This window comes from Sphingopyxis panaciterrulae, assembly GCF_014199295.1.
Classification (GTDB): Bacteria; Pseudomonadota; Alphaproteobacteria; order Sphingomonadales; family Sphingomonadaceae; genus Sphingopyxis; species Sphingopyxis panaciterrulae.
On the sequence record NZ_JACIJH010000018.1, the window covers coordinates 1 to 55,425 of the forward strand.

Annotated in this window: 59 protein-coding genes and 3 tRNA genes; 40 read left to right on the forward strand and 22 right to left on the reverse strand. The window is 61.6% G+C overall.

Going from position 1 to position 55,425, the window contains the following annotated elements:
* The first annotated feature begins 327 nt into the window (after positions 1-327).
* Positions 328-795: a type II RES/Xre toxin-antitoxin system antitoxin gene (gene parS / locus FHR21_RS18595; protein ID WP_246427331.1), complete on the forward strand. Its 468-nt coding sequence runs from the start codon at positions 328-330 to the stop codon at positions 793-795.
* On the forward strand, positions 792-1,229 hold the full coding sequence (locus FHR21_RS18600) for a type II RES/Xre toxin-antitoxin system toxin (protein WP_184101083.1): 438 nt from the start codon (positions 792-794) through the stop codon (positions 1,227-1,229). Before parS ends, FHR21_RS18600 begins: the two co-directional genes overlap by 4 nt.
* A gap of 521 nt (positions 1,230-1,750) precedes the next feature.
* On the opposite strand, the gene FHR21_RS18605 is transcribed toward FHR21_RS18600, so the two are convergent.
* The 3 genes from FHR21_RS18605 to FHR21_RS18615 are packed head-to-tail and all read right to left on the reverse strand — an operon-like array spanning position 1,751 to position 4,441.
* Positions 1,751-2,557, reverse strand: coding sequence for an FkbM family methyltransferase (locus FHR21_RS18605; RefSeq protein WP_184101085.1), 807 nt, complete (start codon positions 2,555-2,557; stop codon positions 1,751-1,753).
* Positions 2,554-3,711 carry a hypothetical protein gene (locus FHR21_RS18610; protein ID WP_184101087.1) on the reverse strand — a complete coding sequence of 386 codons (1,158 nt, stop codon included), beginning with the start codon at positions 3,709-3,711 and terminating at the stop codon, positions 2,554-2,556. The genes FHR21_RS18605 and FHR21_RS18610 overlap by 4 nt, the downstream gene beginning before the upstream one ends.
* A 4-nt stretch (positions 3,712-3,715) precedes the next feature.
* Positions 3,716-4,441 carry an HAD family hydrolase gene (locus tag FHR21_RS18615; RefSeq protein ID WP_184101089.1) on the reverse strand — a complete coding sequence of 242 codons (726 nt, stop codon included), beginning with the start codon at positions 4,439-4,441 and terminating at the stop codon, positions 3,716-3,718.
* A gap of 128 nt (positions 4,442-4,569) precedes the next feature.
* On the opposite strand from FHR21_RS18615, the gene FHR21_RS18620 reads away from it, so the two are divergent.
* Together FHR21_RS18620 and FHR21_RS18625 are read left to right on the forward strand one after the other, a co-directional pair.
* Positions 4,570-5,247, forward strand: a complete 678-nt coding sequence (locus FHR21_RS18620) for a response regulator transcription factor (RefSeq protein ID WP_184101091.1) — start codon at positions 4,570-4,572, stop codon at positions 5,245-5,247.
* Complete coding sequence (locus FHR21_RS18625) at positions 5,244-6,599, forward strand: HAMP domain-containing sensor histidine kinase (protein WP_184101093.1); 1,356 nt, start codon at positions 5,244-5,246, stop codon at positions 6,597-6,599. Before FHR21_RS18620 ends, FHR21_RS18625 begins: the two co-directional genes overlap by 4 nt.
* A 19-nt stretch (positions 6,600-6,618) precedes the next feature.
* Here FHR21_RS18625 and FHR21_RS18630 read toward each other — a convergent pair whose 3' ends face one another.
* From FHR21_RS18630 to FHR21_RS18640, 3 genes are all read right to left on the reverse strand, one after another.
* Entirely contained in the window at positions 6,619-7,041 is a 423-nt protein-coding gene (locus tag FHR21_RS18630) for a DUF4112 domain-containing protein (RefSeq protein WP_184101095.1), read from the reverse strand.
* A 40-nt stretch (positions 7,042-7,081) separates the two neighbouring features.
* A complete protein-coding gene (locus tag FHR21_RS18635) occupies positions 7,082-8,575 on the reverse strand; it encodes an ABC transporter substrate-binding protein (RefSeq protein WP_184101097.1) in 1,494 nt (497 codons plus the stop codon).
* Between the two features lie 20 nt (positions 8,576-8,595).
* Positions 8,596-8,682, reverse strand: a tRNA-Leu gene (locus tag FHR21_RS18640).
* Between the two features lie 91 nt (positions 8,683-8,773).
* Here FHR21_RS18640 and FHR21_RS18645 point away from each other — a divergent pair.
* A complete protein-coding gene (locus FHR21_RS18645; protein WP_184101099.1) occupies positions 8,774-9,715 on the forward strand; it encodes an ABC transporter ATP-binding protein in 942 nt (313 codons plus the stop codon).
* Positions 9,712-10,479 carry an ABC transporter permease gene (locus FHR21_RS18650; RefSeq protein WP_184101101.1) on the forward strand — a complete coding sequence of 256 codons (768 nt, stop codon included), beginning with the start codon at positions 9,712-9,714 and terminating at the stop codon, positions 10,477-10,479. Before FHR21_RS18645 ends, FHR21_RS18650 begins: the two co-directional genes overlap by 4 nt.
* Positions 10,480-10,553: 74 nt before the next feature.
* On the opposite strand, the gene FHR21_RS18655 is transcribed toward FHR21_RS18650, so the two are convergent.
* The 4 genes from FHR21_RS18655 to aroA all read right to left on the reverse strand — a co-directional run bounded on the left by FHR21_RS18655 (position 10,554) and on the right by aroA (position 14,888).
* Positions 10,554-10,832 (reverse strand): integration host factor subunit beta, encoded by a 279-nt coding sequence (locus FHR21_RS18655; protein ID WP_184101103.1) that lies wholly within the window; start codon positions 10,830-10,832, stop codon positions 10,554-10,556.
* A 203-nt stretch (positions 10,833-11,035) separates the two neighbouring features.
* On the reverse strand, positions 11,036-12,745 hold the full coding sequence (gene rpsA, locus FHR21_RS18660; protein WP_184101105.1) for a 30S ribosomal protein S1: 1,710 nt from the start codon (positions 12,743-12,745) through the stop codon (positions 11,036-11,038).
* Between the two features lie 173 nt (positions 12,746-12,918).
* A complete protein-coding gene (locus FHR21_RS18665) occupies positions 12,919-13,551 on the reverse strand; it encodes a (d)CMP kinase (protein WP_184101107.1) in 633 nt (210 codons plus the stop codon).
* Positions 13,548-14,888, reverse strand: a complete 1,341-nt coding sequence (gene aroA / locus FHR21_RS18670) for a 3-phosphoshikimate 1-carboxyvinyltransferase (RefSeq protein WP_184101109.1) — start codon at positions 14,886-14,888, stop codon at positions 13,548-13,550. Before aroA ends, FHR21_RS18665 begins: the two co-directional genes overlap by 4 nt.
* A gap of 126 nt (positions 14,889-15,014) precedes the next feature.
* Here aroA and FHR21_RS18675 point away from each other — a divergent pair, with 126 nt between their 5' ends.
* Both FHR21_RS18675 and FHR21_RS18680 read left to right on the forward strand, forming a co-directional pair.
* Positions 15,015-15,332 carry a TIGR02300 family protein gene (locus tag FHR21_RS18675; protein ID WP_184101186.1) on the forward strand — a complete coding sequence of 106 codons (318 nt, stop codon included), beginning with the start codon at positions 15,015-15,017 and terminating at the stop codon, positions 15,330-15,332.
* A gap of 121 nt (positions 15,333-15,453) precedes the next feature.
* Positions 15,454-15,529, forward strand: a tRNA-Ala gene (locus FHR21_RS18680).
* 70 nt (positions 15,530-15,599) lie between these two features.
* Here FHR21_RS18680 and FHR21_RS18685 read toward each other — a convergent pair.
* Positions 15,600-16,043, reverse strand: coding sequence for an RrF2 family transcriptional regulator (locus FHR21_RS18685; RefSeq protein WP_184101111.1), 444 nt, complete (start codon positions 16,041-16,043; stop codon positions 15,600-15,602).
* Positions 16,044-16,191: 148 nt separating this feature from the next.
* Between FHR21_RS18685 and FHR21_RS18690 the strand changes: the two genes are divergently transcribed.
* From FHR21_RS18690 to FHR21_RS18700, 3 genes are all read left to right on the forward strand, one after another.
* Positions 16,192-16,761: a hypothetical protein gene (locus FHR21_RS18690; RefSeq protein WP_184101113.1), complete on the forward strand. Its 570-nt coding sequence runs from the start codon at positions 16,192-16,194 to the stop codon at positions 16,759-16,761.
* A complete protein-coding gene (locus tag FHR21_RS18695; RefSeq protein WP_338113217.1) occupies positions 16,758-17,474 on the forward strand; it encodes a COG3904 family protein in 717 nt (238 codons plus the stop codon). The genes FHR21_RS18690 and FHR21_RS18695 overlap by 4 nt, the downstream gene beginning before the upstream one ends.
* Before the next feature lie 69 nt (positions 17,475-17,543).
* Entirely contained in the window at positions 17,544-18,146 is a 603-nt protein-coding gene (locus FHR21_RS18700) for an HD domain-containing protein (RefSeq protein ID WP_184101115.1), read from the forward strand.
* Positions 18,147-18,236: 90 nt separating this feature from the next.
* Here FHR21_RS18700 and FHR21_RS18705 read toward each other — a convergent pair whose 3' ends face one another.
* Positions 18,237-19,040 carry an enoyl-CoA hydratase-related protein gene (locus tag FHR21_RS18705; protein WP_184101117.1) on the reverse strand — a complete coding sequence of 268 codons (804 nt, stop codon included), beginning with the start codon at positions 19,038-19,040 and terminating at the stop codon, positions 18,237-18,239.
* A gap of 165 nt (positions 19,041-19,205) precedes the next feature.
* On the opposite strand from FHR21_RS18705, the gene FHR21_RS18710 reads away from it, so the two are divergent.
* Positions 19,206-20,804 carry a peptide chain release factor 3 gene (locus FHR21_RS18710; RefSeq protein ID WP_184101119.1) on the forward strand — a complete coding sequence of 533 codons (1,599 nt, stop codon included), beginning with the start codon at positions 19,206-19,208 and terminating at the stop codon, positions 20,802-20,804.
* 42 nt (positions 20,805-20,846) lie between these two features.
* Here FHR21_RS18710 and dinB read toward each other — a convergent pair whose 3' ends face one another.
* Positions 20,847-21,971: a DNA polymerase IV gene (dinB, locus tag FHR21_RS18715; protein ID WP_184101121.1), complete on the reverse strand. Its 1,125-nt coding sequence runs from the start codon at positions 21,969-21,971 to the stop codon at positions 20,847-20,849.
* Between the two features lie 100 nt (positions 21,972-22,071).
* Between dinB and FHR21_RS18720 the strand changes: the two genes are divergently transcribed.
* A tRNA-Gly gene (locus FHR21_RS18720) sits at positions 22,072-22,145 on the forward strand.
* Between the two features lie 160 nt (positions 22,146-22,305).
* A complete protein-coding gene (locus FHR21_RS18725; RefSeq protein WP_184101190.1) occupies positions 22,306-23,664 on the forward strand; it encodes a phage integrase central domain-containing protein in 1,359 nt (452 codons plus the stop codon).
* Here the strand turns inward: FHR21_RS18725 and FHR21_RS18730 are convergent.
* The gene (locus FHR21_RS18730; protein WP_184101123.1) at positions 23,561-24,715 is read right to left on the reverse strand and encodes a hypothetical protein; all 1,155 of its coding nucleotides are present in this window, start codon (positions 24,713-24,715) and stop codon (positions 23,561-23,563) included. The two genes, FHR21_RS18725 and FHR21_RS18730, sit on opposite strands and share 104 nt — an antisense overlap.
* A gap of 174 nt (positions 24,716-24,889) precedes the next feature.
* Here FHR21_RS18730 and FHR21_RS18735 point away from each other — a divergent pair, with 174 nt between their 5' ends.
* From FHR21_RS18735 to FHR21_RS18780, 10 genes are all read left to right on the forward strand, one after another.
* The gene (locus FHR21_RS18735) at positions 24,890-25,480 is read left to right on the forward strand and encodes an RNA polymerase sigma factor (protein ID WP_338113219.1); all 591 of its coding nucleotides are present in this window, start codon (positions 24,890-24,892) and stop codon (positions 25,478-25,480) included.
* Positions 25,446-26,426, forward strand: coding sequence for a FecR family protein (locus FHR21_RS18740; protein ID WP_184101125.1), 981 nt, complete (start codon positions 25,446-25,448; stop codon positions 26,424-26,426). The genes FHR21_RS18735 and FHR21_RS18740 overlap by 35 nt, the downstream gene beginning before the upstream one ends.
* A gap of 64 nt (positions 26,427-26,490) precedes the next feature.
* On the forward strand, positions 26,491-29,817 hold the full coding sequence (locus FHR21_RS18745; RefSeq protein WP_246427332.1) for a TonB-dependent receptor: 3,327 nt from the start codon (positions 26,491-26,493) through the stop codon (positions 29,815-29,817).
* Positions 29,818-30,015: 198 nt separating this feature from the next.
* Positions 30,016-30,873 carry a metal-dependent hydrolase gene (locus FHR21_RS18750; protein ID WP_184101127.1) on the forward strand — a complete coding sequence of 286 codons (858 nt, stop codon included), beginning with the start codon at positions 30,016-30,018 and terminating at the stop codon, positions 30,871-30,873.
* Positions 30,874-30,881: 8 nt separating this feature from the next.
* Positions 30,882-31,319 (forward strand): DUF2147 domain-containing protein, encoded by a 438-nt coding sequence (locus FHR21_RS18755; RefSeq protein WP_184101129.1) that lies wholly within the window; start codon positions 30,882-30,884, stop codon positions 31,317-31,319.
* Positions 31,320-31,363: 44 nt separating this feature from the next.
* Positions 31,364-32,077, forward strand: a complete 714-nt coding sequence (locus tag FHR21_RS18760; RefSeq protein WP_184101131.1) for a LuxR family transcriptional regulator — start codon at positions 31,364-31,366, stop codon at positions 32,075-32,077.
* Between the two features lie 56 nt (positions 32,078-32,133).
* Positions 32,134-32,760 carry an acyl-homoserine-lactone synthase gene (locus FHR21_RS18765; protein ID WP_184101133.1) on the forward strand — a complete coding sequence of 209 codons (627 nt, stop codon included), beginning with the start codon at positions 32,134-32,136 and terminating at the stop codon, positions 32,758-32,760.
* Positions 32,757-33,626 carry a phytanoyl-CoA dioxygenase family protein gene (locus FHR21_RS18770; protein ID WP_184101135.1) on the forward strand — a complete coding sequence of 290 codons (870 nt, stop codon included), beginning with the start codon at positions 32,757-32,759 and terminating at the stop codon, positions 33,624-33,626. The genes FHR21_RS18765 and FHR21_RS18770 overlap by 4 nt, the downstream gene beginning before the upstream one ends.
* Positions 33,627-33,631: 5 nt before the next feature.
* Complete coding sequence (locus FHR21_RS18775) at positions 33,632-33,946, forward strand: transcriptional regulator domain-containing protein (RefSeq protein WP_184101137.1); 315 nt, start codon at positions 33,632-33,634, stop codon at positions 33,944-33,946.
* Entirely contained in the window at positions 33,906-34,397 is a 492-nt protein-coding gene (locus FHR21_RS18780) for a DNA -binding domain-containing protein (RefSeq protein WP_184101139.1), read from the forward strand. Before FHR21_RS18775 ends, FHR21_RS18780 begins: the two co-directional genes overlap by 41 nt.
* Positions 34,398-34,414: 17 nt before the next feature.
* Here FHR21_RS18780 and FHR21_RS18785 read toward each other — a convergent pair whose 3' ends face one another.
* Both FHR21_RS18785 and FHR21_RS18790 read right to left on the reverse strand, forming a co-directional pair.
* Positions 34,415-34,624, reverse strand: a complete 210-nt coding sequence (locus tag FHR21_RS18785; protein ID WP_184101140.1) for a helix-turn-helix domain-containing protein — start codon at positions 34,622-34,624, stop codon at positions 34,415-34,417.
* Positions 34,625-34,896: 272 nt separating this feature from the next.
* Positions 34,897-35,106: a helix-turn-helix domain-containing protein gene (locus tag FHR21_RS18790; RefSeq protein WP_184101141.1), complete on the reverse strand. Its 210-nt coding sequence runs from the start codon at positions 35,104-35,106 to the stop codon at positions 34,897-34,899.
* Between the two features lie 222 nt (positions 35,107-35,328).
* Between FHR21_RS18790 and FHR21_RS18795 the strand changes: the two genes are divergently transcribed.
* The 9 genes from FHR21_RS18795 to FHR21_RS18835 all read left to right on the forward strand — a co-directional run bounded on the left by FHR21_RS18795 (position 35,329) and on the right by FHR21_RS18835 (position 39,141).
* Complete coding sequence (locus FHR21_RS18795; protein WP_221235261.1) at positions 35,329-35,526, forward strand: DUF2285 domain-containing protein; 198 nt, start codon at positions 35,329-35,331, stop codon at positions 35,524-35,526.
* Between the two features lie 171 nt (positions 35,527-35,697).
* Positions 35,698-35,928, forward strand: coding sequence for a helix-turn-helix transcriptional regulator (locus FHR21_RS18800; RefSeq protein ID WP_184101143.1), 231 nt, complete (start codon positions 35,698-35,700; stop codon positions 35,926-35,928).
* Positions 35,915-36,451, forward strand: coding sequence for a S26 family signal peptidase (locus tag FHR21_RS18805; protein WP_184101144.1), 537 nt, complete (start codon positions 35,915-35,917; stop codon positions 36,449-36,451). The genes FHR21_RS18800 and FHR21_RS18805 overlap by 14 nt, the downstream gene beginning before the upstream one ends.
* Positions 36,439-37,017, forward strand: coding sequence for a lytic transglycosylase domain-containing protein (locus tag FHR21_RS18810; protein WP_184101145.1), 579 nt, complete (start codon positions 36,439-36,441; stop codon positions 37,015-37,017). The genes FHR21_RS18805 and FHR21_RS18810 overlap by 13 nt, the downstream gene beginning before the upstream one ends.
* Positions 37,018-37,129: 112 nt before the next feature.
* Positions 37,130-37,324, forward strand: a complete 195-nt coding sequence (locus FHR21_RS18815; RefSeq protein ID WP_184101146.1) for a DUF6771 family protein — start codon at positions 37,130-37,132, stop codon at positions 37,322-37,324.
* Between the two features lie 254 nt (positions 37,325-37,578).
* A complete protein-coding gene (locus tag FHR21_RS18820) occupies positions 37,579-38,091 on the forward strand; it encodes a hypothetical protein (protein ID WP_184101148.1) in 513 nt (170 codons plus the stop codon).
* On the forward strand, positions 38,088-38,513 hold the full coding sequence (locus FHR21_RS18825) for a thermonuclease family protein (RefSeq protein WP_184101149.1): 426 nt from the start codon (positions 38,088-38,090) through the stop codon (positions 38,511-38,513). Before FHR21_RS18820 ends, FHR21_RS18825 begins: the two co-directional genes overlap by 4 nt.
* A gap of 140 nt (positions 38,514-38,653) precedes the next feature.
* Positions 38,654-38,947, forward strand: coding sequence for an excalibur calcium-binding domain-containing protein (locus FHR21_RS18830; protein WP_184101151.1), 294 nt, complete (start codon positions 38,654-38,656; stop codon positions 38,945-38,947).
* Positions 38,944-39,141, forward strand: a complete 198-nt coding sequence (locus FHR21_RS18835) for a DUF6961 family protein (protein ID WP_246427334.1) — start codon at positions 38,944-38,946, stop codon at positions 39,139-39,141. Before FHR21_RS18830 ends, FHR21_RS18835 begins: the two co-directional genes overlap by 4 nt.
* Positions 39,142-39,230: 89 nt before the next feature.
* On the opposite strand, the gene FHR21_RS18840 is transcribed toward FHR21_RS18835, so the two are convergent.
* Entirely contained in the window at positions 39,231-39,578 is a 348-nt protein-coding gene (locus tag FHR21_RS18840; protein ID WP_184101153.1) for an excalibur calcium-binding domain-containing protein, read from the reverse strand.
* 151 nt (positions 39,579-39,729) lie between these two features.
* On the opposite strand from FHR21_RS18840, the gene FHR21_RS21240 reads away from it, so the two are divergent.
* The 3 genes from FHR21_RS21240 to FHR21_RS18855 all read left to right on the forward strand — a co-directional run bounded on the left by FHR21_RS21240 (position 39,730) and on the right by FHR21_RS18855 (position 45,059).
* On the forward strand, positions 39,730-40,647 hold the full coding sequence (locus tag FHR21_RS21240) for an HNH endonuclease (RefSeq protein ID WP_184101155.1): 918 nt from the start codon (positions 39,730-39,732) through the stop codon (positions 40,645-40,647).
* Between the two features lie 207 nt (positions 40,648-40,854).
* Positions 40,855-43,728, forward strand: a complete 2,874-nt coding sequence (locus tag FHR21_RS18850; RefSeq protein ID WP_221235262.1) for a ScoMcrA-related endonuclease — start codon at positions 40,855-40,857, stop codon at positions 43,726-43,728.
* Positions 43,671-45,059: an McrC family protein gene (locus FHR21_RS18855; protein WP_221235263.1), complete on the forward strand. Its 1,389-nt coding sequence runs from the start codon at positions 43,671-43,673 to the stop codon at positions 45,057-45,059. The genes FHR21_RS18850 and FHR21_RS18855 overlap by 58 nt, the downstream gene beginning before the upstream one ends.
* Before the next feature lie 110 nt (positions 45,060-45,169).
* Here the strand turns inward: FHR21_RS18855 and FHR21_RS18860 are convergent, their stop codons facing one another.
* The gene (locus tag FHR21_RS18860) at positions 45,170-45,727 is read right to left on the reverse strand and encodes a hypothetical protein (protein WP_184101157.1); all 558 of its coding nucleotides are present in this window, start codon (positions 45,725-45,727) and stop codon (positions 45,170-45,172) included.
* 230 nt (positions 45,728-45,957) lie between these two features.
* On the opposite strand from FHR21_RS18860, the gene FHR21_RS18865 reads away from it, so the two are divergent.
* From FHR21_RS18865 to FHR21_RS18880, 4 genes are read left to right on the forward strand one after another with little or no spacing between them, the layout of a single operon-like run.
* Positions 45,958-46,791 carry a DNA adenine methylase gene (locus FHR21_RS18865; protein ID WP_338113220.1) on the forward strand — a complete coding sequence of 278 codons (834 nt, stop codon included), beginning with the start codon at positions 45,958-45,960 and terminating at the stop codon, positions 46,789-46,791.
* 18 nt (positions 46,792-46,809) lie between these two features.
* A complete protein-coding gene (locus FHR21_RS18870) occupies positions 46,810-47,991 on the forward strand; it encodes a metallophosphoesterase family protein (protein ID WP_184101161.1) in 1,182 nt (393 codons plus the stop codon).
* Positions 47,988-49,802 (forward strand): ORC-CDC6 family AAA ATPase, encoded by a 1,815-nt coding sequence (locus FHR21_RS18875; protein WP_184101163.1) that lies wholly within the window; start codon positions 47,988-47,990, stop codon positions 49,800-49,802. The genes FHR21_RS18870 and FHR21_RS18875 overlap by 4 nt, the downstream gene beginning before the upstream one ends.
* Positions 49,799-50,731 (forward strand): hypothetical protein, encoded by a 933-nt coding sequence (locus FHR21_RS18880; RefSeq protein WP_184101164.1) that lies wholly within the window; start codon positions 49,799-49,801, stop codon positions 50,729-50,731. The genes FHR21_RS18875 and FHR21_RS18880 overlap by 4 nt, the downstream gene beginning before the upstream one ends.
* 457 nt (positions 50,732-51,188) lie before the next feature.
* Here the strand turns inward: FHR21_RS18880 and FHR21_RS18885 are convergent, their stop codons facing one another.
* From FHR21_RS18885 to FHR21_RS18900, 4 genes are all read right to left on the reverse strand, one after another.
* Positions 51,189-52,097: a DUF5677 domain-containing protein gene (locus FHR21_RS18885; RefSeq protein WP_184101166.1), complete on the reverse strand. Its 909-nt coding sequence runs from the start codon at positions 52,095-52,097 to the stop codon at positions 51,189-51,191.
* Between the two features lie 240 nt (positions 52,098-52,337).
* Positions 52,338-53,042 (reverse strand): SHOCT domain-containing protein, encoded by a 705-nt coding sequence (locus FHR21_RS18890; RefSeq protein WP_184101168.1) that lies wholly within the window; start codon positions 53,040-53,042, stop codon positions 52,338-52,340.
* Positions 53,043-53,045: 3 nt separating this feature from the next.
* The gene (locus FHR21_RS18895; RefSeq protein ID WP_184101170.1) at positions 53,046-54,362 is read right to left on the reverse strand and encodes a lysozyme inhibitor LprI family protein; all 1,317 of its coding nucleotides are present in this window, start codon (positions 54,360-54,362) and stop codon (positions 53,046-53,048) included.
* Positions 54,363-54,366: 4 nt separating this feature from the next.
* Positions 54,367-55,098, reverse strand: a complete 732-nt coding sequence (locus FHR21_RS18900) for a hypothetical protein (protein ID WP_184101172.1) — start codon at positions 55,096-55,098, stop codon at positions 54,367-54,369.
* Between the last annotated feature and the right edge of the window lie 327 nt (positions 55,099-55,425).

The following is a 55,425-nucleotide window of genomic DNA, read 5'->3' on the forward strand; positions in this document are numbered from 1 at the left end:
AAACCAGTCGGCCGACTAAATCCCCGGGATGAAGGGGTCCTTTTTGCACGCCGATCACCCCACGAAGGGGGTGCCTATTGCACGCTGATCCTCACATGTAGGTGGTAGACGCACGACCAGATGCTCTCCGCGACCTCACTATAATCGCGTGCATCTTCACCGCGCTCTCGACTACAGATCACCACGCGAGTTTATTGACCGCGCAACCCGCGAGGCCCCGTCAGGTCTGAAGGGGCAACAACATCTGGCCAGTGCGTTTTTCGATGTGGAGGGGGAGCGCATCCAAACCAGCTTGCTTATTACCAGTCCCTAACTTATATCTGCAATATGCCGAATATTGATCGGCATATTGTGAGGTTTGCGATGACGGCAGTGGCACGAATTCAGGAATTGCTCGGCGGCGAGGCCGTGACGGGACCGCTTCATAACGAGCGAGACATTGTGCGCCTTGTGCGTCGCGGCGTGCCGACCCAGGCGGTCGAACATTTTCTGGAAGCGGCCCGGCTGCCGTTCAACCTGCTGGATCCCAAGATTATCAACCTTCGTACCTTCAAGCGGCGCAAGCAGGCCGCGCAGCCGCTGGAACAGGATGAGTCCGATCGCCTGCTGCGCGTCGTCGGTATCGTTGCCGCGGCCGAGGAGGTGTTCGGCAATCCGGACAAGGCACAGATTTGGCTGAACCGCACGAACCGCGCGCTCGATGACGAGACGCCTCTTGCAATGGCCGACACCGACCGTGGCGCGCGTGCAGTCGAAGCGCTCTTGGGACGGATCGAGCACGGCATCGCTGCGTGATCGTCTATCGGCTCTGCAAGGCCGCCCGTATCGCATTGGATGGGGAAGGGGCCCGGCTGTGGGGTGGGCGCTGGAACTCGGCGGGCCGTCCAATGGTCTATACCGCCGCGACACCCTCTCTCGCGGTGCTGGAGGTGCTCGTGCATCTCGACCTGCCCGCGGAATTGCTCCCCGACGATTTGCGCCTTCTGACCATTGAGGTTCCGGACGATGCGCCCGTGCAGCAACTCGACGTCGACCCCGCCGACGGTGCAGCGTGTGTCGCACAAGGTGATGCCTTTCTTGATGCCGGAAATGTCCTATCGCTTCGGGTGCGAAGTGTTGTGGTTCCGCAGGAATGGAATCTGCTGCTCAACGTCCGGCACGCCGACATGGACAAGGTGAAGATCATCGCGAACGAGCCTTTCCAACTGGACCCGCGTCTCGCCCGCTGATGCGCGTGGATCAATTTCCGCGTGCGTGGGCAACTGCTCTTCAATCAGAATTTCCATTTCGCTTTGCGACAACCCTGTTCTACCCGTCGGTCTGGACGTGTCGCTGGTGACAAGGGATTGCAGGCTGACGGCAGAATCCAAAAGCCTTGTCAGCGGTCGATGAAAACTACGAAGGCCGATTTTGGCATTTTTACCATCGCATTCAGGCACGATTTTTGTCGATGTTGATCGGCCCCTCGATGGTCTATGAGCTGACCCAGCCGGGCGACACTGAAATGGTCAAAGCAGGGGCTCGATCGCCATCTTCAAACAGCGTCAGCGCGTAGTTTAAACTTAAGTTTGGAACCGATTTCTATCGGCACGGAGACGGTAGTGTGGGGGGAAGTGTGGGGGTAGGAATTTCATTTTAAGAATAAAATGAATGAAATTCAATATTTTGACCTGTAGTTCTATTCAAGCCCTGCCACCATTTTGTAACATCGCTGCGGCAGTGGCGGGCACCTAGTCCGCAAGGCCTGCTTCTATCGCCGCGCCAGCACGTCGTAATGCCGGCCGATGCCGAAACGGTCGAAGCGGACGAAACCGGCGGTGCGAAGCTGCGTCTCGATCGCGGCGGCGTCGGTCCAGCGGGCGTCGACCTCGTAGAAGATCGACGCGATGCGGCCCAGATGGTGCGATGCGGCCAATGCCTCGACGACGGTTTCCTCATGCCCTTCGACGTCGATCTTGACGATCAGCGATTCCGCGCCCTCAATCAGCGTGTCGACGCCGGTGATGCCCAGGATGCGGATATCCTCGCGCGCATCGCCGCCTTCGTCCGCCGCGCGGTGGCGGAGGCTCGCGGTGCCGCTGTGCGCGGTGTCCGTCGCGATCGTGGCGATACCGGACTGAAGCGAGACGGCGGCATGGACCGGCTGAATCTTTGCCTCGAGCCCGTTGAGCGCGATATTGTCGCGCAGCAGCGCAAAGGTCGCCGCGACCGGCTCGAAGGCGATGACGCGCGCACACTGCGGGTTGCGCGCCGCGAGCAGGCTGTAGAGTCCCTGATTGGCGCCGATATCGACGAAAGCGAAGGGACTGTCCTGCGCCGCGAGGAAACCGGACAGATCGCGGCCATAGGTCGCGGCGCGGCAATATTGGAAGGTCCGGTCGCGCCAGTTGGCGCGCAGCTTCACGCCATAGCGCGACGTCACGACGTCCTGTGCGCGCGGCAGGGGTAGCGCGGCGAGCGCCCGCACCCAGCCCTTGTGGAGCGTCTTGCGCACGCCATAGTTGAAGAAGGCGGCCAGGGGAGAGGGTTGTTGGCGGATCGAACGGGTCACGGTCATGCGGTACGCCCCATATAGGACAGGATCGCCTCGGCCGCGCGCTCGGACGAAGGACGATCGGCGAGATCGAAGCTGTAGCGGAACATCTGCTCCTGCCGCTCGAACATCTGGGCCGAGAGGATCGGTGGTTCGGCGAGCGCTTCGGAAAGCCCGTCCAGCGTCTCGACCACCGTGCCTGCGCGCCAGTGCGCGAAATCGGGGTCGCCCTGCCAGCGCAGGCGGCGTGGGTTGAGGAAGAGACACGGGCGCGGGCAGCGGATATACTCATAGACCTGGCTGCTCGCATCGCCGAGATAGATGTCGGCGGCGTCGGTGTAGCTCATGTCGAGGCAGGCCGGGCTGCCGGTGTCGATCAGGATATGGTCGTGCTCGTAATAGTCGGGCCGCGGGCCGTAATTCCAGCCGAGTGCAAAGGGCGAGAGCGACGCGGTCAGCCGCTTGCGGAACAGCATGACATGCGGCGCGAAGATCAGATTGTAGCGGTCCTGCGCGGCGAACCAGTCGAGGATCTGCGGCCCCATGCTGTACCAGGAGGACAGCGCGGGCGAGGGATGCGGATTGTAGAGCACGGTCGGCCGTTCCTTCGGGAACAACCGCGGCCCGCCGGTGCGCGGCGGCAGGTCGAACTTGGGATAGCCGACGATCGCATGGCCGTCGTCCTTGAGCAGTTCGGCCTGCGCGAGCCGGTCGCGAATCTTCTCGCCCGACAGCAGCACCAGGTCGAACTTGCCGCTGGCCTTGTCGAACCCGATCGCGCGGTCACCGGCCCCGTGGCGGGTATGGACGAGCTTGAGTGACTTGAGCCCGAACAGCGACTTGAGCAGCAGCGAGGTCTTCTCGGGAACGACCAGCGCATCGAGCGCGCGAAAGCGGTCGAGATTGCGGTGCAGCGTCGAAATCAGGTCGGCGGGGATCGCGCGGCCGCTCGCCCGGTTCGCGGCGGTGGCGAGCGGCGAGGGCGGGCGCAACCGCACGATCTCGGGCGCTGGGCCGTCCTGCGCAGCGGCGAGGCGGCGGACCTCGGCCTCGGTGCCCTCGGACACCAAAATGCTGACCCGCGCATTGCTGCCGCGCCGCAGCAGCGCCAGCGCGACGGGAAGGGCGTGCGCGACCTGATGCGCGGCGCTGTGGTTGAAGAGGAAGCCGATGTGCATGTCGTCAGCGGCCCGCGCGCCAGTCGAGCACCGGCCATTGCCGCGCGGCGGCGATGGTGCGGAGCGCTTTCGACGGATTCACCGCGACCGGCTCGTCGGCCCATTCGAAGATGGGAAGATCAGAAGCATGGTCGGAATAGAAACGGATATGTGCGGCCTCGCGCGCAATTCCCGCCTTCGTCAGGAATGCCTCGACACGCAGCTTCTTGTCGCCGCCATAGCAGTTGGCACCTTCGATCGCGGGTGTCAGGAAGCCGTTTTTCCAGCACGACGCGCTCGCCACGACATCGGCGATGCCGAGCCGGCGGGCGAGCGCGGCGGTATAGAGATGCGGCGCGGCGCTGGCGATGACGATGCGGCGCCCGGCGGCGCGCTCGCGCTCGATCAGGGCCACGCTCTCGGTATAGAGCCCGTCCGCGATCAGCCGGCGCGCGAAGCGATCGGCGAGTCGCGCTGCCTCGCGCTGCGGCAGCGCGCGTCCGATCGCGATGCGGTGCATGGCCTGCTTCATCGTCCGGCGCGGCACGATCTTCAGCGCATAGAGCAGCGCGACCGGCAGCAGCAGTGGAAGAAGAAGCAGGCGCCACGGCGCGCGGCTGCGCGCGGCGAACAGCAGAAAGCGGCTGTAGGTCGGCAGTCGCGTCAGCGTGCGGTCGAGATCGAAGACCGACAGGGTGACGGGGGATAGCGCCCCGGCTGCGGCTGTGGTCCTTCGCTGCGGTCGGGCCATGGTCGTCTGCTCCTTCGCCGACGATCATGACAGGGCGACTTCTCGCGGCGATGGCGCCTTCGTTTGTTTTTCGACATGTTGGCGGAAGGCATGGCGGCGCGCGCGCTCAGCCTCTATTCGGGAATGCGATGCAGATATTGGTGATCGAGGACGATGCCCGTGTTGCGGAGCATATCGCCAAGGGGCTGAAGACGGCGGGGCACGGCGTCGCGCTCGAAAGCGACGGCCGGGCCGGGTTGCTGCGCGCCGCGGCCGACGCCTTCGACCTGATCGTCGTCGACCGGATGCTGCCTCACGTCGACGGTCTTACCATCGTCCAGACGATGCGCGCGACCGGCGACACGACGCCGGTGCTGATCCTGAGCGCGCTCGGCGAGGTCGATGAACGCGTCGCGGGCCTGCGCGCCGGCGGCGACGATTATCTGACCAAGCCCTTCGCCATGTCCGAACTGCTCGCGCGTATCGACGTGCTGAGCCGGCGCGGCCCCGCGATCGTCGCGGAGACCAGGCTGAGCGTCGGCGATCTCGAGATCGATCTGCTCGGTCAGGCGGTGCGGCGCGGCGGCAAGCCGGTCGACCTCACGGCGCGCGAATTTCGTATCCTTGCCTATCTTGCGCGCAACGAGGGACGCGTGGTGACGCGCTCGATGCTGCTCGAACATGTCTGGGATTATCATTTCGACCCGCAGACCAACATCATCGACCAGCATGTCAGTCGGCTGAGGCAAAAGGTCGACCGCGGTTTCGACGGGACGCTGATCCACACCGTACGCGGTACCGGCTATATGATGCGAACGGGCGGATGAACGGCGAGGCGGGCTTGTGGCGCAGCCTGACGCTGCGGCTCGGCATCATCTATGTCGCGCTGTTCCTGACTTCGACCGCGGCATTGTTCGGTTCCGCCTATTGGTTCGCCGTCTATCGGCCGCTGGAAAGGGAAGCGGCGCTGGTTCGCACGGAAATCGGCAGCCTGCAGGCGATCGATCGGGCCGGTGGTCGCGATGCGTTGATCCGCGCTCTGACCGTCCGCCGAAAGACGGGGCCCAAACAACCGTTCGACGCATTGCTCGGCACCGACGGCACGGTCATCCTGTCGAATCTGCCGAGTTGGCCAGAGGATCGGATTCATGGATGGCGCTTGCTCGAGGCCGATCTGTATGTCGGCGGCCAGGAACGCGACTATGAAGCGCTTGTGATCGAAACCACGCTCGACGACGGCGCGCGGCTGATCGTCGGGCGCGACGTCGAGAATATCGACGACCGCGACGAGTTGTTCACCATCGGTTCGGCCTGGCTGATCCTGATCGCGGCGCTGCTTGCGGTCGGCGGCAGCGTCGCGATGAGCCGGGCCGTGGGGCGACGGATCGACGCGGTGACGCGCACCGCCCGGCAGGTGATGGCGGGCAGCCTGACCGAGCGCATCCCGCTGCGTGGCACCGGCGACGATTTCGACGAACTCGCCGCAACGCTCAACATGATGCTGGGACGGATCGAGGAATCGGTCGAATCGGTGCGCCGCGTATCCGACAATGTCGCCCACGAACTGCGTACCCCGCTCGCCCGCCTCCACGCCGATCTCGACGAACTGCGAACCGCAGCGGACGAAGCCGACCGGCAGCGACTGGCCGATCAGGCGCTTGCCGAAGCGGCGCGGCTGCAATCGATCTTCGACGCGCTGCTGCGCATCGCGCGGATCGAAAGCGGTCGGCACCTGGCCGGCGTGCAGCCGGTCGACCTGTCGACCCTGCTGGCCGATGCGGTCGAATTCCATATCCCCGACGCCGAAGCGCACGGCCAGCGGATCGAGTGCGATATCGCGCCGGGGCTGGTCGTCGAAGGCGACCGCAACCTCCTGTTCCAGGCGGTGTCGAATCTGCTCGACAATGCGATCAAATATGGCGGCGACGGCGGTGCCGTGTCGGTGCGCGCCGTGCGGACGGGGGCGGCGACCGAAATCGTCGTGGCCGACCGCGGGCCGGGCATCGCGCCGGCCTATCGGGAAAAGGTCATGGAGCGCTTTTTCCGCCTGCCCGAAACCGCCGGGCAGCCGGGGACAGGCCTCGGCCTTGCGCTGGTGAACGCGATCGTCGCGCTGCACAAGGGGCGTATCGAGATCGGCGACGCGGCGCCGGGAACGCGGGTGACGCTGACCTTCTGAACAGGCGGAGGCGTTCCGCCTATTGATCGATGACGATCGTCCCCGGATGATGCTTGTCGAGGTGGCGCTTGATGATCTTCAGGTTGCGGCTGTTCGACCGGAACAGCAAGTCGAAGGCATCGCCGACGAGCGGGATGGCGCCGAGCGCAGTGTCGACGCCCAGATTGCCCATCATCCGCCAGATCTTCCATTTCGGCATGCCCAGATTGCGTGCCTCCCAGATCAGATAGCCGCCCATGATGGCGGTGATGACGTCACCGACCACCGGCACCAGCCCGACGATCGCGTCGAGCCCGACCGGGCGGTTGATGCCGGGAATGGTGAAGCTGCGTTCGAGCAGGATTTCCAGCGTCTCGATCCGCTTGCGCAGTGCGGCGGGATCGTTGCGATTGGGAATCAGCGCCTCGAACAGCGCGTCGGTGTCGGGGGTCGAAGGGGCCATGCGGGTCCTTTCCTGCGCGCCGGGGGAAGGGCGTTTCCCCTTAATTGGGCGCGTCGCGCAGATGATTCAATGGGTGCTGTCCGCGCGGATTGGCGCGCAGCCCGACCAGCCGCTGCGAGGCGACCGACCAGCGCAGCGGCGTCGCGAGGGGGATGAACGGGGCGTAGCGGCCCAGGATCGCTTCCGCCTCGCCGATCAGCCGCGCGCGGTCGGCGGGGACGGTCGCGGCGGTCGCCTCGTCGATCTTGCGCCGCGCGTCGGCGTTGCACAGCGTGTCGGCGCGGCACGACAGGCGGCGCAGGCCCCACAGCGGATCGTCGTTCGGCGTCACCTCGTCGATCAGCTTCAGGTCGGCGGCGGCGTCCATGCCGACGCGCCGGCTGGGAACGCCGATGCGGTCGAAATCGGCGGCGACATAGGCGTAAAGGATGCGCCCGCCCGGCGCGTCGGGCACCGCGATGCGCAGCGGCCCGATCTCGCGCCCGCCCGCCTTCCACGCGTCGACGACGCGCTTCGCCTGCGCCTGGCGCGAGGCATCGTCATAGGCGGCCCAGGGCGGCAGAAGCGGCGTTGGTCCGCCGTCGCGCGCATAGAGCGCCGGGCGCAGCGTCACCTGCGGCTGCCATTCGGTGAGCCCGAAGGCCTCGATCAGTCGCGCCCGCCGGATCGCCCGCGACAGCGCTTCGCGGTTGACGTCGGTCGCCAGAAAGCCGTCGGCGCGGACAAAGACCAGCCCGAACAGGCCCGGCACCGGATCGACGACGAGCCGCGAGCGCCCGATGTTCGACGAGATGAAATAGGGCAGGCTCGAAAAGCGGCCGCCGAGCACGCCGTCGGCATAGCCGTTCTTGAACCGCGCCAGCGCGCGCGGCGCCGTCGTGCCGACGAGTTCGATCGAGGCCGCGGGGTCGGCGGCGGCCGCCTCCGCCGCTTCGGGGTCCTCGGCGAGCGGATCGGGAACCGGGGTCAGCAGCATCGCACGGCCCTGCTTTTTCGGCCGCATCGGCCCCCATCCCATGCCGCGGTTGACGATTGCCATCGCCGGCTGTGCGAGCAGTTCGAGCAGGTCGGGCTGCGGCACCGACAGGCGAATCTCGATCACCGTGTCGGTCATCGCCTTGATCGTCTCGACCTCGGGGAAATCGTCCTTCAGCACATTCTTGCTGCGCCGGCCGAGGTAGGAGCGCAGGATCGCGGCGACCGCCTCGGCGGTGACCTTGTCGCCGTTCGACCATTTGGCCTCGCGGACGCGGAAGATATAGCTGCGGCCGTCGGTGGTGACCGTCCAGCGCTCGGCCAGCCCCACGTCGATCTCGCCCGCCCCGTCATAGCTGACCAGCCCCTGCGACGTCGCTTCGAGCAGCGCCGCATTGGTCGTCGACAATTCGCCGTTGATCGGATTCGCGGCGGCGTTGAGCGGGCCGATGGCGGCGATGCGGACCGGCCCGCGCTCGCCGAACAGATCGCAGCTCGCGAGGGACAGCGCGAGCAGGCCGGCCGCGACGAGCCGCATGCCGATGCGCCTGGTCGTCATGTCCTTCACTTCTCCCACGCTGGTGCGGACGGCGGGACTCGAACCCGCACACCCAAATGGATAGCAGATTTTAAGTCTGCTGCGTCTACCGGTTCCGCCACGTCCGCACGGCTGCTGCCGGTCAAGCGGATGGGGGAGGGGAGGTCAAGCGCTGTTTGCGGCTTTCCCGCGCCCATCGGCTCGGGTAGAGCAGGCCGGATGCAACCGGTGCTCTCCATCGCCGGCCTCGGCAAGACCTACAAGAGCGGTCACGAGGCCCTGTCCGGCGTCGACCTGACGATCGACAAGGGCGAGATTTTCGCGCTGCTCGGGCCGAACGGCGCGGGCAAGACGACGCTGATCAGCATCGTCTGCGGCATCGTCACGCCCAGCGCGGGGACGGTGACCGTCGCGGGCCACGACCATGTTCAGGGCTATCGCGCCGCGCGGTCGCTGATCGGACTGGTGCCGCAGGAACTGCACACCGACGCCTTCGAAAAGGTGATCGCGACGGTCAGCTTCTCGCGCGGGCTGTTCGGCAAGCCGCGCGACCCCGCCTTCATCGAGCAGTTGCTCCGCGACCTGTCGCTGTGGGACAAGCGCGACGCGAAGATCCTCGAACTGTCGGGCGGGATGAAGCGCCGGGTGATGATCGCCAAGGCGCTCAGCCACGAACCGGAGATTCTCTTCCTCGACGAACCGACCGCCGGCGTCGACGTCGAACTGCGCCGCGACATGTGGGCCATGGTCCGCTCGCTGCGCGACCGCGGCGTGACGATCATCCTGACCACCCATTATATCGAGGAGGCCGAGGAGATGGCCGACCGCGTGGGCGTCATCAGCAAGGGTCGGCTGATCCTGGTCGAGGAGAAGCATGCGCTCATCAAGAAGCTCGGCCGCAAGACGCTGACCCTCAACCTCGCCGAGCCGCTGGCCGCGGTGCCTGGGGAACTGGCCGAGTGGAGACTCGAACTGGCGGGCGAGGGGCATGAACTCGTCTATGAATTCGACAGCCAGGCCGAGGCGACCGGCGTCCCCTCGCTGCTGCGGCGGATGAGCGACATCGGCATCGCGTTCAAGGATCTGCACACGAAGCAAAGCTCGCTCGAGGATATTTTCGTCGGGCTCGTCCACGACACCAAGGCGGAGCAGCCGGCATGAACGCAAACATGCGCGGCATCCGCGCCATCTATCTGTTCGAAATGGCGCGGTTCGGCCGCACCTTCTGGACCAGCCTGCTGATGCCGGTGGTCACCACCTCGCTCTATTTCGTCGTCTTCGGCTCAGCGATCGGCAGCCGGATGACCGAGGTGAGCAGCGTCCCCTATGGCGCCTTCATCGTGCCGGGGCTGATGATGCTGACGATGTTCACCGAAAGCATCAGCAACGCCAGCTTCGGCATCTACATGCCCAAATGGACCGGCACGATCTACGAGATGCTTTCGGCGCCGCTGTCGCCGCTCGAAATGGTCGTTGCCTATGTCGGCGCCGCGGCGACCAAGTCGGTCATCATCGGGGCGATCATCTTCGCGACCGCGCATCTGTTCGTCGATATCCAGGTCGCGCATCCGCTTCTGATGGCGGCGTTCATGCTTCTGATGGCGGTGACCTTCTGCCTGTTCGGCTTCATCATCGGCATCTGGGCGCAGAGTTTCGAGCAGTTGCAGGTGGTGCCGCTGCTCGTCGTCTATCCGCTGACCTTCCTCGGCGGGGCCTTCTATTCGCTGTCGATGCTGCCCCCTGCGTGGCAGACGGTGACGCTGTTCAACCCCGTCGTCTATCTGATCAGCGGCTTTCGCTGGACCTTCTTCGGCCAGGGCGACGTCGGCATCGGCGTCAGCATGGCCGCGGTGGCGCTGTTCCTGACGCTGTGCCTGGGCGTGATCTTCTGGGTCTTCCGCAGCGGCTATCGGCTCAAGAATTGAGGCGAGCGTCACCTCCGCATTCGTCATTGCTTCCCCCGGCTTTCGCCGGGGAAGCAATGACGGACCTGTAAAGCTCAGCCGTTCAGTCGCTCGCGCATTTCCTTGCCGGGCTTGAAATAGGGGACGTTCTTCGCCTGCACCGCGACCGGATCGCCGGTGCGCGGATTGCGGCCGGTGCGCGAGTCGCGGCTTCGCGTTGAAAAGGCGCCGAAACCGCGCAGTTCGACGCGGCCTCCGGCGGCAAGCTGGTCGACGATGGCATCGAAGAAGGCGTCGACGATGCGCTCGACCTCCTCAAGGCGCAAATCCTTGTTTTCGTTCGCGATCTTTTGGACCAGTTCCGACCGGATCATCAGCTTCCCCTATATATCTCACGCGCGTCCCGAAAGACGCGGTCCATCCGGTCGTTGCCGGCACCGATGCGCGTGGACCCCTCCCAACGCGGGCCGGAGACTAACATGAATCAATGGGGCGTCAAAATATATAGAGCGACGAAAAAGGCCCGCCGAGGGACACTCGGCGGGCCTTTCCGTTCGTTCGTCGAAAGGGGAAAGGATCAGTCCTTCTTGCCCGCCTTCAGCGCCTCGCCGAGGATGTCGCCGAGCGACGCACCCGAATCCGACGAGCCGTACTGCGCGACGGCCTGCTTCTCTTCGGCGATCTGCAGCGCCTTGATCGAGAAGTTCGGCTTCTTCGAGCGGTCGAAGCCGATGACCATCGCGTCGAACTTCTGGCCGACCTGATAGCGCTCGGGACGCTGCTCGTCGCGGTCGCGACCCAGGTCGGCGCGCTTGATGAAGCCGGTCGCGCCATCGTCGCCCGCCTGCACCTCGAGGCCGTTGTCGCGGACTTCGAGGACGGTGACGGTGACCGTCTCGTTCTTCTTCAGCGAGCCCGAACCAGCGCCGGCGCCGACGGCGGGCGCGCCCTTCTCAAGCTGCTTGATACCCAGGCTGATGCGTTCCTTCTCGACATCGACGTCGAGGACGACGACCTGCACCGTCTCGCCCTTGCGGTGGAGATGCAGGGCTTCCTCGCCCGAGATGCCCCAGGCGATGTCCGACATGTGAACCATGCCGTCGACGTCGCCGGGCAGGCCGACGAACAGGCCGAACTCGGTCGCATTCTTGACTTCGCCCTCGACCACCGAGCCGACGGGGTGCGCTTCGGCGAAGGCGCCCCACGGGTTCGACTGCGCCTGCTTGAGGCCCAGCGAAATGCGGCGCTTCTCGCTGTCGACCTCGAGGACGATGACCTCGACCTCCTGGCTGGTCGAAACGATCTTGCCGGGGTGGACGTTCTTCTTGACCCACGACATTTCGCTGACGTGGACCAGGCCTTCGATGCCCGGTTCCAGCTCGACGAAGGCGCCGTAATCGGTGATGTTGGTGACGGTGCCGGTGAGCTTCGCGCCGACCGGATATTTGGCCGCCACGCCTTCCCACGGATCGCTTTCGAGCTGCTTCATGCCCAGGCTGATGCGCTGCGTGTCGCGGTTGATGCGGATGATCTGTACCTTGACCGTGTCACCGATGTTGATGACCTCGCTCGGGTGGTTGACGCGCTTGTAGCTCATGTCGGTGACATGGAGCAGGCCGTCGATGCCGCCCAGGTCGACGAAGGCGCCGTAATCGGTGATGTTCTTCACCGCGCCTTCGATGATCTGGCCTTCTTCGAGGTTCTGGATCAGGCCCGAACGCTGTTCGGCGCGCGTTTCTTCCAGGATCGCGCGGCGCGACACGACGATGTTGCCGCGGCGGCGGTCCATCTTCAGAATCTGGAAGGGCTGCGGCAGATCCATCAGCGGGCCGACGTCGCGCACCGGGCGGATGTCGACCTGCGAACCCGGAAGGAACGCCACGGCGCCGCCGAGGTCGACGGTGAAACCGCCCTTGACGCGGCCGAAGATGACGCCTTCGACGCGGGCTTCCTTGTTGAATTCTTCTTCCAGACGGTCCCAGGCGGCTTCGCGGCGGGCGCGATCGCGGGACAGCATGGTTTCGCCATTGGCGTTCTCGACGCGGTCGACATAGACTTCGACTTCGTCGCCGACCTTCAGGTCCGCCTTCTGGCCGGGCGCGGCGAATTCGCGAAGCGGCACGCGCCCTTCGCTCTTCAGGCCGATGTCGATCACTGCCAGGTCGTTTTCGATCGCGGTCACGGTGCCCTTGACGACGCGGCCCTCGAAGCCGCCGTCGGCGCCGCCCAGCGATTCATCGAGCATCGCGGCGAAATCGTCGCGCGTCGGAAAAGCCGTAGAGGCCATAGATGTGTCTTCCTTACTTCATTGTTTCCGGCCAAGCGGTTGAGTCCGCTGGTCTTGTGGCCGAACCGTCCCGTCCGCCGGATGCGGGTCGGGACATCCTCGGAACGATATACCGGATAAAGCGCGGGCAAAGCAAAAAGGGCGCGACGAGTGCACCCCGTCACGCCCGACGCTCAGATGGAGCGGCGGCCTGTCCGTGCCTCAACCAGCGTAATCGCCCGTTGGACGGCCTCGCCTATAGTCATTTCGCCCGTATCGAGCAAGTCCGCATCCGCGGCGCGGATCAGCGGTGCATCGGCGCGACCGGTATCGCGCGCGTCGCGGGCGTGGATGTCGGCGAGCATCGCCTCGAAACTGACCTCCACCCCGCGCCCCAGTATCTCAGTATGGCGCCGCCGCGCGCGCTCCTCGGGCGAGGCGGTGACGAACAGCTTGGCGTCGGCGTGGGGCGCGATGACGGTGCCAATATCGCGCCCGTCGAGCACCGCGCCGCCCGGCTGGTTCGCGAAATCGACCTGCCGGCGTAGCAGCGCCTTGCGAACCGTCGGGTGCACCGACACCCGGCTGGCGAGGCTTCCGGTGCTTTCATAGCGCAGTGCCGGGTCATCGAGCAGGCTGTCGGGAAAGTCGCATGCCACGAGGGCGTCGCTTGCATCGTCCGGGTCGCCATGGTTGAGCTGCGTCTGATAGCCGACCGCGCGATAGAGCAGCCCGGTGTCGAGCACCGGGAGCCCGAAATGCGCCGCCAGCGCGCGCGCGATCGTGCCCTTGCCCGATGCGGTCGGCCCGTCGACGGCGATGATCACCGCTGCAACCCTTCGAGCAGCGGTTCGAAATTGGGAAAGCTCGTCGCGACCGGCGCCATGTCGTCGATCTCCACCGGTGCCGTGCTAACCAGTCCGGCGACGGCGAAGCTCATGCAGATGCGATGGTCGAGGTGGCCGCCGATGGTCGCACCGCCGGTCAGCGGATCGCCGCCGGTGCCCTCGATGACCAAGCCGTCCGCACTTTCCTCGACCCGCGCGCCGATGGCCTGCAGGCCCGCTGCCATGACGGACAGCCGGTCGCTTTCCTTGACGCGCAGTTCGTCGAGGCCCGTCGTCACCGTGCGCCCCTCGGCGAGCGCGGCGGCGACGAAGAGGATCGGAAATTCGTCGATCATGCTCGGCGCGAGCGCCGGATCGACCGCGATGCCCTCCAACATGCTGTGGCGGACGCGCAGGTCGGCGACCGGCTCGCCGCCGACGGTGCGTGCGTCGAGCAGTTCGATATCGCCGCCCATCGACTGCAGTACTTCGACCAGCCCGGCGCGTGTCGGGTTGAGCCCGACATTGGCGATGGTGACGTCCGATCCGGGAATCAGCAGCGCTGCGACGATGAAGAAGGCCGCCGACGAGGGGTCGCCGGGCACCGCGATGATCTGCGGCTTCAACTCGGCTTCGCCGCGCAGGCGGATGTGGCGGGTGCCGTCGGCCTCGGTCTCGACGCTCAGTTCGGCGCCGAAGCCTTGCAGCATTCGCTCGCTATGGTCACGCGTCGGGACGGGCTCGATCACTTCGGTGATTCCCGGCGTGTTCAGCCCGGCCAGCAGCACCGCGCTCTTCACCTGCGCCGAGGCCATCGGCAGGCGATAGGAGAGGGGGATCGCCGGCGCGAGCCCGCGAATCATCAGCGGCAGGGTCTTGGTTCCATTGGCTCCCGGCGAGGCGGTGATGTCCGCTCCCATCTGCGACAGCGGGTCGATCACCCTGCCCATCGGGCGCCCCGACAGGCTGGCGTCGCCGATGAAGGTCGCGGTGATCGGGTGGCTCGCGACCAGTCCCATCAGCAGCCGGGTCGAGGTACCGCTATTCCCCATGTCGAGCGCCTCGCGCGGCTGCAGCAGCCCGCCGACGCCGACGCCGTCGATCACCCATTCGCCGCTTTCCAGGCGCTCGATGCCAGCGCCCATCGCGCGCATCGCGGTCGCGGTGGCGAGCACGTCGTGCCCTTCGAGCAGGCCGGTGACGCGACTGGTGCCGACCGCGAGCGCGGACAGTATCAGCGCGCGGTGCGAGATGCTTTTGTCGCCGGGAATGGCGATCCTGCCTTGCAGGGGAGAGGAGGCCGAGAAGCGGCGCGGCTTGATGGTGAGGTCTGTCATCGCGCGGCGCTTTTGACAGCGGCCCGACAATCTGGCAAGGCGCACGCCGATTTGACGGTTCGGCCGGCATGGCGCCGTCCTTCTTCCAAAATTTCTATCCTGTTTCCAAAAGGTTACGAGGCTTATATGGTAAAGGCTGAATGGGGCACGAAACGTAGCTGCCCGAAATGCGCCACGCGATTCTATGATTTGACCAACGACGATCCGGTCACCTGTATCAATTGCGGCTATGCGTGGATTCCGGAATCGGTGCTGAAATCGAAGCAGCCGATGCCCTTCGAAGAGGCTGAAAAGCCCAAGGCGAAGGAAGAATCGAGCAGCGACGATCTGGATCTGGACGTCGATGTGGACGAAGACAGCGATTCCCCCGACAACGACGTCGACCTTGGCGGGGACGACGATCTGGGCGTCGCGACCGGCGACGACGGGGACGACGAAAGCTGATATTGTCGGCGAGGGGCCAAAAAAGCATCGCACGATGCATTTGGCCCCTTGCATAGTGGGCGCGCGCTGGTAAAGGCGGCGTCCCGATCGCATCACCCAGAGCGATCTCGCGAAATGGCACGGGGCCTTAGCTCAGCTGGGAGAGCGCTACAATGGCATTGTAGAGGTCACCGGTTCGATCCCGGTAGGCTCCACCATTTCGAAAAGTTCGGTAAAAACCGGGCCGACGCGCCAAGCGGGCGGCCCTTTTTCTTGCCTGCAACCGGCTCAGCCGACCGCTTCGGCCCTGCCCAAGGGCTCGAGCGCGATCGGGTCGGCGAGGGTGATCCGGTCGAGGATCGCCGCGGTGTCGTCGCGGACCTTCAGCATCAGGCTGCGCATCCGACAATCGACCTCGGGCAGGCAATTCTTGCAATGCTCGTGCGCGTTGCGGCTTGCGCAGGGCACGAGCGCGAGCGAGCCGCGGGTCAGGCGGACGAGATCGCCATAGCTGATGTCGACCGGCGGCAACGCAAGCTGATAGCCGCCGTCGCGTCCGCGCTGCGAGATGAGCAGCCCCTCGCGCGCCATTTCCGACAGGATGACGGTCAGGAATTTGGGTGGAATATTCTGCGCCTCCGCAATGTCCGCGAGCTGCACCTGCCCCTTGCCCCAATGGTCGGCGAGGTGCTGGAAGGCGCGGATCGTATAGCGGGTCTTCTGCGAAAGCATGACGGCGTTACTGTGACATATTCCATCTTAATTCAACCTGTCTGGATGAGATTTCCGGGGGTGTTGATGAAAATCACAGCGGATGGCATGAATTGGGCATAAAAGGGCGCGCAGGATGGCCCGTATCGGGCACGACAGGGGATGAATGATGCGCAAGATATTCGCGGCTCCCGCGGTGATCGCCGCCGCCATGCTGGCCGCGGCGCCGGTGCAGGCACAGTTTGGCGGCCTGCTGCGCAAGGTGACGACTCCTGCGCCGGCGCCGAGTCCCGAGGGTGACGACGACAATGGCGGCTGCCCCAAGGGCAAGTCGGGCAGCAGCGTCGGGCGCGGTATATTGGGCAGCGTGCTGCGCGACGCGGTCGGCGATGCGGCCAGCAAGGCCGGCGTCTACAGCTATGTTCCGATTGCCGAGGTCAGCGATACGCTGACCGACGCCATCGCCTGCCGCCTCGATCCCGAGGAGCAGAAACAGGCGGCCGAGGCGACCGAGGTGGCCGTGCGCGGCGAAGCGGTCGGATCGACCGCGAACTGGACCAGCGAAACGCGCGAAGGGGTCAGCGGCTCGTCGACGATCATCGCGCGCAACGACGAATCGGGCGGGCGCCAGTGCATCAACGTCACCGACTTCATCATCGTCGATGGCGAGGAAACGCGCGCCACCAAGCGCATGTGCCGCGAACCCGGCCAGCCCCGCTACACGCTGGCCCAGGCGTGAAGCGCGGTATCCGCCTCGCGCTTGGTCTCGCCGCGCTCGCGACGCTCGGCGCGAAGCCCGCGACGGACCCCTTGAACCCAACCTGTCCGCTCCATCCCAACTGGTCGACCAATCCGACGATGGTGCTGACTCCGGTCGAACGGAACGGGGTCAAGATTTTGCTCGCCGAGGGGCGCGTCGACGCCGGTCTGCCCGACCGGCTGGAGGCGGCGCTGGCCGCCCATCCCGGCATCGCCGAAATCTGGTTGAGTTCGCCCGGCGGCGATGCGCGCGCCGGCAATGAAGCGGGGCGGATCATCCGCCGGAATCTGGGGCTCACGACGCGCATCCCGTCGGGATCGGCCTGTTTCAGCGCGTGCAACTTCGTCTTCATGGGCGGCATCCCGCGCTATGTCGATCCGGGTGGCCTGTTCATCGTCCATATGTTCACCCGCACCGGCGACCGCAGCACCATCGACATGAGCGTCGCGATGGGCACCGACGCGACGACCGAGCTGATCGGCGACGTCGAGCAGGACGCTGCGCTGCTCGCGAGCGAGGACAATGATTTCCTGATCCGCATGGGCGTGTCGCGCAAGCTGCTGACCGACGTCATGTATCAGCAAAAGGCGGTCAAAGGCAGCGGCCCCGACCAGTCGACGCGGCGCTGCCTGACGCGCGAGGAGGTGCTGAAATATGGCGTCGACAGCACTGACACGACCGGCGGCGGCTGAAACGGCGCTGCAAGGTTGCAAAGTGAAACGGACGGGATAGACTGGCCGCAATTATTGGGAGAGCCGGCGATGAATGACATGACGCACCCGCGCGCCAAATTCCGGGCGATGACCGAAGGCACGCAGCAGGACTGGGACATCATCGCCGCCGAGCAGAAGGTCTTTGCGCCGAACAACGGCGCGCGCATCCTCGCGCATCTGAAGCTGCTCGCGGGCGATTATGGCGGCTTTCCGGTCGACCGGCTGACGCATTGCCTGCAAACGGCGACGCGTGCGCATCGCGACGGGCGCGACGAGGAATATGTGGTAATGGCGCTGCTCCACGACATCGGCGACACGCTCGGCGCCTTCAACCACCCCGATATCGCGGCGGCGATCTTGAAACCCTTCCTGTCGGAAGAGAATCACTGGATCGTGCAGCATCACGGTATTTTCCAGGGCCATTATTTCTTCCACTATATCGGCCTCGACCGCGATATGCGCGACCAGTTCGAGGATCATCCCTACGCGGCCGCCTGCGCGGAATTCTGCGAGAAATACGACCAGCCGGCGTTCGACCCCGATTACGACACGTTGCCGCTGGAATTTTTCGAACCGATGGTGATGCGCCTGTGCGCCTATCCGAAGAACAGTATCTACAAGAAGGTGATGGTCGAGGAAGCGGCCGCGTAAATAACGGCGTCGCCCCAGCGAAAGCCGGGGCCGCCTACAACCTTGCGCTGCCTTGATGGTCACCCCGGCTTTCGCTGGGGCGGCGAGAATCTACTTCCCCTTGAACTCGGTCTTGCGCTTCTGCTGGAATGCGAGGACGCCTTCCATCGCATCCTCGCTGTTGCCTGCGACGAATTGTCCCATCGCCTCGCTGTCGAGCGTCTCGGCATAGCTTTGCGAAAGGCCGGCGCGCAGCACCTTACGCATCGTGCCCAGCGATACCGTCGGGCCGTTCGCCAGCCGCACGGCCAGCGCCCGGGCCTCGGCCATCAATTCGGCGTCCTCGATGCATTGATAGACCATGCCCCATGCGGCCGCCTGCTCCCCCGAAATCTTCTCGCCCAGCATCATCATCTGCATCGCGCGCGGCACGCCGACCAGACGCGGCAGCAGCCATGACGAACCGCCGTCGGGGATCAGGCCGATGTTGACGAAGGCCTGCAGGAAATAGGCGCTCTTGCCCGCGATGGTGAAATCGCCCGACAGGGCGAAGCTGCACCCGACGCCCGCCGCGGGGCCGTTGACCGCGGTGACGACAGGAATGTCGAGATTGGCGAGCGCGAGCAGCATCGGATTATAGTGATTGCGCAGCGCTTTGCGACTGTTGGCGCCGCCGCCGACCGCCGATGCGCCGCGGTCGCCCGCCAGATCGGCGCCCGAGCAGAATCCGCGTCCCTCGCCGGTAATCAGCAGCGCGCGCGCCCCGAGCACACCCATCCAGTCGAGCGCCGTGCGAATATCGTCGGCCATCGCCGGCGGCATCGAATTGAGCCGTTCGGGCCGGTTGAGCGTGATCGTCGCCACCTGGTCGGCGACGTCGAGCCTGATCGTGTCGAAGCTGGGGATGTCGGTCATGGGGAAGAAATCCTCTCGGGGTGCTTTACCTTTACGTTCACGTAAAGATGTGGCCGATTTGCGGGGCGAGTGCAAGGGGTGACCGGCGCATTCGCCGGTGCGGCGGGGAAGGGCGCGCGCGCCGCCCCTTCCCACGGCGCGTGCGCCCTGCTAGGCGCCCGCGCCATGTCCTTTCCTCGTCCCGACCGCCGCACCTTCGCCATCATTTCGCACCCGGACGCCGGCAAGACCACGCTGACCGAGAAATTGCTCGTCGCGGGCGGCGCGATCCATATGGCGGGTGAAGTCAAGGCGCGCGGGCAAGCGCGGCGTGCGCGCTCCGACTGGATGAAGATCGAGCAGCAGCGCGGCATTTCGGTAACCTCGTCGGTCATGACCTTCGAGCATCGGGGGCTCGTCTTCAACCTGCTCGACACGCCGGGGCACGAGGATTTCAGCGAGGACACCTATCGCACGCTGACCGCGGTCGACAGCGCCGTGATGGTGATCGACGCCGCCAAGGGTATCGAGCCGCAGACGCTCAAGCTGTTCGAAGTGTGCCGTCTGCGTTCGGTGCCGATCATCACCTTCGTCAACAAGGTCGACCGCGAAGGCCAGACCCCGTTCGAACTGCTCGACGAGGTCGCCGACCGGCTCGCGCTCGACGTCTGCCCGATGAATTGGCCGGCCGGCATGGGCGGGACGTTCGAGGGGCTTTACGACCTCGTCGACCCCGCGCTGATGCTCCCCGACAAGGCGGACCCCTCGCGCCTCTATGCAGGGGAACGCGTGCCAGTGGCGGGGCTCGACGACCCCGCACTCGCCGCGAGGCTGTCGGCCGATGCGCTGGCGTTGCTGCGCGAGGAAACCGAGCTCGCGTCGGCCTGCTATGCGCCCTTCGATGCTGCCGCATACCGCAACGGCGATCTGACGCCGGTCTATTTCGGCTCGGCGCTCAAGGAATTCGGCGTTGTCGACCTGCTCGCCGCGCTCACCGCCCACGCGCCGGGACCGCAGCCGCAGCCCGCCGAGCCGGCGCCGGTGCGGCCCGACGATGAGGCCGTGACCGGCTTCGTCTTCAAGGTGCAGGCGAACATGAACCCCGCGCACCGCGACCGAATCGCCTTCATGCGGCTCTGCTCGGGCAAGTTCGAGCGCGGCATGCGGCTGACCCAGGGCGGCACGGGCAAGGCGATCGCGATCAGCCGCCCGATGTTGTTCCTGGCGCAGGACCGCGAGATGGCGGAGGAAGCGTGGCCCGGCGATATCATCGGCATCCCGAACCACGGCACGCTGCGCGTCGGCGATACGTTGTCCGAACGAACCGACGTGACGATCACCGGCCTTCCCAACTTCGCCCCCGAGATCCTCCGCCGCGTCGCGCTCGTCGATCCAACCAAGACCAAGCAGCTCCGCAAGGCGCTCGACGACATGGCCGAGGAGGGGATCATCCAGGTCTTCTATCCCGAGATCGGCGCGAACATGATCGTCGGCGTTGTCGGCCAGCTCCAGCTCGACGTGCTCATCAGCCGGCTCGAGGCCGAATATAAGGTCGAGGCGAAGCTCGAGGCGTCGCCCTGGGACACGGCGCGCTGGATCGCGAGCGAGGACGCCGCGGCGCTCAAGGCCTTCCAGGCCGACCATCGCGGCGCGGCGGCGACCGACCGCGACGGCGCCCCGGTCTTCATGGCGAAGGACGCATGGGAAGTCGGCTACGTGACTCAGCGCCACCCCGCGATCCGCTTCACCGCGACCAAGGAACGACGGTTCGCGGCGGCAAGCTGAAATCCACCGTCATTGCTTCGCTACGCTCCTTGCAATGACGGGCTATAGCAGGCTCAGCAGATCGGCCGGCCCCGCCGCGTCGTCCTTCCCATCGTCTTCCCCCTCGAACTTGCTCAGCGTCACCCCCAGCAGCCTGATGCCCTGTTCGACGGGCAGCAGCGGCGCGAGGATCGCCTCGCCCACCGCGAGCAAGCCCGCGCCGTCGAGGATCGGCGCGGGGACAGACCGTGCCCGCGTAATCGTCCGGAAATCGGCGTAGCGCAGCTTCAGCGTCACCGTCCGTCCGCGCGCGTGGCGCTTGGCGGCGCGATCCCAGACGACGGTGCAGACATGCGCGAGTGCCTCGCGTATCTCGATGTCGGCAATCAGATCGTTGAAGAAGGTCCGCTCGCCGCCGAGCGATTTCAGGGGCCGGTTCGACTTGACGCGTCGATGGTCGATCCCGCGCGCCAGATTGTGAAGCCATTCGGCGCTGTTACCGAAATGCGCCGCCAGCCACGCCATCTCCTGCGCCGCCAGGTCGGCCCCCGAGAAGATGCCAAGCCCTTCCATCTTCGCCGCCGTCACCGGGCCGATGCCGTGGAACCGCCGGATCGACAGCGTCTGGACGAAGGCGGCGCCCTTGCCCGGCGGGATGACCGTCAGCCCGTCGGGCTTGTTCTGGTCCGACGCCAGCTTGGCGATGAACTTGTTGTAGGACACGCCGGCCGAGGCGGTGAGGCCGGTTTCCTCGCGGATGCGGCGGCGGATCAGCCGCGCAGTCGCGGTCGCGCTGCCGAGTTCCGCGCGGTCGCGGCTGACGTCGAGATAGGCCTCGTCGAGCGACAGCGGCTCGACCTCGTCGGCATAGTCGCGGAAAATGGCGCGGATCTGGTGCGATATGTCGCGATAGACGTCGAAGCGCGGCGGCACGAAGACCAGATCGGGGCACTGCCGCTTCGCGGTGACGCTCGGCATCGCCGACCGCACCCCGAACTTGCGCGCCTCATAGGAGGCCGCGGCGACGACCCCGCGCCGCGACGATCCGCCGACCGCCACCGGCCGCCCGCGTAGTGCGGGGTCATCGCGCTGCTCGACCGAGGCATAGAAGGCGTCCATATCGACATGGATGATCTTGCGGACCGGCGCGTCCGCATCCTCCCGATCGCTGGCATCCGTCTTGTCCACCGGTGCGACCTATCATGTTGCCACGATGTTCTCAATCGCGGCGCGGCGTTTCACTTGACGCTGGCGCCTCAAAATGGCAATCGCCGCCAGCCTTGGAGACGCGGGTATAGCATAGTGGTAATGCTCTAGCCTTCCAAGCTAGCTAGGCGGGTTCGATTCCCGCTACCCGCTCCAGAGGCTCTTCCGAGGACGTCCGGCAACGTCCAGAAAACGGCTGATTTCTCCCACTTTTTGTGCTATCACCGTCCGTGTTGATACGGGCGTATTTCGTCGCACCCCGACAATTTGGGGGTATATTTGATGGTATGTCCGAGGCAGTCATGGAAGAGATACCATCATGCTGACGGCGGTAGCGATCAAGGCGGCGAAGGGCCGCGATAAGCCATACAAGCTGGGTGATTCGGGCGGGCTATATCTTCTTGTGACCCCTGCGGGGCGACGATGTTGGCGGATGAACTACCGCTTTCTTGGAAAGCAAAAGACCCTGTCCTTTGGCGCTTGGCCCGATGTTGGCCTTGCCGGAGCCAGAGCCAAGCGCGACGAAGCTCGGCAATTGCTGGCCACCGGGCGCGATCCAGCCGAGCAGGCCAGGCTCGAAAAGGCGGCAGCGAGCATCGCGGCGGCAAACACATTCAAAGCCGTCGCAGAGGAATGGCTGGCCAAGGTCACGAAGGAAGGCCTCTCGCCGGCCACGCTCAAGAAGAACCGCTGGCTGCTGGACTTTTCTTACCAGTTTATCGGGCATCGGCCGATTGCAGAGATCAAGCCGTTCGAATTGCTGACCCTGCTTCGCAAATATGAAACGAAGGGAAAGCACGAAACCGCTCTTCGCCTGCGAAGCATATGCGGTCAGGTTTTCCGCTATGCGATCGCCACTGTTCGAGCGGATCGCGATGTCGCCGCCGATTTGCGCGGGGCACTGATTACGCCGAAGGTGACGCATCGCGCCGCCATTACCACACCAGCAGAGGTTGGCGCGTTGCTCCGAGCGATAGAGAGCTATGAGGGCCATCCGTCCACGCTGATTGCGCTGCGCCTCCTGTCTCATGTTTTTGTTCGCCCCGGCGAACTCCGCCATGCCGAATGGAGAGAGTTTGATCTCGACAAAGCGGTGTGGACGATCCCCGAGAGCAAAATGAAGATGCGCCGGGCGCACAAGATTCCGCTTTCCCGGCAGGCTTTGGAAATCATCGCCATGCTGGAATATGATGCCAGCCCGAGTCCGTATCTTTTTCCGTCGCTACGCTCGGCCAGTCGCCCGATGTCGGAAAACACCATCAACGGCGCGCTCCGTCGTCTCGGTTACGCGAAAGATGAAATGACCGGGCATGGCTTTCGCGCGATGGCGAGCACCCTGCTCAACGAAATGGGGCGCTGGAATCCCGATGCGATCGAAAGGCAACTCGCCCATGCCGAAGGCAACGCGGTGCGTCGCGCCTATGCCAGGGGCGAATATTGGGACGAGCGCGTCCAGATGATGCAATTCTGGTCGGATGAACTCGATCGTTTGCGGGAGAACGTAGAGTCCGCAAAGAATGTGGAGCCCGAGAAACTAGCCGTGGGTGCAAGGCGTTTGGGCGGACCGCTCGTCAGTCTGGATAGGTCCAACGATCCACGGCTGCAATGGATTCGATCACGCTCTTCGGGTGCAAAAGCGGATCGTGACGGTCGATCGCAACCTCCGCCCAGTTGAGCCATCGCGCGATGGTCTTGCCCTCGATCACCATTCCCATGTCGAGGTCGGCCTCACGCATGGCCGCAACGAAGCGTCGCAGCAGCGACGTTTCACGCCATGCTGCGGCATGTTCGGCGAGCTGCCGGAAGCGATTTTTATCCAAGCGTCGCTGCGCTTCCCGTTCGCTTTGCTGCTTCATCCTCATTTCAGAACGGCGGCTGCGTTCCTCCCGCGCTTCGCGTTCGGCAGCGAGAGCGGGGAGCGCCAAGATCATGGTCGCGACGATGTCGCTGGCAAATTGTTCCATGCGATAGGTTGAACCCTCGCACCACTTGCGGCGGAAGCCTGAAGGCATCCAACTTGTCATCTCGAATATGAGATTGCCCGTCGCTTCGAGATCGCGACGAACGACGTCATCCCCTTTGGGTCGAATGTCCCAGGAATCGGGCATCCTTGACGTCTTGATCCGCTTCATTCGGTAGCGAAGCTGAAACACGATTGCATCACAGCCCGAACGTGCGGTCAGTTCGCCGCGCTCATTGCGGCTTACCGCCACTCCATGCGCCTCGAGATTCTGGCAAATAGCATTGAGAACGCAAAAAAGGCGCCGATCAGCATCGTTGAAGGGCGTTATCTTCTCCCACGCGCGGGTGCCGCAGTCATAATATTCCCTGCCGGCGCGTATATCCGCTTTTCGGCAAGCGATACGCTCGGCGATGACCGGGTGCGGATGAAACAGTCGCTCAGAAATCCGAACCGGCGGAATCTTTGCCTTGTGCCGATCGACCTGCGATTTGGGCGTCGCGGGAGGGGCCAACAAGTCCGATATGCGAAAAACGATCGCATCCACGCCTCGATTTCCGGATGGGAGCGGCGGTCTTGCACCAACCTGCTTGCTGAATGCGAGCTTGTTCCAATGGCCCCGGAGCGGCCGCGGAATCGCCTCTCGCTTGCACAGGCTGGCAAGCTGTTGGTCGGTAATCCCAAATTCTTCTGCAAGACGTGTCATCGGCTTCTGCCAGACGAGATCGTAAAGTTCTTGCCGCGTTATCGTCGCCTCATCGTTCATGGCCTCGCATTCTCCTACTCCTTCCAACGATGCGCGGCGGTGCATTTTTTGTTTGGTTTCGGGCTTGGATGATTGGGATGTAGATTGTCAGCACCCAATAAATTTGAACAAAATTTACGGGAAATCCTCCGTCGTGCATCGTTGGGGTGAACGGGAGCGAAAAAGTCGAATGACGTGAACCGGGAGAAGCGCGCGCAAATCATCGCCTGGGTGGGGCGGGAAATCCTGCCGCACGAAGCGGACGTGCGCGCCTGGCTTCTCCGCACGCTCGATCCCGACGACCTGGAAGACGTGATACAGGAAACCTATTGCCAGATCGCGGGCCTGAAAGGCGTGAGCCATATCGCCAGCGGTCGCGCTTATTTCTTCACTGCCGCGCGCAGCATCGTTCTCATGCGATTGCGCCGCGCGCGTGTCGTCAGCATTGAATCGGTTACGGAGATCGAGAACACAGGCATCGCAATGGACGAGCCGACGCCCGAGCGGGTTGTTGCCGCCCGGCGCGAACTGGAAAGGGTGCAGCGTCTTATCGCGGAACTGCCCGACCGCTGCCGAAGGATTTTCGAGCTTCGCAAGGTCGATGGACTGTCGCAGCGCGAGGTTGCCGAGCAGCTTGGCGTTACGGAATTTGTGATCGGGAATGAGGTTGCCAAGGGCATGAAGCTGATATTGCAGTCGATAGCCGATGGCGATCGCAAGACCGCGCGAGCAATGGCAAGAATGGGATATGATGAGCGAGCGCGAAACAGCACAAGCGATCAATGATCGCGCGGCCGAGTGGGTCGCCCGCATGGACCGCGAGGGCCATGACCCTGCCGTGCGCGCCGAGCTCAAGGCGTGGCTCGCGGGTGATGATCGCCGTCGCGGCGCTTATTTCCGTGCCAAGGTCGCATGGAACATGCTCGACCGCGCGAGCGTCCTTCGCGCCGGACAGCCGCCAGCTTACGAGGTGGCCACCGCTGGCGGCGGCTGGTTTTCAAGGCGACGTGTCATATTGGGCGGCGGTGCCGCCGCTGCCGCCGCCGCATTGGTGGTCGGCCTTCCGCGCATGGATTTCTTCGCTGCGCCGGATGAGCAAATCCAGACGGCGATAGGAGAAATCCGGCGCGTGCCGCTAAGCGACGGCTCGCTTGCCGCCGTGAACACGCAAACCGCGCTCGACGTGACCATGAAGCCGAAGCTGCGCCAGATCGCGCTCAAGGGCGGCGAGGCGTGGTTTCAGGTCGCCAAGGATCGGGCGCGGCCATTCGTCGTCGAAATCGGCGACGTGCGGGTTCGCGCGGTCGGCACGGCCTTTTCCGTCAGGCGGGAAGCGAACGGCGTCGATGTGCAAGTGACCGAAGGCGTCGTCGAGGTGTGGCGTGTCGGGGACGAAGCCAATATTCGCCGCGTCGAGGCCGGGACACGCGCCTTCATTGCACCCGACAAAGCTGTAGTGTCCATTGCCGCTGCCAGCGAGGAAATCGACAATGCGCTGGCATGGCGCACCGGTCAGCTCGTGTTCGACGGGGACACGGTTGCCGAGGCGGTGGCCGAGTTCAACCGCTACAATGTCCGCAAGATCGAGCTTTCCGATGCGGGGCTCGGGCAAAAAAAGATGATCGGCCGCTTTCGCACCAATGAACCCGACGCCTTCGCGCACGCCGTTGAGATACTGACGGATTCTCGCGCCGTTGTCACAGCCGACCGGATCATCCTGTCGTCGGATTGACGGATTTTTTCAGAAAAAATTACAAAAAAGTTTCGCTCAAGCATCGTTGTCCATGTGAGCCCGAATGATCGGGCCGGATTACATGGGGGAGGATATTATGCGGTATCGCGATCTTCGTGGCGCGCTCGCGTCTTCGGCGGCAATTTGTGCGGTGGCGGTTGCGACGCCCGCGATGGCCCAGACCAAGAGCTTCAATGTCCCGGCGCAATCGGCCGCGACCGGCATCCCGGCGCTTGCCGAACAAGCCGACATTCAGATACTCGTCAGCGAAGACGCCGTGCGCGGCAAGAGCATCCGCGCGATCAAGGGTTCGATGACCGTCGATCAGGCTGTGCGCCGCGCGGCGGCCGATGCCGGCCTGCGCATCGTGTCGAGCGATGGACGCACCTGGACGCTGGCATCCGCAACCTCGGCCGATGCGGGAAACGCCGCAACGCCCGCCGCCGATGACGGCTATCGCGGCGAGGAAATCGTCGTCACTGCGCAGAAGCGTGTGGAGTCAGCGCAAGACGTGCCGATCGCCATTACTGCGCTGTCGCAGAAGAATTTGGAAGAACAAAAAATCGAGGGCGGCCCCGATATCATGCGCGCCGTGCCGAACCTGACGTTCAGCAAGTCCAATTTCACCGGCTACAACATTTCAATTCGTGGCATTGGCACTAAGGCGATTTCCGCCACCAGCGATCCAGGCGTGGCGGTCGCCTTCAACAACTCGGGTCTCATCCATAATCGATTTTTCGAACAGGAATTCTTCGACATGGAGCGGCTGGAGGTGCTGCGCGGTCCGCAGGGCACACTCTATGGGCGCAATGCGACCGGCGGCGTTATCAACCTGATTACGGCTAAGCCAAAGCTGAATATGTTCGAGGGTAGTATCAAAGGCGAGGTGGGCAACTACAACAGCCGCCGCATGACCGGCATGCTCAACATTCCGATTGTCCCTGATGCCTTCGGGCTTCGCATCGCCGGTTCGATGACCGATCGCGACGGCTATGACTACAACTCCGTCACTAAGAATCGGATCAATGGTCGCGATCTCTACTCGCTGCGCGCCACCTTGGGATTCGAAAACGATTGGTTGCGCGGCAGTTTGATTTGGGAGAGATTCAGGGAAAGTGATAATCGCTCTCGTACAGGCAAGCAGCTTTGCCATCGTGACGACAGTCCCGATATGATCGGATCCACTCCTACAAGAGTAGAAAATTCCGCATATCCATCATATAATGAGATAAGAGCAGCGATCCTTAGCACAGGTTGCACGCCCGGCAGTCTCTACGAAGATGCGGCTTATGGAACGCCGAATGGCCTTGCGCTTCCTTTCATTGCAGGAGCTTTCGAGGCGAATCGAGCATATTTTTTGGGTTCCGGAAGCGGCGACAATTTCCCAACGCTTCTTAATGGTGTCGATCCCTATGGCGGAATGATGCAGTCGCGTAATTTGCGCGAAGTCGCATCGTTCCGAGACCCGGTCTATCGGACGAAATCTGACGTTTTGCAGTTTAATATCGATATAGGTCTTTCTGATGATATATCTATTTCATCTCAGACAGCAATTAACTGGGATGATGTTTACAGTTTTCAGGACTACAATAGATTCAATACATTCCCTATATTTAATGATACGTCTGGGTTCGTGGACTTCAGGGGAAACCCCAGTATCTGGAGAAATCTTGCTCCCGGAGGAGTGTTTTGTGACCCGCAGATTGGATGCTCTGATCGCTTGGGATTATTCGATATTTCCTCGGCCGATTCAAAGCAGCTTTCCCAGGAAATCAGGTTGCAGTCGTCCTTTGACGGTAATATTAATTTAAGCATTGGTGGGAACTATACGAAATTTAACACCCAAAACGACTATTATGTTATGTCTAATATATTTACAGCTATAGCGATGATGCCGCCGTTTAATTCATCTGGAAATCAAACTCAGTGCAGTACACCTATTAATGGTATCACGGATATTATTAACTCTATTTGCCCATACATTGACCCTAACCCGGTTGAAAATATAAATGGCATGGGTCACAATTATTTTAGAAGCTCTAATCCATATAAATTGGAAAGCTATGCAGTTTTTGGAGAGCTTTATGTGAATTTGAGTGATACGCTCAAGCTTACGGCGGGCGGTAGGTACACTAAGGATAAAAAAACATTTACACCAGTTCCTAGTCAATTGCTTCTAGGTCCGGATGTTAACGGTGGCGGATATATCGGCACGGGATATCCTGCGAAGCCGGACATTAGGCTTAAGTGGGGTGAGTTGACTGGGCGCTTGGGCTTGGACTGGAAGCCGGATATTAGCTTCACAGATGACACCTTGTTGTATGCATTTTATAGTAGGGGATACAAAGCGGGAGGGATGAATCCTCCTTCTCCAGGATTTGCTACAGTGGAAGAGTTTAAGAATTCAGGATTTATTCCTGATTACCTCATCGAAGCCTATGAAATGCTTGGTTGGCTTCCAGGTCTAAAACTGACCGCAGTTAACTACGGGCCGACATTTGAGCCTGAATTTGTCAATGCTTTGGAGATCGGGTCGAAAAATACGCTGATGGGAGGTCGCTTGACTCTCAACGCGAGCGCTTTCTTTTATGATTACAAAAATTATCAGGTGTCTCAAATTCGTGACCGCACCGCTGTAAACGAGAATTTCGACGCCAAGGTTTGGGGTGCCGAACTCTCCGCGCGGTTCGAGCCGGTCGATCGGTTGCGGTTTAATGCCAATGCTGGTTGGCTCAAGACGCGGATTGGCAAGGGGCAGCGGTCGATCGACCCGATGAACCGTACACTGGGGAATCCGGATTACACGGTTGTAAAGCCCTGGTACCAACTTCCATCCAACTGCGTCGCTCCCACTCGGGTTGTGGAGGATTGGCTAAAGAGGACCGATGCAACCAACGCCTACTGGCAGATGTGCCGAGGTAAAGGCGGGATATTGGGCGGATACTTCCTTCGAGATCCAGCTACCGGAGAGTTCTATGATCCCGCGAATTATCCCGAGTTGAATGGCGGAGCAGGATTCTACACGGATCTTGAGGGTAAGGAACTCCCCAACTCGCCACATTGGACCGTCAATCTCGGTGCCGAATATACCATCCCGTTCGATGGTGATTGGAGCGCAACCATTCGCGGCGACGGTTACTGGCAGGCGAAGAGCTGGGCACGCGTGTACAACCTCGCTCCCTACGACCGGCTGCGCGACTGGACGAACTTCAACATCTCGCTCCGTGTCGATGGTCCCGACGACCTGTCGATCGAAGCCTATGTGAAGAACGTCTTCAATTCGTCGCCGATCACCGATGCCTTCCTGAACTCGGATGACTCGGGCCTGACGACCAACGTCTTCACGCTCGATCCTCGCATCATCGGGTTCAACATCGCCAAGAAATTCTGAGGTCTCCACCACTGGGGGATGAACCTTGGGCCGGTGTCTGTTTGCTCCCGAGCAAACATCGGCCCAGCTTTTCGCAGACCGATGGACCAGCGGGATGCTTTCACGCGCACTCTCTCTCCGAGAGAACTGGCCGCCGCCCGGTTCCTCCCCGGCGCCGCGCGGCGGCCCATTTCATCTGATCGCAGGAAGGAGACGATGATGACCGACAGGACGCAAACCCCGGCCGGTCACGTCATTGAAAAGCGCAACTGGAAATTCGGCCGCGACATGCTGCCGCGCCGCTGGTGGCACGGCGGCGACCCCGGCCGGACGGCCTTCTATAATGCCCTGTCCTCGACCTTCCCGGTCGGCGAGAAATTCTTCATGGCGGCGGTGCGCCATTATCGCGGCGACGTGCCCGAGGCGCTGCGCGAGCAGATCGATGATTTCATCTTTCAGGAATCAACCCATTCGCGCGAGCATATCTTCTTCAATCGGCAGGCGCGTGACGCAGGCTATGACATGGCCTCGTCCGAGGACCGCGCCGCCCGCACGATCGCCTGGGCGAAGCGTCGGCCGCCGATCATGCAGCTCGCGGCGACCTGCGCGCTCGAGCATTTCACCGCGCTGCTGGCGAACGCCGTGCTGTCCGATCCGGCGCACCTCGCCGGCGCGGACGTCGAGACGCAGCGCATGTGGCGCTGGCACGCGGTCGAAGAGATCGAGCATAAGGCGGTCGCCTATGACACCTGGCTTCACGCGATCCGCAACATGCCGCGCTGGATGAGCTGGTTGCTGCGTGTCCTCGCCATGCTGAGCGCGGCGATGCGCTTTCATTGGGTCGTGTTCCGCAATACCCGCGACCTGCTGCGGCAGGACGGGAAGAATGACCGCGCGACATGGCGGGCGCTGCTCGCCTTCCTCTACGATTATCCGGGCGCGATGCGCGGCCTCGCGCGCGGTATCCTCTTCTATCTCCGGCCCGGTTTCCATCCGTGGCAGCACGACGACCGCGCGCTGGCGCGGCGCGCCCTCGCGTCGCTGACGCCGCCCCTCATCACGCCTCTGCCGCGGTGATCGGGCTAATGCGGAAAGCCATATCTATCACGCTATTCTTTGCGGCCCTCTCGGGAGGGGGAGCGGCCACGGCTTCGCAGGGGAGCGGCGCCATCACCGGCACTTGGGCAACCGGCAGCCAAGGGGGGCGCGTCGAGATTTACCGTTGTGGTCCGTCCCTATGCGGAAAGATCGTCGATGCCGCTCCCCTGCGGGCCAACCCCGACCAGCGCGACGTGAACAACCCCGACCGCAAGCTACGCGAGCGGCGCTTGAAGGGCTTGATCGTGTTGAAGGGGTTCGGGGGAGGCCCTCGCGAATGGAAGGGCGGCCCGGTCTATGATCCCGAGACGGGTGATGGCGCGGCCAAGGGCTATCTGACGCTGCGTGCCGACGGAAAGCTGGAGGTGAAGGGTTGCAAGGCGGTCCTATTCTGCCGAACAAAAGTCTGGACGCACTTGCCCTGACTTTCGCGACGACATTTCTTGGCGAGATCCAAAAGGCCGACGATTTGCACGCCGTCGAAAGCGTCGTCCAGTCCGCCGCGCACGAAATGGGTTTCCGCCATTATGCGATGATCCATCACGACGATCACCGCACCGGCTCGCCCGGCCTCATCAACATGAACAACTATCCGCCAGCCTATGCCGCGGAATATTTTGGGCGTCTCTATCATCGCGACGATCCGGTCATTCATGCCTGCATCGCGCGCGATACCTGCTTTACCTGGTGCCAGATGGCGGAGTTCATGGAGCTTAGCCCGCGGCACCGGGCCTTTCTCGAACGGGGAGAATATCATGGCATCAGCAACGGCATCACCGTTCCCGCCTTCGTGCTGGGCGAGCGCAGCGGTTCTTGCAACTTCTGCTCGCCCCGCGTGCCGGGATGCGTCCGGCGCCATATCGCGGACGCCCATACGATCGGCGGTTTCGCGTTCCAGAAAGCGCGGCACATCATGAACGGCGGCCGTCTGCGGCAAGTCCGCGCAGGGCGGCTGATGCCGCGCTGGCGCGAGTGCGTCGTCCTTGCCGGGCAGGGCAAGAGCAACACCGACATTGCGACGATCCTCGGATTGAAACCGGCGACGATCAAATTCTACATCGAGTTGGCTTGCGCCCGCTACGAGGTTCACAACCGAACCCAGCTCGTTCTAGCCGCCGTCCTCGACGGCGAAATCGGCATCCACGAAATAGCACCCCGACAATACGGCTACTTGGCTGTATAATATTTACGGTCCGGCTTCGCTTTCCTCGCGTGACCACACGCAAGGGAGCGAAAACCATGATCCATATCGTCGAAGGGCTCGGCACCCCGGCCGACCAGCCACTGCTCGAATCCATGTTCGAGGACCGCAAACGGCTGTTCATCGACCTGCTCGACTGGGATTTGACCGTCGTTGACGACCGGCTTGAGGTCGATCGCTTCGACGACGCCTATGCCACCTATATCATCGCCGCCGATCGCGCTGGCCGCCATCTGGCGTCGATGCGGTTGCTGCCTTCGACGCGGCCGCATCTGCTCGGCACGCTGTTCGAGCGGCTTTGCACGAACGGCGTTCCAGTCGGGCCGGACATTTTCGAGATCACCCGGCTTTGCCTGCCGCCGAATATGCTGCGGCCCGAACGGCTGCGGCTTCGCGACGGGCTTATCCGTGCGATGGTCGATCATGCGCTGGATCGGGGCATTACCCGCTTTACCGGCGTCGTCACCGCGCGCTTCCGCGAACAGATCCTCGCTATGGGCTGGCACGGCGAGGCGCTGGGCCCGGGGCAGGATTTGGGCGGCGGTCGTCTCGGCGCCTTCGCCGTGACGATCGAGGCAGCGACGCCCGCCCATCTCGAAGCCCACGGTCTCTATGCGCTCCCCGCCTTGTCGGAGGGAACGACCGCGACGGGGTCGGCGGCATGACCGGGCCTTTCTCCCCCGATAGCGCGCCCGTCAGGCTCGACCGCGACGGCTTTTGCGTCATCCGCAATCTGGTCCCGGCCCATCAGATCGACGCGATAGATTCGTCGCTCGACTATGATTTCGCGGCGACGTCCTATTGCGTCGGCGACTTCTTCGGCGAGCGGACCAAACGTTTCGGGCGGTTGCTCACCCGCGCCCCGGCGACCCGCGCGCTGGTGATGAACGACGCCATTCTTCCGCTGGTCGAAAGCATTCTGTCGCCGAACTGCGACCGCATCGCGCTCAATCTCACGCAAGCCGTCGAAATTCACCCCGGCGCGCTCGCCCAATATGCGCACCGCGACCATGACCTATGGCCCGCGATCAAGGGCGGGCATCAGTTTCAGGTCAATGTCATGTGGCCGCTGTCGCCCTTCACGGCGGAGAACGGTGCGACCCGGTTTTGGCCGGGCAGTCACCGGCTCAGCTACGATAGCGATGCGAGCGAGAGCGCGGCCGTCGCCGCGACCTGCGAACCCGGCGACGCGCTGGTCTGGCTCGGCGGAACGCTGCATGGCGCGGGCGCCAATGTCAGCGATGATCTTAGACGCGGGATCATCGTCAGCTATTGTCTTGGCTGGCTCAAGCCCTTCGAGCTGCAATGGCTGGTCTATCCGCCTGAGGTCGCGCGGCACTTCGACCCCGATCTTGCCGCGCTGGTCGGCTACGCCCAGCATCGTCCCAATCTCGGCAATGTCGAAGGACGCTGCCCCTCCTATCTGCTCGCGGGCGATAGGCCCGATCATGTCGCGGCCGTCGATGCGTTGCGGCCCGATCAGGCCGACGCCCTTCGCACCTATGTCCAGACGCAGCGCGGCGACGGGTAGCGGTCATGCCGGCGATCGAGACGCGCGCGGTCTTGCCACCTGGAAGCTGGCGCGATGCCGGCCTCTATGCGGCGCTCGCCGCCACCGGCGAGCGCGGCCTCGCATGGGAATTACTGCGCCGCTATCCCGACTATCCCGGCGGCGCCGATGAGGGCGATGGCCCGCTGACCGCCGCCGATGCCGCGTTCACCGCGCGTTGGGGGCTGCACTTTCGCCGAGGAGCCGAGCCGCTCCGCGTCCACCGCACGCTTGCTATGGTCGGCCGCCTTCGATCCGTCGGTGCTGCGCTCCCAAACCGCGCGGCGCGTGGCGCGCACTGATGCTGGGACTTCGCTCGTAGCGTCTCTGGCGGTCGCCAATAACGGACAGCTTCATGTTGTCATCGGCGGCGTCCATCATGGCGTTCGCGTTGATATTGTTGCCGCGCGCCCTGCGGCGCTGCCGCTCGATCGGCTGATATTCCCCTTTACCGTCGCGGTCGCGCCGAAGCAGCTTGTCGAGTTTCGGCGTCTGATCGCCTTCTTCCACGGTCGGCCGCTCACTGAGTACGTCGACACGGCACGTCTAAATCGCATCGTGCTGGCTCTGCGCGTTATAGATGCTTTGGGAGAAGGCGCCTCGCTGCGAACCATCGGTGACGAGTTCGTCCGTGCAGGTGACTGGCCTGGCGCTGGCGATTCTACAAAATCACGCGCACGGCGACTTGTTTCGACAGCGCGAACAATATGGGCCGAAGGTCCCCGATCAATATTGTCGCGGCTATCCGTGTGAGCGGCCCGGTAGCCAGGTCATCCAGTCTTCAGAAGATCCGCTGCGGAGAGTCCCAGTGCCTTAGCCACCTGATCGACGACATCGATTGTGGCCGAATACCGACACCGTTCAAGTGAACTGACATAGGTACGGTCGATCCCAGCCCGATGAGCAAGTTCTTCCTGCGACCAGTTCCTCACGGCTCGGGCCTCTTTCAAATTTCGAGCAAGAACGTCGCGTATCGACATGGTCGACAACTCTCGTGCTTGCTGAGTATTTCACCACGGAGTATACACTGAAATAGATGGCGGATGGACGCGTTTGGCAGAACAGGAAAGTGGTGTGACGGCACGCCGATCATACATTTCGCGAGCTGGCATAATCGGAAGGGCGCCACAGGAGACGACGCTGACCATGACCGCGTACATATGTTGACGTACGATTTCGTTATAGGCGCTAAGAGGAACGGGACGGTTTTATGAGCGCGCGCGCTTTGCCACCGGTATCTGCCGCACAGGGATCAGCCCCGAGATTTCTTCATGCCTTCGGCGGCGATCTTGAGGCCATCGACGTTCAGGGCTTTCGCGGCGTCGAGAAACTCCACCATGTCGAGCCGCCGTTCGCCTACTTCATAGCGCGAGACATATTGCTGCGGCTTGCCGAGCCGAGCCGCGACCGCTTCCTGGCTAAGCCCCTGGTCCTTGCGCTCGCGGACGAGCTGATCGACCATCCAGCGATAGCGATTGTCGTGAATCCCCCGTGCCACACGCCCTCACATCGAAATGATGTGAAAGACCGTGGAGCGCGGTTGCGGTTACACCAACTTGATGTAAAATAATGGCGATGTCGTTCACTGAACAGAAACAGGCCGAACCGATCGAGGCACATGGTTATGGATTATCTCAGTCGTTGTAGAGTTGGAATTTGTGCGCAGGCGCCGGACGTGCCTGCCATGACCGACTACGACCGCACTCATATACTGACCTATGCGCGACTGCTCGACGCCGAGCGCGATGATTATGACTGGACCGATGTGGCAATGGAGGTGCTTGACCTCGACGTCGCGGCCGATCCCTGCGGCGCAAAGAGCTGCTGGCAATCCCACCTCGACCGCGCCCATTGGTTCGTCGATGGCGGCTTTGCGGCATAGGCGCCGATCCCAGTACGATAGAAGCGGCCCGAGAAGGGCAGCGCCCCGATATAGTTGATCTTCCGCAAGGGTGTCGGAATCCGCCGATATCGATTCCGACACGTCCGCGACTATGAGCCGCGCTCCACACTCCGCCTTTCGCCGTCATGGCGCGAAGGAGCGAGAGATAGAATGGAGAGCGACGACAGCATCGAGCGGGCGAAGGAGGCTAGGCGCGGCTCTCCCTTTCTAAGTCCCAAACAGGCCGCCCATTATCTCGGCGTCTCGTTGCGCACCTTGCAAGTGCATCGCACCAACGGCACCGGGCCGCGCTTTTTCCGGCCCTGCCGGCGCGTCCGATACCATATCGACGACCTTGACGCCTGGTCGCTCGAACAGGCGGGAGCGTATGGCCGTGACTGATCCGGCACCGGCCAAGCGGTGGCGGCGCGCGCCGTGGATTGTCGGCTGCGCTGGCCTCGCGGCGGCGCTCGCCGCGACGCTGTTCGCGCCGCCGCGCCCGCGCCTCCTATGGAACGCCAGCGCCAGCGCGCCTGTGGGCCTCTATGGCGTCGGCGAGGTCGCGCCGCTCGCGCGCGGCGACATGGTGATCGCGCGCCTGCCGGTCGAGTTCCGGTTGTTCGCGGCGCGGCGGCATTATCTGCCCGCCAATGTCCCGCTGGTGAAGCGCGTTGCCGCTGTGCCAGGCGATGAGGTCTGCGCCGCTGGCGCGCGCGTGATGGTCAACGGGCGGCTGGTCGCACGACGGCTCGACCGCGACGGCGCCGGGCGGCCAATGCCGTGGTGGTCGGGATGCACCGAGTTGGGGACGGGCGAGGTTTTCCTGTTGATGACCGATAGCCGCGCGTCGTTCGACGGGCGCTATTTCGGCGTGAGCGAGGCCGGCGATATTGTCGGCAAGGCACGGCTGATATGGCGGCGGTGAAGATCGCGCTCGCCGCGCTCGCGCTGCTCGCGGCTTCGCCCGCCGAAGCGCAGTCGGTCGATCGCTGGCGCCCCTATATCGCCGAGGCATCGGCGCGCTACGGCGTCCCGGTCGCATGGATCGAGCGCGTCATGCGCGCCGAAAGCGGCGGACGCACGACGCTGGACGGGCGCCCGATCGTCAGTCGCGCCGGGGCGATGGGCCTCATGCAGCTCATGCCGGGGACATGGGCGGACATGCGCGCGCGGCTCGGCTTGGGGACCGATCCGCACGCGCCCCGCGACAACATCCTAGCGGGAACCTATTATCTGCGGCTCATGTATGACCGCTTCGGTTATCCCGGCCTGTTCGGAGCCTACAACGCGGGGCCGGCGCGCTATTCGGCCTGGCTCGCGGGGCGGTCGGACCTACCCGGCGAGACGCGCGCTTATATGGTGAGCGTCGCAGGTCGACGCGGATCGTCGGTTGCGGCGCCGCCCGTGGCCCTGTTTGCCGCTCGATCGCGACCGATCGCCGAAGCGGAAGCGCGCGAAGCGTCGCCGCCAATCTTTTTCATTCGCCGCTAAACGGCGATAATTCGCGCGCGCTTGGCAATCGGAAGCGGCCCCATCGCGCGCCGCACCATCGGCCCGTCGCGTTCCTCTTGCGTTATTGTTCTCTCTATGTTCTCATTTGGCAATGAAGCAGATAGACACGAATCGAATCGCCGAAACCATCCTCGCCGCGCCGGGTTGGGCGCGCGTCGGCATCACGGCGCCGGCGCCTCATATCCGGTCCGATGCCGCTCAGGAGTTGGCGCGTGCGGTCGTTGCGGCGATCGAGAAACATGACCTTGGTGCGACGTCCGCAGACCAACCAGCGCTGCCACTATAAGCAGCGGCTTGCTGGCCAGCCTGCCATGCGGAGGCTGGCCGTCTCTTGAAGGAATTCTCTGCAGCGATGCCAAGGCGAGACATATAATTTGGGCAAAGATCGCTATATATATATAATTGTAATTAAATAATAATACATGAACGTCTTTGCCGCCATAATGACATCTTCTGCCAATTGACAATATGATAAGAAGCTTTCCCTATTCGGGCTGTCGCAGAACGATCGCGTCGTCGCGGTTGAGGGGGAGTGAGTTCATGAAAATCTTGATTTCTATCGGCGCGGCCGCTGCGCTTGCCGCCGTACCGGCGATCGCGCAGTCGACCGGCGATGCGCCCGCCGGGATCCAGCCCGCGCCGCGTACGATCACCTTGCCGGTCAACACGTTGGTCCAAGTGACGCCGGCCAATGAAATCACCTCCAAGAAGATGAAGGAAGGGACCACGCGCGAATTTCTCGTCGTCAATGATGTCGAATATCAAGGCGTCGTCGTCATTCCTCGCGGTTCGCCGGTCGAGGCCCAAGTGACATGGCGGACGGGCAAAGGAATCGTTGGAAAATCAGCGAAATTCGAGCTGTCCTTCGATTGGGTTCGCGTTGGTCAGGCGAATTACAAGCTGCGCGGAATGCACCGGCAGGAGGGCCGCGGCAACACCGCGGGCGCGCTGCTTGGGGCTGCGATCATTACCGGTAAATCGGCAACCATGGTTCCGGGCCAGATTGTGAATGTCTTCACTGCAGAACCAATCATGACCACAAAATATCAATGATCGCGCTCCTTCTCGCCTCGATCGTTCCCGCGGGCCAGTCCTTCAACTGCACCCCGACAGCGGTGTGGGATGGTGACGGCCCGATCTGGTGCGCCGAAGGGCCGCATATCAGGCTGTCAGGGATTGCCGCGCGTGAAATGGACGGCTCGTGCAGCCCCGGCCATCCATGCCCCGCCGCCGACGCGGTGGCGGCGCGCGATCACCTGGTGACGCTCGTGGGAACGCGCCAAGGCATTTTGAGAACGGGCCATGTCAAGGTGGCCGGGCCAACGATGCGCTGTCGGTCTGCCGGCGGCGCCGGCGGCAATCGTACCGCGGCCTTCTGCGTGTCGCCCAAATCGGGCGATTTGTCCTGCGCCATGGTCCGCGATGGCTTTGCCGCGCGCTGGGATCGCTATTGGCAAGGACATCGGTGCGAATGAGTGCCCGCGCGAAAGATTGTGTCATTGGGCTGATTGCCACAATCTGCGCTGCCTGGGTGCTTGGAAACATCGCTTATGCGCTCTGGATCCGGATCTTCGCCTGAATCGATTTATCAATCTCGTCATGGCATTCTTTCGTAATGGGACGACGAAGGCAGGATAATTTTGGACTGATCGCACTCGTCGCGATCATTGCCTTCGCATTTGGCAAATGCTCGGGTGACAAAGAACGACCGTCGACAAGCTACGCTGAACCAGCGACCTTATTCTCCGATACGCCGACCATCTCACACAGCCCCAGCCGCGCGCATGGCGGGAGTGCTTTTGCGAACTGCTCGGAAGCGCGCGCGGCAGGCGCAGCCCCCGTGTACATAGGTGAGCCGGGCTATGCACCTCGCCTCGATCGCGACGGCGATGGCGTGGGGTGCGAATGATGACGCCTGAGCAGGAACTTTGGGCTTGCGCCCTTCATATCGAGCGTCAGCATGGAGAAAATGCATCGGGCTTCATTGCGGAACGGATTCAGGCACTGACGCTTGCCGCTGATAAAGCTGGGGTAGAACGCTGGCAGGCGATCGCCGACAAACTCGATCAGATCACGCAGACGCCCTCGCGCCCGCCGCAATGATCGCAGAGCAGCGCCCCGTCGCCCTCGCAGCGTCACCTGGTGCGTAACGAACGGCCGATCGGCAAAGGCGCTCGATCCGACTGTTTCCCTTAGAAGCGTCCGCGGTAAGGTTCACAAGCTATTCCGTCCGCATCGGCATCAAGTGGTGCGCGGTAGCCCGGGCTGCCGCGATATATGGGAGCTACACCTGCAGCGCGTGCGGCAGCGCAGTTCGGATAATAGGCCGAACGCTCGAGCTGGTCCGGGTCCATCATGCTTTCGTCCGCGTCCAGGAAATAGCTGCGCAGCTCCGGCCGCGATTGCCAAAGCGAGAGAAACCCAAATCCGATCAGCAAGAAAAGCAGCCGTATCGATGAGGCGCTCATTTTCCGCCGGCGTCGCATGGGAGCGCCCGACTTGAAGGCATATCGCCGCCGTTTGAAATAGCGTCTCGTCATGGTTGTCAGCCATAGCGCGATCAGCGTTGAGACAGAGTAAATCGGCGCTATACTTGACAATATGAGGCTCGCCTTGGCTTAGGCGGTGGGCGAAGATCGATGTAGAGGGGGACGGCATGACCAGACGCGCCAGCGGTTTGGAGCCGATTGCGTGAAAGCCGTCTTCGAAATCAGCGGGGCATCGCGCTACGATGACGCGATCGCCGAACGCTATCATTTCCCCAAAAACTATCTCTCGGTTGCGCAGCAATGCGTCGGAGACTGGATCATTTACCGCGAAACGGGCGCAACGGGCGGACGCAAAGCCTATATTGCGGTCGCTTTCGTTACCGCGATCGATCCAGACCCCACGGACAAGGGTCTGTTCTACGCCCGTATCGACAAATTCCTGCCATTTGATCGAGCCGTTCCTTACCGCGATCTCGATGGCCGTTTCGCTGAACAATTTCTGCGCGACTATGCTGACCCGGCGACCATTGGACGGGCTATGCGCGGTCGATCGATGCGTCTCCTCAATGGGCCTGACTTCACCGCCATCGTCAACGCCGGCCTTGATGCGATTTTCGACCCCGACAATGCGATCCGTCTCGAACTCGATGCCGGGCATCTCGATCCGGCGACGGCTGCCCTTCTTGCCGAGCCGCCAAACGAGCGGCGGATCGAGCAGATGCTCGTCAATCGGAAGATTCGCGACGCCGCTTTCCGAAAAGATGTCCTCGAAGCTTATGACAACAGCTGTGCCGTCACGGGGCTTCGCATCATCAACGGCGGTGGCAAGGCCGAAGCCCAAGCTGCACATATCTGGTCCGTCGCCGACGGCGGCCCGGACATTGTCCAAAATGGTATCGCGCTCTCAGCGACGGTGCATTGGCTTTTCGATCGCCATTTGATCAGCCTCGCTGACGATTATTCGTTGCTGGTATCGCACAATAAGGTTCCCGCTGAATTCCGAAGCCTTTTCCCGCCCGTTGGGCAGCCAATCCGTTTGCCATCGAACCAGCGTTGCTGGCCTCGCCCGGACTATATGGCGCGGCATCGCGAGCGCTTCGCTGGCGGCGGGTTGGTATAGGCGGTCAGCGAGAATCCAGTTCGGCTCGGCACCTCAGAGCTAAGCGACCAAGTATACAGGAGGTTACGGCTATCGCGCCGTTCGGTGAGGCATGGGTCACTCAAACATCGTTTGGCCTTGGACGTCGTCGTTTACGGCTGCGTCAGGATCGTCTGCTACGGCGTGGTGATGATCTTTGAGAAGGAAGGCGAAGCGCGGATATGAGCGATGGATGAGAAGGCGTTCCAAGATTATCTGAATTGGAAGGGTGCCACCTCCAAGGATGCCCAGGCCACCCGGATGAGTGCGATCCGGAAGATCGAGTCCAGCATTGAGGCGCTTGGTTTTCAATTTGCTGATCTCGACGAGGCTTTCGCGGCCGATGGCTTTGAAGGGCTGCGAGCGCGAATAAGGGCGCTGCGGTCCGATGCTCTGACCGGTGGTGGCGATTATCGCATCCTGATGCCGGAGTCGGACAACCCCAAGAAGAGGCTGGCCAATTGGAGCAATTGGCTGGGCGACTACGGACGCGCGCTCACATGGCGTGTCGGTGAAAATGGCGCGGATCGGTTCCATGACGGCATGGAAAAGCTCCGCCGAACCTTCATCGACAAAATGCCAGATTTTGAGCGGTTTTCCGATGAAGAAGGGCCGCTTTACGAACAAGAGATTGCCTATAAGCGTGAAGCGCGAGGCGGCTTTCTGATCGCTTCCGCGGCGCCGGGCGAACCGGCCGAACAGCGCGGTCGCAATGTTTATAAGAGCTTACTCTTAAGTACGCGTCAGGGCTTGCCACTTGGTTGGCGGACGCAAGGAGCCGTGGCACAGGCGAGTGCGGACTTGCAGCGCCGTTTCTATGAAACCATCGCGCGTCTGTCGGAAATTCAGGGCGACGAGCTTGCCGAACTCGAAGGCTGCGCGCGCGAACTGGAAGCCTTGCGCGATCAAGGGATCGAAACGCTAAAGCGCGGTGAGATACTCAACATCGCGATCTCGGTGTTCGGCACGCGCAACATCCATGATGCTTGCTGGTTCAAGGCGCGCATTTTCGATCGGCTCGGGAAACTATTGTTGGGGCGTCGCCTCTTCGTCTCACCCCGTTTTGAGCTGAAGGACTTCGAAGAATATCACGACCTTGTTGGTCGCATGCGAGAAGCGCTCGACGATTGGGGGTGGTCACCTGAATCGCTCATGGATGTCCAAAGCTTCATCTGGGTCGCAATGTCCGAGGAAGATGAGATGGCAGACGAAGAACTCACGCGCGACGCGGTAGAGGCCGCCATGATCGAATGCGAAGCGATCGGCGTCGATGCCTTTCTGACTAAGCATGGGTTTGGCAAGCCGCGCGATTATTGGACGCGTCGACAGAAGGATGGGCAACTGCTTCCCGCAAAAGCGACGGTCGGTGCGGCCTATGGCTTCATGCCAAACGGCAAATCGAAAAATGCGCGCGAGTTTTCGGGCGGCTTCGGCGAGCAAAAGGCGAACGGCATCTTGCAGCGCCTCGGGTTCGAAATTGTGACCGCGAAGGACATGAATATGACTGGTAGCAACGCCGTGGCGACCGATGCCGTCATCCCGCCGACCAATCTCATCCTCTATGGGCCGCCAGGGACCGGCAAAACCTTCGCGACGGCCGAGCAAGCTGTTCGCCTGTGCGGTGAAGCCGTGCCTGCTGATCGGGACGAACTCATGGCAAGCTATCGCCGTTTGAGCGAGGCGAAGCGTATCGAATTTGTCACCTTCCACCAGTCGATGAGTTATGAGGATTTCGTCGAAGGAAAGCAGCCGGTTACAGGATCGGATAGCGAGGAAGACGTCGGGAGCTCCGGCTTCCGGCTTGAAACCTTCCCTGGCATATTCCGCCGGATTGCAAGGCGCGCGCAAACGAGCGGGGGCCATTCCGAAGGCCCCGGCACGATCAAGGTTGGTGACCGGCAGGTTTTCAAAATGTCGATCGGAGAAGCCGCCGACCCCGAGGATGCCTATCTCTTCGAGGAGGCCGTTGAGCAGGGACATACGCTGCTTGGTTTTGGCGATATTGACTGGAGCGATGACAAATATAGCGCCCGTGAGGCTATCATCGCTGCCCATCGCGAACGTGGCGACAAAGAGGAAGAGCTCAACGCGCAGACCGGGCGCGTCCAGATGCCCTTCATCTTTCGCAACTGGATGAAGCCTAGTGACCTCATCATCGTTTCGAAAGGCAACGGCCTTTTCCGTGCGATTGGTGAAGTTGAAGGCGATTATGAATATCATCCGCGTCCCGAAGGCCGCTATGCGCATCGGCGAAAGGTAAAGTGGTTGTGGGTCGACCGCGACGGCGTACCGGTTAGCGAGATCTACCGCCGCAAGTTCAGCATGCGGACCATCTATCTCTTGGCCCGGGGGGAGCTCAATGTCCCAGCCCTCGAGCGCTACATGAACAGCCAACGGCGAGACCCGTCCGCCGCGACATCAACCCCTGATCCCTTCGTCCTCATCATTGACGAGATCAATCGCGCCAATATTTCCAAGGTATTCGGTGAACTGATCACATTGCTCGAGCCAGACAAGCGCATCGGTCAGCCCAATGAGATCAAGCTCCGCTTACCCTATTCGGGCGATGAATTCGGCGTTCCGTCCAATCTCCATATAATCGGGACGATGAATACGGCTGACCGCTCCATTGCCTTGCTCGACACCGCGCTTCGCCGTCGTTTCGAATTTGCCGAAATGATGCCTGATCCGGACCTTCTCGCCGACGCAGCCCAGCTTTGCGGGGTCGACCTTCCACGGCTGCTACGCACACTTAATGAGCGCATCGAGTATCTTTTCGACCGCGAGCATCAGGTCGGCCATGCCTATTTCATCAGTTGCCAATCGCGAGCGGATCTTGATGAACGGATGCGCAAGCGCGTGATCCCGCTCCTGACCGAGTATTTCTACGAGGATTGGGCCAAAGTCGCAGCGATTCTCGGCGATCACGATGGAACGCGTATCCTCAAACGTGAGGAACTGAGAGCGCCCGCCGGACTCGACGAAGATGCCGACATGCCTCCAAGATGGCGCTGGTCGGTGCGGCATGGTTTCGGGCCCGACGCCTATTCTGGTCTTCTGTGATCCGCCGAACGCTCTTCGAATGGCAGTCGATCGCCTATGGTGACGATCCGGAGCAGATTCCTAGCTGGGCTGCTGACCGGCTGGCTGCGGTTGCGCGCAAATCTCCGCTTGGTGGAGATAATGGGGCACGCATTATAGCTCATGGCCGCAACGCGCTTCGGGCACAGCAGGTTGTAGGTATCATTGTCGCGGACAAGTGTGCGCTGGAAATCTTGCCAAAGATCGATCTGTCTTCTGGCGATGATGAAGCGCAAGAGGGCCTGATCCGCCGTAAGCTCGTCCATATGCTTGCCGTCGCAATGGATCTCGACATCGATGGCGGCGCAATCACCGAGCTTGGATGGCAGAGGGATAACCTTCTAGAAATTCTGATACGTCTTTTCAGCACCAAGCTTGTCGATGCGCTTCGACAGGGCATGCCTCGCCAATATGTTGAACATGAAGAGGATGTCCCGCGTATGCGCGGGCGGCTCGACGTTGGGCGGCAGTTCGCCCAGCTGGCAATGAATCCGGTCATGCTCGCTTGTCGGTTCGACGAACTGTCCGCCGACATCACGATCAACCAGATCATGAAGGCTGCGATCAATCGTTTGCGCCGTATATCAAACAGTACAGACAATCAGCGGCGTTTAGCCGAGCTGGACTTCCATTATGCCGACATAGCCGCAGTCCCTGCGCATGCACTACGTTGGGATCGCGTCAGTCTCGATCGGACGAATGCCCGGTGGAAAGAGCTACTCGCGCTTGCCCGTCTGTTGCTCGGCGAACGCTTCCAGACCACATCGATGGGTGAAACATCCGGCTTTTCGCTTCTGTTCGAAATGAACACATTGTTTGAAGAATATATTGGCCGGATGATGCGCCGAGCGCTCTCCGGCACCGGTTTGTCTGTCCATCTGCAAGGCGGACGCCTCTACTGCTTGGAAGCGATTGAGGATGGTCGCCGCAGCTTTCAAACCAAGCCGGACATATTGGTGAAGCGTGGCCGCGAGATCGTCCACATCGTCGACACGAAATGGAAACGCATCGCGGCGCGTATCGACGACGCTAAGCGGGGGGTATCCCAATCTGATGTCTATCAGATGATGGCCTACGCCCAGATTTACGGATGTAGGACGCTGACCTTGCTGTACCCGCACCACACCGCGCTTCGTAGCGCACCAGGATTACTCGATCGCCATAAGATTGGCGTGACCACGCAGCATTTGCACACCGCCAGCATCGATATCTCTCGGCACCAAATGGTGTTGCGACAGTTACGGTCTATGCTGCTTACTCCGGGACTGTCGGATGACTTGGAACACCACCTTTGGGAGAGCAGATCGGGGTAGCGGTCGTTCCAAGCGCCGAACGAGCGCGGCAGCTTCGCGCCCGAACTTTGTCGTTCGGACCGCCGCGAGCAACCCGTAAAAGCGGACCAAAATGCCAACTGAATAGACGGCTATGCGCTGAGACCCCGGTCAGGTTTTGGGATCCATCCCAATTCCATTTCAAAAGCATCGCGAAACGGGGTGCGAACTGCTTCTGGTGCGCGCTCGACGTACTCTTTCGCATCCTTTGCGTCGTCACCAAGGCTCTGCAGCCACGCTATCGCCTCTTCGAGACTGGGTGCCGAGCCGTTAGAATCGTTCCATTTCGGCGGCGCCGCTGTCCACACCACCCCGTTCAAATTTCTATCTTTGGCCCACTCCTCAATGGTGGATGAGACTTGGTGGACATCCGATGATGGCCAATGGCCAATCCATTTGTTGGTACGGAATCCTTCCCTTATCCTGAGCATTTCCATGGCTTCCGGGAGCGAGGTAGCCCTAAGATTAGCCCACAGCGTGGTAGTAGGCGTTGTCGCTTCGCTGATTACTAGCGTGAGGCGATTGCCGGATGATTGGCGGAGGAATTCAATCGGTAAAGCCGGGCCATCTGATTGCCAGTCGCCTTCAAGTATTAAATCACCAGGATTCCAAATGAGTGATCCCCAGCCGATGCACGCTATTTTGCCCATATTTAGGATAGAGCACGATTGCGTTTGACGGGGCAAGAATGTTTGGGTTGCGGTACGGCAATGGTCGAGCAGGCCGAGAGTATATCGTGTCCAAAATGCAACAGTCTCGGAACTCTTGCGGTCTTGCGCTGGCGATAAGGACTCGGTTAGATCGGCGCTAGGAATCAGAGGGGCAGGGCGCGTTCAAATCGATCGGTGCGCCATGGCTGGCGTAGCGGAAGTATCGACCTGTGGCACGAAAATCAGGCCATGGCCCAAGCTTCTTGCGTTGGGCCGGTAGCAAACGAAAGTCCTTGGCATTGCTGGGTGCCAGCATGAGGGATCGGTCGCGTCATTATATAGAGCCATTCGCCGGCTCGGCTGCGCTCTTCTTCGATCTGGGTCCTCAAACTGGAACCCTCGGCGATTTGAATGGGCACCTCATTAATGCCCTTCAACAGGTTCGCGATAGGCCTGCCGCAGTCTACTCGGCATTGCTGGATATAGAGCGCAGTCCTGAAGCATATTACGTCATTCGAACGAGATTTAATGAGGGCGGGCGGGTCGGCCTTATGCCAGCTGTCCACTTTATTTATTTGAACCGCAACTGCTTCAACGGGCTTTGGCGGACAAACCTTGCTGGCCTGTTCAACGTTCCATTCGGTGGATATGAGATGGGTGCTTATCCCCCTCTCGCGCTTTTCGAACACTGCTCGAATCTGCTCGCGCGCGCGACGATCACTCATCAAGACTTTCGCAAGACCGTCGCCACGGCTGGCGCCGATTCATTTATATATGCCGATCCTCCGTATTTCACGGCTTCAGAGCGGGTGTTTGTAGAGTACGGTGAGCGCTCATTTGGGGAAGACGACTTAAATGACCTAATTCGCCTGCTCGCAGATGCTGAGGAGCGTGGCGCGGAGATCGCTCTGACGTACAATGCCGCCATGCCAATCGACGCGTTACCGGATCATTGGCGCTCCCACCGTTTTTCGGTGACACGCAATGTTGGGGGTTTCAGCGGCGCGCGAAAAAAGCAGGAGGAAATCCTGTACACGAATTTCGATTTTGCAGAAGGCAACTAGGTGCCTCGCTTTTTGATATTGAGCGACATCCACGCTTGCGACGAGGATCCAGCCTCTCCGCAGGCACCATCGTACGTTAGCAGTTTCAACTCCGCTGCTACGGCACGCATCGATCCGCTAACGGACCTAGAACGGCTCATCAGCGAAGCCAATCTCCGCCCGGATTATATCTTGTGCGCCGGTGATATTACGAACCGGTCGAGCCCAACCGCATTCAATTATGCTTGGGGTCGCCTTCATAAACTTGCTTCCGCGGCAAACGCGACATTGGTCTCGACCGTCGGCAACCATGATCTTGATTCTCGATTCATGGCTAACAAATACGATCCGCGCGGTTATGCGATGTCCTTGGCTCCGTCGCTGCCAACGAATGATCGACTATCTTACCTCGAATTCTGGGCGCAGAATTTTACCCTTCTCACCTACGAAGATTGCAACGTCGTTGTACTAAATACCGCTGCTTATCATGGCGTTGGTACTGATATCCAAAAAGAGATCGAGCATGGTCGAATTAGCGATGTCACTCTTGAGAAGCTGGAAGAGGCTATAGCAGGCGCCCCTGGCAGCTCGACGAACATTCTACTTTGCCATCATCACCCCATCAGAGGTGACCAAGGCGACCATGATCTCGAGGGATTGACGCGCGGAGGAGAGAAACTCGTAGATCTTGTCGGCAGGTCAACTCGACCATGGATTATCGTCCACGGACACAAACACGTCCCCGACCTATTTTATGGTCATGGCGGAGGATCAAATGCTCCCGTTGTCCTAGGAAGCGCAAGTTTCAGTGCGCAAGTGAATAGGGATGCGCAAAATAAGAATCCGAATCAGGTTCATCTACTAGAGACAGATCCAGCCTCCGCGCTTCAGTTGGGCCTGACATACGCAGGATCAGTATATAGCTGGACGTGGCAAGCGGGGGTGGGCTGGTCGAAGGCTCAAGGTGCTCAGGGTCTCCCCCACGTCGCGGGTTTCGGATACAAATCCAGCATCGATGTTTTGGCGGATCAAATCGATGCTGAACTTCAAAAATCAGGCGCAAGCCACATGATTTGGCAAGACGCGCTCAGAGCGGTTCCCTCCATCTCGAGGTTGGTGCCGTTGGATTTTGCGTCTCTGCGAAGCGCTTTGAGGAGCAAGGGGCTCACTATCCTGAATGACGAAGATGGAGAGTATGCGCAGATTGGACGGAAAGGATGAACGGTCTCCTCGAATTCAACGCGCGGCCCGTGCCACCTTCAGAAGTGGCTCGTTCTTTTATCCCTCCGGAGCGCCATTTCGCCTCATTGCTAACGAGGAATCACACTCTCATTCTTGGTCCTCGCGGAAGTGGCAAAACCACTCTGCTGAAAATGCTAACAGTCCGCGCGCTCCGGAATTGGACGCATGTCAAGGCAAGTCATTATGCGCGCCAAATAGGGTTCAATGCTGTCTTCATCCCCGCGGATATTGCGTGGGGTAAGCAGATCGAAGCGTTGGAGCAGACGAGCGAAAAGTCGGATCGAAAAGAGGCGGCATTTGTTATCCACGCTCTACGAGCATTGATTCATGCAATGCGGGAGGCGGTTGAGCTCGCCCGGAGCGATGTCCCGCAGCACCTTGAACATCTCGCGGTGCCGCTGACGGTTAGCCAAGAAGAGAGCATTGTTCGCCTCGTAGTGGAGCGGCTTAAGATCAAGCCGGTAATAAATAGCCTGCTTGGTATTGAAAATGCGCTTGAGTCACTACTGGACGAAATCAACAGCGGCGAGTCTGATCAGCTTTTTACGGTAGATTCGCTTCCATCTAAGGTGTCCATTGTTGTATCGGCATTCAATGGGATCTCCGGACAGGACGACAGGCGCTGGGCACTTCTCTTCGACGAGATGGAGATCGCTCCGACGAGAATTAAGGCTTTTTTGCTCTCCAGCATCAGAAGCTTTGATGAGCGCATAATCATAAAACTGGCACTCGCTCCATATATGGAGGATGCAAGTTTTGAGCGAACTCCTACCTCGCCGCAGCCACTTCATGATTACCAGACGGTTCAGTTAACTTATCCCAATAAGGATGACGCGAACCAATTTAGCCAAGAGCTATTTCTAAGTACGTTCCTTAGGCTGGGTTATGAAGTGGGCTCACTTTCCAACATTTTCTCGCCTCCTCCTGGGGGTACAGGTTTCGGGCGCCGTGGCACTTCGAAGCGTCGGGGGCTACCGGAAGAGTTTCGCTCCCTTGCTGAAAAAGATGACACTTTTCGAGCTTACGTCAAAGAACGGAGTTTGTTCTCTTCAAACTACGCGTTCATCGAAGCCAACATGGCGCAAGATATCAGGAAGGTCCTCCCGATAGTTATCGCGAGAGATTATTACATTAGGAAATTTGAAAAGAATCATGTCGTTTTCAATCGATCGCGAAAATCTCATGTCCTTTACGCCGGATTTCCGTCGATTGTGGAGGTGACTGAAGGGAACCCGCGCGCAATATTGACACTTGTGACCCCTTTAGTTCAGGAGCTCAATCAGTCTTTCGTGAGAGGCAGCCAGCCGCGCAGAATATCGAGCGCGTTGCAAAGTCAGGCAATACGTCGGATCGAGCTTCTTCTGACTTCCTTATTGCAGGTTATACCTCTTGATTACGGCGGCTTCGAGCCTGGCAAGGGGCTGCTAGATTTTGTTGATCAAATTGGCCGTGCGTTTGAAGATCGGCTAATTCGGCAGCCGTTTCGGACAGATTATGTCGGAACTTTTGTCCTAGATCAAAATGTCAGTACGGCAATTGTCAGTGCGGTAGGAAAAGCGCTCAACGCAGGCGCGATTATCCACGTACCATATCCAGACAGTGGGCCCGACATATTGCTCAGGGGGTTGGTTGGGCAGCGCTTCCGTTTATCGTACGCGCTCGCGCCAAGATATCGACTGCTATTGACGCTCGGGGACCGAGTTACACTATCTAAGCTGCTACTCGACGAGAGGGGCGTCAGCGTCACTGACGAACAGACTTCGCTTTTTGATGAGCTCGACGTCAAATGATTACGCAAGAAAACAATGCGCCCCCCGAAGTTTTTGAATTCGACGTTGCGATTGCGGCAGTGGGATATGAGCGCCGTTGCAGATATATTGTCGAACGATACGACATACGAGCGAACCGCCAGATCGGACTAGAGTTCGGATTTCTCAAAGAAGCCTCGTTCGATGAAAATCAGGCATTCTTCTCTGAACGGTCATGGGAAATCCTAGATTCTCGCGAGGCTGAAATATTCGATCGGGTTGCGGTAGCGCTCGTGGAGACCGCCGCCGCTTCCGAACAACTCCGCTTGTTCGTTGATATTTCCTCGATGTCTCGAGAAATGATGGCGAACTTAGCATTGGCAATCGACCGTGCGCAGGCAACCAGAAAAATCGCCCTCGCAATTGCATATGCACCTGCGCAATTTGGAGTGCCTTACAAGCCCGCACCAATTCGGCTGGCCGCCCCCGTGAAACCCGAATTAGCAGGTTGGTCGTCAAGGCCAGACAAGCCGCTCGGAGTGATCATGGGGTTGGGCTGTGAGCCGGGTCTCGGTTTAGGGGCATTACAGGTGCTAGAACCCCACAAAGCCTGGCTGCACGCGCCGCGAGGATTTGACCACCGTTTTGAAGACGCTCTTGTTAAAGCCAACGAGCATATCGACGATATTTTTGACGTAACGGAGTTTGACTACGAACTAGCTGAATCGACAATAGCGCGTGGACGTATTGAAGCGCTCATGAATTCGGTTGATCGGTCATTTCGACTTATTTGTATTCCATTTGGGCCAAAGATATTTGCGTGGCTGGTGCTATCGACCGTGGTTTTTCAACAACGGCGCAATGTCGGCGTGTGGTCATTCAGTTCTCGAGAACACGCGCAAGCGGTGGATCGTTCAGTCTCTGACGAGGTAATTTGGCATCAGATGATTCTGGAGACGCCTAGAGACTGACTGAAATGCGTTTGAGCGAGAATTCCCCACGCTCATGCGTGTCGCAAGCGGCGCAATAATTCGAGCGAGCATACGATCTGCAGCGAGTCATTTTGACATCGCAATCTGACGGTGGTACGCCCTGATCAACATTCACGACATAGTCAGAAAAGAAAACACTGGGCCCTAGTTTGTCCGGTGCGGAAATGAACTATGCGAATGTCGCGAAACCGCCGACTGCGGAAAATTCTCTTAAAAGCCCTATCCGTTTCGACGATCACGATCGATGTTGCTGCATGCATAAAACAGGTGGGCTGCGTCACCGTTTTGATCGTTCTCGTGTGCCAAATGGACCGCGTCCCAATCCAGGAGATTTTCGAATCCCGCTGCCTTGCTGCTGATGTGCTTCCGCCATGAGAGGGAGCAGCGTTTGCAACTTTCTGTGTGAAAGTGGCCCGTCGCCAATCAGCCAGCTGTGTTATGCCGATTCCGTCGAAAATGTGTGCTCGTCGTCATCATCATCACCGCCCATTTGCTCTATCAGGACGGAGAGTTCTTGGGACAGAGCATCCTGCCTCTTTGAATGACCTGCAAGCGAATGGACCGAAGCTATCGCGTCGATCGCGCCACTGACAGCGAAGAAGAGCGCAGTTAGAAGGGTTACAAAGTGCTCTGTTACCCAAAGAGCGTCAAACTCATCGCCATTCTTTGCGGGCCTGTCGCGGCTACCCTGCCAAAACAGATTAACTCCGTAATAGGTGCCGTGAAGAAGTTCCGAGGCCGGTCGATAAATTGCGAATTGTGCTACACCAAGTGACAGACCAGCGCGCCGGTGGAAGTCCGAGATAATAGCGATGCGCTTCTGGAGGCTCTCGGCCGTCCAGTCACGGACCTCCTCGCCCCTTTTATTCGTGTATTCATCAAGCGCCTCGCGCAGGCCTGGTAGGTCATCCACTTCAAGGTCAACATCGCGTGATGCTGTAATGCGTATATTGCCCACCCGACCCTGGCGGTGCAGGTCTCGCCATCGCTTCTGTCGCATGTGCCGGATTGCCTTTTCCGCGGTGTATTCGCCCGACACTGCGATGAAGGCCGCGTTAATCGCTGTCTCGACAGCGGCACGGACGATGCCAAAGCAGTCCCGTATGCCCATGTTACGCTCGCGCGTAAGCTCAAGCACGCTGTGAATTGACACTCCTATAGCCTGAAGCATGAGCAGCGGGACACGAAAAGCTTCTCGATCAATTGCTGGATCGAGTTCATGTTCATGTAGCGCGTGGATGAGGGAATCTATGGCATGCGTCTGGGCTCGCAGAATGTTTCGGCCCCGCTGGTGATAGCCCGAAAGCTTAGCGCGGCGGGCAGCAAGTTCCTCGCTCTCTTCCATACGTCGAGACTAGCATGAGCATATCATCATCACCATCGCCGGCCGGGTCCGCTATCCCCGGACAAAGCCACAAAAGCGGACCGGCCGCTCTCGGCCAGTTTGAGCCGAAGAGCAGCTCGGCAGCAATGCGCCCCATCTCAGCCATCCGGGGCCGGGATCAGTTCCGCTTGGAAGCGGTCGTTGGATCGGTGGGCGAAGCGCGCGGCTTCGCGGGAAGCAACTGCACACGCTTCATCTCGGTCAAAGCGACGCAAGAATTTCCATCCGTTTGACCTGATATTCCTCTTCGCTGATCAAGCCGCCGTCGCGTAGCGATTGCAGGTGCCGCAGCCGGCCCTCGACACTCTCTCGGCTCGCATCCGGCGCCCAAGCGGCGCGGCGAACGATGTCGGCATCGATCCGCAGCCGGTCGGCCAGCGCGCCCCGGAACTCGGCAATGATTGGCGGATCGGCATCGGCGGCGCGGCGCGATTTCACCAGCGGGAGCAAAAGGATCAACACCAGCGCCGCGCTCAGAAAGAGCAGCGTATAATAGACGGCCGCCGCGCCGATGGTTCGCAACGTAATGTCGCGTTGGCGGCCATCGAGATCGAGACAGAAGATATTGCGCGCGATACCCTGCTGTCCCGGCTTGTAGGAATAGCTCCGCGATTGGGTTTCGACCGTCCCGTCGCAGACATATGGTGCGGCGACCGTCACCAGCGGCGGATGAATAGCCCCGCCGGCGCTTGCCACCATCAACCCGCAAAAAGCACAGACGAGAATCAGCGCCGACAATCCGCATCCCCACCGCACTGCGGGTCCGGTCAGATTGCAGGAGGTGTTTCCCTGCCCCCTGCGGCGCAAGGCCGCGCGACCGACAAGCGTCAGGGCCAGTATGATCGCCGGTCCCAGCAGGAAAGGGAACAGGACCATGCCCACGGTGAATATCGTCGAATCTTCCATCGTCTATCGCCCGGAGGGCCATGGGGTGGCCGCCTCTGTGCCAGTCATGGCGGCGAGGCAGAAGCGTTCGGGCGCGTCCGCTTCGGGATCGGCGAGAAATTCGTCGCCGCAGTCATTGCGCGTCGCCCACAGGAACGTGCCATGATCTGCGGACACGGCATAGGGCTGGTCGCCGCGTCCGGTGCCGGCGATGCGCCGTTCGGCGTGCGTCGCCAAGTCGAACTGCGCGATCCCGGTGTCGGCGGGATAGATCAGGCGCGACCGCGCATCGTCGAACAGGAATTGCGCCAGTTCCCAACCGCCCCACGCGACCAGATAGGGCGCGCCGAGGGGATTGCGGGCACGGATGTGGAGATCGATCGTGCCCCGACCGCGATCCGCCGTCCAGACCAACCAGCGGTCATTGCCGCGAAGCGACTGGACGGCGTCGAGATCGTCGGAAAATTCGTCCTCCCGATACACCAGTCCGCCCGTCACCGATTCCCACCGATCCTGCGCCTCGGCGGGCTTGTCGCGCAGACGGCGGCTGCCTGTGGCCGTCGCGGCGTAATAGGCGGTCGGACCGCTCTCGCCGTCGCTGCCGTCGCCCCACAGCGAAGCGATCGCGAACAGCGTGTCACCTCGCCAGGCCAGCCCGGTGATCGCGGCCACGACATCGGCGGGATGCTGCGCGCGCGTGTCTGGCCGCGGCGTCGCGGCCGTCAGCTTGCGGTCGGCCACGCGATAGAGCCACAACTGGTCGGGACCGTCGAGTTCGCGGCTGGGCAGCAGGATGGCGACATGGCTGCCATCGGGCGACAGCCGCATCCCCGCAACCGGCACCCGCCCCGTCTCGACCAGTTCGGGCCGCGCGCGGGCGATGGGGCCAAGGTCGATTTCGCCAATCACCCGTGTCGCGATCGGCGCCGCGGCACGGTCGCCGAGGGTCTGGCGGCGACCCTGATAAACGATCGTCATGCAGTCATAGGCCTGATCATGGATCGAAGAGGCGGGATCGTTCAACTCGGCGAAGCTGCGGTCCGCGGCGCAGCGGCGGTCGCGTTCGCTCACCCAGTCGCGCTGCTCCGCCACGAGTTCCGCGCGCGCCGGACCGCTCAGCTTGTCCAGCACGGCGCGATAGCTTCGCGACAGCGCCAGGTCCTGCCAGCGCAAGGCGGCGTTGGCGCGGATGAAGCGATCGACCGCGCGCGTCGCCTTGCCGCAATCGAAGCTTGCCGGAACGGTGGCGGATGGCGCGGGCTGCGCGCGCGATGGAACAAGCATCGTCTCGCCAAAGACGACAGCAGCAGACAGGAACAGGCCGCCTAAGCGAATCGTCAACCCGCTAGTCATGGACGACAATGCGCGGATCGTCGCACAGGTTCTGCTGGCCGATGGGCAAGGGATCGCTACAGCAATCCTCCTCCTTTTCCTCGAACAGGACGGAAATTTCATAGGTGCAAACGCCGCCGGGGATGGTGAAGGTCCGCCGGCGCCCCGGAGCCAGCCCCTCATAGCCGAAGGCGTCGGAGTTCAGTTCGATATCATCTGGCTCGCGAAGCGCGATCTCCTCGACGCGGCGGCGGGTCTTGTTCGTCACGGTTACGGTAAGGTCGGCGGCGGGCGCCGCCCGCGCGGCGGTGCCGCAAAGCGCGATCAGCGGCCGCGCCGCCGCTACGACGCCATCGAGCGGATAGCGCGCCGCGACCCCGCCCACGTCGATCGTCAGCTGTCCCTCCGCCGCCAGTATCGATTCGAGCGGCGCATCGAGCGGCACTTGCGCCTTCAGATGCAGCAGATCGTCCATCTCCTGCGTCTGCACCGTTGCGCGAAAGGCCGCGACCGCACGCCCGTTGCTCAGACGAACCGGCAGGCTCTGCCCTGCCGCCGCGCGAAGTGGTGGATGGGTCATATAGGCCGATAGTTCCTGGCCACGCTTGTGGCAGATGAAGATCAGCGACGTATCGTCGCTCTCGGGCACGCCATAGACGAGCCGCGTCTGCTCGCCATGATCGACGCCATACCAGCGTGGCCGTTCATCCTGCGCTTCGGTCGGCACGGCAGCAAGAACCAGCACGGATGCGAGCAGTGCGCGCCAATGCCGCGGGGTTGGCGATCCTGGAAATCGGGCCCTTGCTTGCCCTTTGCGGGTCATGGCTTCTGTCTCCGGGCTTTTCGGAGGGAGGGCCTGCCCGTGCTGCACAACATACGGGCAGGCCCGACGGGGAAGACCGGACAGGGACGGAGGAAAGCCGATCGGCAGTCTCTCCCCATTCGGCCCGCTGATACGCCGACGGGTCGCTGCCGACGCATCTGCTCCCGCATCAAGTTCCGGGCGCCGGCGAGAAATCGGCGGGCATCGGATTCGGCAATGGGTGTTCGCGCATCATTTTCTCCCTGCCCC

Coding starts and splice junctions, on each gene's coding strand:
- FHR21_RS18885 (WP_184101166.1), bottom strand. CDS start 52,097: ATGGAAGAGAGCGAGGAACTTGCTGCCCGCCGCGCTAAGCTTTCGGGC.
- FHR21_RS18880 (WP_184101164.1), top strand. CDS start 49,799: ATGATTACGCAAGAAAACAATGCGCCCCCCGAAGTTTTTGAATTCGAC.
- FHR21_RS18645 (WP_184101099.1), top strand. CDS start 8,774: ATGCAACCGGTGCTCTCCATCGCCGGCCTCGGCAAGACCTACAAGAGC.
- FHR21_RS18625 (WP_184101093.1), top strand. CDS start 5,244: ATGAACGGCGAGGCGGGCTTGTGGCGCAGCCTGACGCTGCGGCTCGGC.
- FHR21_RS18610 (WP_184101087.1), bottom strand. CDS start 3,711: ATGCACATCGGCTTCCTCTTCAACCACAGCGCCGCGCATCAGGTCGCG.
- FHR21_RS18840 (WP_184101153.1), bottom strand. CDS start 39,578: ATGACGAGACGCTATTTCAAACGGCGGCGATATGCCTTCAAGTCGGGC.
- FHR21_RS18770 (WP_184101135.1), top strand. CDS start 32,757: ATGACCGGGCCTTTCTCCCCCGATAGCGCGCCCGTCAGGCTCGACCGC.
- FHR21_RS18745 (WP_246427332.1), top strand. CDS start 26,491: ATGATCGGGCCGGATTACATGGGGGAGGATATTATGCGGTATCGCGAT.
- FHR21_RS18615 (WP_184101089.1), bottom strand. CDS start 4,441: ATGGCCCGACCGCAGCGAAGGACCACAGCCGCAGCCGGGGCGCTATCC.
- FHR21_RS18815 (WP_184101146.1), top strand. CDS start 37,130: ATGAAGCAGATAGACACGAATCGAATCGCCGAAACCATCCTCGCCGCG.
- FHR21_RS18710 (WP_184101119.1), top strand. CDS start 19,206: ATGTCCTTTCCTCGTCCCGACCGCCGCACCTTCGCCATCATTTCGCAC.
- FHR21_RS18685 (WP_184101111.1), bottom strand. CDS start 16,043: ATGCTTTCGCAGAAGACCCGCTATACGATCCGCGCCTTCCAGCACCTC.
- FHR21_RS18830 (WP_184101151.1), top strand. CDS start 38,654: ATGGGACGACGAAGGCAGGATAATTTTGGACTGATCGCACTCGTCGCG.
- FHR21_RS18690 (WP_184101113.1), top strand. CDS start 16,192: ATGCGCAAGATATTCGCGGCTCCCGCGGTGATCGCCGCCGCCATGCTG.
- FHR21_RS18820 (WP_184101148.1), top strand. CDS start 37,579: ATGAAAATCTTGATTTCTATCGGCGCGGCCGCTGCGCTTGCCGCCGTA.
- FHR21_RS18810 (WP_184101145.1), top strand. CDS start 36,439: ATGGCGGCGGTGAAGATCGCGCTCGCCGCGCTCGCGCTGCTCGCGGCT.
- FHR21_RS18790 (WP_184101141.1), bottom strand. CDS start 35,106: ATGGTCGATCAGCTCGTCCGCGAGCGCAAGGACCAGGGGCTTAGCCAG.
- FHR21_RS18800 (WP_184101143.1), top strand. CDS start 35,698: ATGGAGAGCGACGACAGCATCGAGCGGGCGAAGGAGGCTAGGCGCGGC.
- FHR21_RS18750 (WP_184101127.1), top strand. CDS start 30,016: ATGACCGACAGGACGCAAACCCCGGCCGGTCACGTCATTGAAAAGCGC.
- FHR21_RS18795 (WP_221235261.1), top strand. CDS start 35,329: ATGACCGACTACGACCGCACTCATATACTGACCTATGCGCGACTGCTC.
- FHR21_RS18730 (WP_184101123.1), bottom strand. CDS start 24,715: ATGAACGATGAGGCGACGATAACGCGGCAAGAACTTTACGATCTCGTC.
- FHR21_RS18825 (WP_184101149.1), top strand. CDS start 38,088: ATGATCGCGCTCCTTCTCGCCTCGATCGTTCCCGCGGGCCAGTCCTTC.
- FHR21_RS18635 (WP_184101097.1), bottom strand. CDS start 8,575: ATGACGACCAGGCGCATCGGCATGCGGCTCGTCGCGGCCGGCCTGCTC.
- FHR21_RS18605 (WP_184101085.1), bottom strand. CDS start 2,557: ATGACCGTGACCCGTTCGATCCGCCAACAACCCTCTCCCCTGGCCGCC.
- FHR21_RS18855 (WP_221235263.1), top strand. CDS start 43,671: ATGGCGCTGGTCGGTGCGGCATGGTTTCGGGCCCGACGCCTATTCTGG.
- FHR21_RS18705 (WP_184101117.1), bottom strand. CDS start 19,040: ATGACCGACATCCCCAGCTTCGACACGATCAGGCTCGACGTCGCCGAC.
- FHR21_RS18650 (WP_184101101.1), top strand. CDS start 9,712: ATGAACGCAAACATGCGCGGCATCCGCGCCATCTATCTGTTCGAAATG.
- FHR21_RS18765 (WP_184101133.1), top strand. CDS start 32,134: ATGATCCATATCGTCGAAGGGCTCGGCACCCCGGCCGACCAGCCACTG.
- FHR21_RS18655 (WP_184101103.1), bottom strand. CDS start 10,832: ATGATCCGGTCGGAACTGGTCCAAAAGATCGCGAACGAAAACAAGGAT.
- rpsA (WP_184101105.1), bottom strand. CDS start 12,745: ATGGCCTCTACGGCTTTTCCGACGCGCGACGATTTCGCCGCGATGCTC.
- FHR21_RS18775 (WP_184101137.1), top strand. CDS start 33,632: ATGCCGGCGATCGAGACGCGCGCGGTCTTGCCACCTGGAAGCTGGCGC.
- FHR21_RS18630 (WP_184101095.1), bottom strand. CDS start 7,041: ATGGCCCCTTCGACCCCCGACACCGACGCGCTGTTCGAGGCGCTGATT.
- parS (WP_246427331.1), top strand. CDS start 328: ATGCCGAATATTGATCGGCATATTGTGAGGTTTGCGATGACGGCAGTG.
- FHR21_RS18835 (WP_246427334.1), top strand. CDS start 38,944: ATGATGACGCCTGAGCAGGAACTTTGGGCTTGCGCCCTTCATATCGAG.
- FHR21_RS18785 (WP_184101140.1), bottom strand. CDS start 34,624: ATGTCGATACGCGACGTTCTTGCTCGAAATTTGAAAGAGGCCCGAGCC.
- FHR21_RS18805 (WP_184101144.1), top strand. CDS start 35,915: ATGGCCGTGACTGATCCGGCACCGGCCAAGCGGTGGCGGCGCGCGCCG.
- FHR21_RS18620 (WP_184101091.1), top strand. CDS start 4,570: ATGCAGATATTGGTGATCGAGGACGATGCCCGTGTTGCGGAGCATATC.
- FHR21_RS18700 (WP_184101115.1), top strand. CDS start 17,544: ATGAATGACATGACGCACCCGCGCGCCAAATTCCGGGCGATGACCGAA.
- FHR21_RS18675 (WP_184101186.1), top strand. CDS start 15,015: ATGGTAAAGGCTGAATGGGGCACGAAACGTAGCTGCCCGAAATGCGCC.
- FHR21_RS18875 (WP_184101163.1), top strand. CDS start 47,988: ATGAACGGTCTCCTCGAATTCAACGCGCGGCCCGTGCCACCTTCAGAA.
- FHR21_RS18890 (WP_184101168.1), bottom strand. CDS start 53,042: ATGGAAGATTCGACGATATTCACCGTGGGCATGGTCCTGTTCCCTTTC.
- FHR21_RS18755 (WP_184101129.1), top strand. CDS start 30,882: ATGCGGAAAGCCATATCTATCACGCTATTCTTTGCGGCCCTCTCGGGA.
- FHR21_RS18850 (WP_221235262.1), top strand. CDS start 40,855: ATGGATGAGAAGGCGTTCCAAGATTATCTGAATTGGAAGGGTGCCACC.
- FHR21_RS18740 (WP_184101125.1), top strand. CDS start 25,446: ATGAGCGAGCGCGAAACAGCACAAGCGATCAATGATCGCGCGGCCGAG.
- aroA (WP_184101109.1), bottom strand. CDS start 14,888: ATGACAGACCTCACCATCAAGCCGCGCCGCTTCTCGGCCTCCTCTCCC.
- FHR21_RS18860 (WP_184101157.1), bottom strand. CDS start 45,727: ATGGGCAAAATAGCGTGCATCGGCTGGGGATCACTCATTTGGAATCCT.